A 56,074-nucleotide genomic window follows, 5' to 3' on the forward strand; every position below is an offset into this window, starting at 1 on the left:
AAAAGCTGCGCGTGTTTATCGACTACCTGCAAACTCACCTCCAGCCTTGATAAAAGCGAACCTCTTCATGCTCTATCGCATTGCCGCCGACAGCCTGGTGCTGTTCCACCTGTGTTTTATCCTGTTCGTGCTGTTTGGCGGGTTGCTGGCCCTCAAGTGGCGGCCGGTGATGTGGCTGCACCTGCCCGCCGCGGCCTGGGGCGTGGCAGTGGAAGTGTTCCACCTGCCCTGCCCGCTGACCCGCTGGGAGAACCTGCTGCGCCACCTCGCCGGGCAGGACGGTTATGGCGGCGGTTTTATCGAGCATTACATTCTTACGCTGATCTACCCGGACGGGCTGACCCCACAGATTCAACTGGGGCTGGGCGCCGTGGTGTTGCTGATCAACAGTGCGGTGTATGTACGCTTGATCAGACAGCGTCAGGCAAACACCCCAGACCGAGCAACGTAGCTTCCACCGCCTGCTCCAGCGGCGTGTGCGGCTCGCGCCCCAAAGCCGCGACCAAGCGCGTGTTATCCAGACGCAATGGGGTTTGCCACAGGTAACGCATCTCCTGCATTTCGCGAAGGGTGACGACAAAGGGCGCGGCCACTTTCAGCAACCACCATGGGAAACGACCTACGCGTGGTTGCTGGCCCGTCCTGCGCAACACCTCCTGCTGGATCGCCTGGGTCATCTGCGTGCCATCCGTGTCCATATGCCCGGCCATATGAAAGCGCGCAAAAGCCTCCAGGGTTGACCGGCGTTCAAGCAACTCGACCATGGTGCGCGCCACATCCGGCAAATAAGCCCATTGATGCGCCACACCCGGTGCGCCCGGATAACTGATGGCGTGTACCGGTTTACCGGGTTTGATCAAGCCTTGGGCAAACCAGTTGTTGGCCACCCGAGCGCCGAAAAAATCCCCGGCGCGCACAATCAACACACGGGCGCCACGGCGGGACGCCTGTTCCAGACGCTGCTCGAGTTGTACGCGGATAGCCCCCTTGCGCGTTTGCGGGTGCTGCGGCGAATCTTCATACAGCACCGGAAACACATCCGGCCCGAAGTTGTAGACCGTGCCCGGCAACACAATCGTCGCGCCCTCGGCGATGGCCGCCGCAATGCTGTTGTCGATCATCGGCATGACCAGCTCAGCCCAATTGCGGTAACCCGGTGGGTTGACGGCATGTACGATCACCGCACAACCACGGGCCGCGGCGCGTACCTCATCACGGTTGAGCGCGTCGCCCTCGATCCAGGAAAAGTCGGCATTCGCGCGGCGCGCCTTGCCCACATCCCGCGTCAGTGCACACACCTCCCAGCCTGCCGCGTGCAGTTGCCGCGCCACTTCACCGCCGATCCCGCCGGTTGCCCCCAGCACCAGAACCTTGCTCATGACCTTCTCCTGCATTAGTTGGTGAGGCCATTGTGTGTGCAGCCTTGCTATAGATAAATTGCCGAAGACCATCCTGCCGCTATACATTTATGCATGGCATCGACTATTGGATGGGAGCTTTACCGGTCGTTCCTTGGCGTACTCAAGGAGGGATCGTTATCGGGTGCCGCGCGGCAGCTCGGTATCACACAGCCTACGGTGGGCCGGCACATCGCGGCGCTCGAAGCCGAACTGGGCGTGGTGCTGTTTACCCGTTCGCCTGCCGGGCTGTTGCCGACGGCGGTGGCCCACACCTTGCGCGCCCATGCCGAAACCATGGAACGCACTGCCGCGGCCCTGGAGCGCGCCGCGTCTGCCCACGGCGATGAAGTGCGCGGGGTGGTGCGGGTGTCGGCCAGCGAGGTGGTCGGCGTGGAAGTACTGCCGCCGATCATCACCCAATTGCGCCGCGAGCACCCGCACTTGCGGGTTGAACTGGTGCTGACCAACCGCCTCAGCGACCTGCTGCAATTGGAGGCCGACATCGCCGTGCGGATGGTCCGCCCCAGCCAGGAGCAACTGCTGGCGCAGCGCGTCGGCCTGATCGAAGTGGGACTGCACGCCCGCGACGATTACCTGCAACTGCAGGGCGCCCCTTTGCAGATGCAAGACCTGGCTGGCCATTCAGTGATCGGCTTCGACCAGGAAAACGCGTTTATCCGCAGCCTGGCGATCAAGGGCTTTGAACGCAGCGCCTTCGCCATCAGCAGCGACAGCGACCTGGCGCAATTGGCGCTGATCCGCGCCGGTGCCGGTATCGGCGGCTGCCAGGTGCAACTGGCCAAGCGCGACCCGCGTTTGCGCCGGGTACTGCCCGATGGCTTTGCGCTCAAATTGGACACCTGGGTGACCATGCACGAAGACCTGCGCAACAGCCCGCGCTGCCGGGTGACATTCGACGCGCTGGTGCAAGGTTTGCAGCGTTACGTACAGGATTGAGACAGCTTCACTGGTAAAGAATCAGTCTCCCTCAGTCCCTTCATAGACGCCCCCATGTCCGAAGCCTTCGAAGTCCCCAGCCCCCACGAAAAACACATCGAACACACCACCGAACATGCGCACGGGCGCGGTGACAATTTCGCCAGCCGCATCGCCGTAATGACCGCGTTGATGGCCACCCTGGGTGCCATGCTCAGCTACCAGGCCGGCTCCACCGAAAGCGAAGCGGCCATGGACAAGAACAACGCCGCCATCATCAAGACCGAAGCCGCCAACCAGTGGAACTACTACCAGGCCAAATCCAGCCGCCAGAACCTGGCGGAGCTGGCCACGCATATTCCGGGTGTAGATGCCGCGCATTACAAGGACGAAATCGAGCGCTACAAGGGCCAGAAGGAGGAGGTGCGCAAACAGGCCGAGAAGCTTGAGGCGACATCCAAGGAATGGGACCAGAAATCCGAAGAGGCACTGCACCAGCATCACCGCTGGGCACAGGCAATGACCGCGATTCAGATCGCGATTTCGTTGGCGGCGATTACGTTGTTGACGCGTAAAGAGTGGCTCAAGCGCCTGTCCTACACCGCAGGTGGAGTGGCGATGGTGCTGGGTAGCCTGGCCTGGCTGCACCTCTGACAGCATGTGGGAGCTGGCTTGCCTGCGATGGCGGTGGGTCAGGCAACATCACTGTTTGCTGAACCACCGCCATCGCAGGCAAGCCAGCTCCCACATTTGATCTGTGGTGTTTTAACGGTTGGGTTCCATCTCGGCATCGCTATATAGTAAAACGCATAACGACCAGCACAGCCTGACTGCGAGGGAACACCGGTGACTGCACAACCCAAAGAAGCCGTGGGCGCCGCCTACAGCATCGACGCCATGCGCTACGCCCAAGCCATGACCTGGCAAGCCATCGAACACCTCGCCCAACGCATCCGCCCTGGCATGCTTGAATCCGAGGCTCGCGAGCTGGGCAAACAGGTACTCACTGAGCTCGACATGCAACGCATCTGGCACCCGCTGCTGGTGCGTTTCGGCGCCAACACCCTCAAGGCTTTCAACCAACGCTCCGAAGGCGACCCGGTGCTGGCTGAAAACGATATCTTCCTCATCGACATGGGCGCCGTGTGGCAAGGCCATGAAGGCGACGCCGGTGCCACCTTCACCGTTGGCAACGACGCGGACATGATCGCCTGCGCCAACGCCGCCAAGGCACTGTTCGACCGCGTACAATCACGCTGGAAAAATGACCACGTGGCGGGCCTTGAGCTTTACCGCTACGCCCAAGAGCAAGCCCAAGCCATGGGCTGGCGTTTGAACCTCGACATCAAAGGCCACCGCGTCAGCGACTTCCCCCATGCCATCCATCGCGGCGGCGACCTGGGCGATTTCGAGCATTACCCGAATGCCGGGCTGTGGATTCTGGAAATCCAGATCGCCCACCCGAGCAAGCCCTACGGCGCTTTTTACGAAGACCTACTCGCTTAAGGAACATCCATGGAACGCTCCACCCAATTTCCCGTGCTGCTGTTTTCCTACGGCACCTTGCAGGACAAAGCCGTGCAACTCGCCAACTTCGGCCGGGAACTGGTCGGCCATCACGACGCCATGCTCGGCTATGCGCAAAGCTGGGTAGAAATTACCGATCCGCAAGTGCTCGCCACCAGTGGCAAGACCCATCACCCGATTGTCGCGCCCACCGAGGAAAAGGCTGCCAGCGTTGAAGGCATGGTCTTTCAGATTAACGAGCAGGAACTGGCGGCAGCGGATGCGTATGAGGTGTCGGACTACAAGCGTGTGTCCGTGGCGTTGGCTTCGGGTCTTACAGCGTGGGTGTACGTGCAGGTGTGAAAATGAAACATCCGGGTAATTGATTTCAATCTGCCAGTGTGGGGATTAAAATGGCGCCCCCTCGAGAATTGAATCCCGGGGGTCAGTCCATGGAGTTTCACAGTGAAGTACGTCAGTAAAGTAGTTGCAGCAGCTGTTCTCGGTTTCACCCTCGCAGGCTGCACCGGCACCGCCATCAAATCCCCGCAGTACGACAGCAGCCAATACACCGTTTTGGGCCACAGTGAAGGCAGTGCCACCGGCATCATGTTGCTCGGCGTCATCCCGATCGGCCAGAACAACCGCTTCGTGCGCGCCCAGGATGCCGCCATCAAGGCCAAAGGCGGCGACGCGCTGATCAACACCCAAGTGCAGGAAAAATGGTTCTGGGCCTGGGTACTGAATGGTTACACCACCAAGATTTCGGGTGATGTGATCAAGCTGAAAACCGCGCAGTAAGTATCAAGTTGTCAGGGCGCAGACCCTGGCAAGCGACGTATCATGGGCCAACCATTCGAGGACGGCCCATGAACCTCAGTATTCTCTACGCACTCGCCGCTGCTGCCCTGTTCGGCGCCAGCACGCCGCTCGCCAAAAGCCTCGGCCTGAACCTTTCGCCCGTACTGCTCGCCGGCCTGCTCTACCTCGGCAGCGGTCTAGGCCTGGCCTGCGTGCGCCTTATCCGTGATCGCGGCTGGAAACCCAGCGGGCTGACCCGTGCTGAATGGCCCTGGCTGCTCGGCGCCATCGCCTTCGGTGGCATCCTCGGCCCGGTTGCCTTGATGTTCGGCCTCACGCGCACCGCCGGCGCGACCGCCTCCCTGATGCTCAACCTTGAATCGGTGCTGACTGCCGTGATCGCCTGGCTGGTGTTCAGAGAAAACGCCGACCGCCGCATCGTCCTCGGCATGCTCGCGATCGTGCTGGGCGGCGTGGTGCTGTCATGGTCCGACGGCGGCGGCGCCAGCCACGACTGGACCGGGCCGTTTGCCGTGGCGCTGGCGTGCGTGTGCTGGGGGATTGATAACAACCTGACGCGCAAAGTCTCGGCCTCGGACGCGCTGTTTATCGCCGGCGCCAAGGGCTTGATAGCCGGGCTGGTGAATGGCAGCCTGGCGCTTTACCTCGGCGCGCAGATTCCAGGGATGGCACAGCTGGCGCCGATCTTGTTGGTTGGTTTTTTGGGGTATGGCATCAGCCTGGTCATGTTCGTGCTGGCGTTGCGGGGGTTGGGCAGCGCACGCACGGGCGCTTACTTCTCGACGGCGCCGTTCCTCGGCGCGGCTGTTGCCCTGCTGGCATTTGGGGAATCGGTAACGGTGGCGTTCTGGATTGCATCCGCGCTGATGGCCGTGGGCGTGTGGCTGCACCTGACGGAGCGGCATGCCCATGAGCATCTGCATGAAGCGACGGAACATGGGCATCGGCATGTGCATGATGAACATCATCAGCATGAGCACGGGTTTGAGTGGGACCCGGCGCAGCCGCATAGCCATGTGCATGTTCATAGTGTGATGCGGCATAGCCATGCGCATTTTCCGGATGTGCATCATCGGCATCGGCATTGAGGATGGCGTCTTTGGCAGCCATATAAATGGGTTTGGGCAACGTCCTACAGCTCATTCGGAAGCGTCGGCCTGCCGCTTCAAAATTGCAAAGCCTATAGTCACTCGGTCGCCCACAGGGCGAACGGGTTTGGCGACTCGACTATTAAGACGGCAGAAGTCTCCCGGCAGATTTGCGGGATGCGCCTGCACGCAATAAGCTGCTCAACGGCTGCTGTGCGTGGGAGACCTTCGGGTCTGCCGGTCTTTGTCCGTTCTTATACCGGTTCGCCAACCTGCGTACAGCGGCCACCTTTTGTTTGGCGACAAATGCGTGGCTCATATTCCTCTAAGTGAACGGACTTAACGCATGAACCAATACATAGCCCTCACCAGCAACGACAGCGCCACCCCTGCCCTTTTTGTCGATACCACCGTCCCCCTGGAAATTCTCCTCGACGCCGCGAGTTTTCGGCTGCGTGCCGTCACCCAAGTCCTTGAGAACCTTGCACTGCGCAGCGAGATCAGTAGTGATGCCGTTGTTCTCAGTGATTTTGCCCTGCTGTGCTCAATCCCGTTACGCGACGGCTGCGATTTGCTGGACGTCATAGGCCGACGCATGGATGTACCCGGCGCGTGATCTAGAAACGGCAGTTTTCAAACTCCAGAGATCACAAAACCCCTGGTTTCTCCCGAAATCAGGGGTTCGATTGCCTCGCACGGAGTGCGTGACGAGACTCAAATAAATCTGTCCTTTTCCTTTCTCAGACGGCGGCTTTAGCGTCCACCTGGTAAAAATCCGCCATGTAATCCACAAACGCCCTGACCTTGGGCGCCAAGTGCCGGGATTGCGGGTACAGCGCGTAATAACGCCACTCGCCCATCGAGTAGTTGGGCAGGATGGGCACCAGTTGCCCTTGCGCCAGGTTGTTGCGCACCGTCGCATGCGTAAAGCAGCCGATGCCGGCGCCGGCCAGTGTGGCGGCGTGCAAGGCAGTGATGGTGCTGGTCTTGAATTGGCCTTTGGGCGTGACGCTCATGGTTGCACCACGGGCCGAGGTGAGTTGCCAGTCTGATGCCTCCCCGACAAACCTCAACAAGCGGTGCTCGTCGAGTTCCTGGGCGGTGCGCGGTAAACCGTGGGTGTGGATGTAGGCAGGCGACGCCACCAGCACGCGTTTTGAAACGGTGAGAGTGCGAGCGATCAGGGTGGTATCGCCCAGGGCGCTGGCGATGCGGATGGCGACATCAAAGCCCTCAGCCACCAGGTCAACGAATTTGTCGTCGCAGCACAGCTCAAGTTCGATATCGGGATAACGCTTCTGAAACCCCGGCAGCCAGTGCGGCAAATCCAGCGTGCCCACCACCAGCGGCACACTGACCCGCAACAGGCCTTCGGGGCGCTGATGCCCCTGTGCCATGGCCTGGGTAGCTGCATCGAGGCGGTCAAGAATATCGACACAGGCTGCGAAGTACTGCTCCCCAGGGCCGGTCAGGCTGAAACGTCGGGTATTGCGGTTGATCAACTGAACGCCCAGTTCAAGTTCCAACTGCTGCAACTGCCGAGATATCGTCGAGTGGGTGGTGTCCAGCCGCTCTGCCGCAGCAGAGAAGCCCTTGGCCTCGACAATGCACCGAAAGGCGCGCATGGCAGATAGCTGGTTCATGAAGCGGGCGTTACTCCAATGAGTGATCAGGCTGATCAGTGAACCGGCAGGGCAACGATTTGTGCGGTGGTCAGCACTGAACCGAAAGTGTCTTCGATCTCGGCCAGCGCCGAATCATGCAGCTCGTCCTTGGTCACCGAACGCCCATTAGCGCGAGTGATGGCGCGGGTTGCCGTAGCGTCGGATGCTACCACAACGTCGTAGCCCAACGGCGTGGCGTCGCGGGCTGCAGCGGCGACACAGGCGTGAGTCATGAGGCCGGAAATGATCAGCGTCTTGATCCCGGCGTTCTTCAACTGGGCATCAATATCGGTGCTGGCAAACACGCTGACGGTGGTTTTCTGAATCACCTTATCTTGTGGGCGCTGCTTCATCAGCGGATGGAAATCCACGGTCTTCCCATCTTTGGCAAATACTGCGGCGCCATTTGGAGCGATGTGCTGCACGTGGATCACCTGGATGTGTTCCTTGTCTGCGAATGCAATCAGGCGCTGGGTGTTTTCGAGGGCTTTCATGCCATCCGGGATCGGCATGCGGCCGGTGTAGTACTCATTCTGGAAGTCGATCACCAACAGTGCGGTGGTCTTGGCGTCCAGTTTGTCAGTTGGCTTGGCACCGAACATGGCGCGAATGGTTGGGTGTGGGTTAGCCGGTGCCTCGGCGGCGGCAGCAAACTGGCCGAGGCCCATTATCAAGCCCAGGCCGATGACGGCAGATTTGAGCAGCTTGGGCAGAAGGCGGCTCGATGGAGTGGCGAATGTGCAAGTCATGATGCAGTCCTGTTTGACGAGTTGAATTAGGGTGCTGAAAGGCCGACCGTTAGCGCACAGACAAGCCGATGACCTGGGACGTGGTCAGCACGTCACCAAAAGTGTCTTCAATTTCGGCGAGTGCCGAGGCATGCAGTTGGTCCTGGGTCACCGACTCACCGTTGGCGCGAGTAATCGACCGGGTCGCCGATGCATCGCTCGCGACCACGATGCCGTAGCCCAAAGCCGCACCATCACGGGCCGCACCCGCGACACAGGCGTGAGTCATCAAGCCGCAGATGATCAGGGTACGGATGCCCTGGTGCTGAAGTTGGTTGTGCAGGTCAGTGCTGGCGAACACGCTGACTCTGGTCTTCTGCACCAGTGTGTCTTGAGCGCGCGGCTGCATCAGTGGGTGGAAATCGACGGTGTTGCCGTCCTGGGCAAACACTGCAGAACCGGCTGGCGCGAGGTGCTGGATGTGAATGACCGGGATCTTCTGCTGGTCGGCGAATTCGATCAGGCACTGGGCGTTATGTAACGCGGTGGCGCCGTCGGGGATCGGCATCTTGCCGTTGAAATATTCGTTCTGGAAATCGATGACCAACAGTGCGGTGGTGGCTGGATCAAGCTGGGTGACGGGTGTTGCGCCAGACATTGCGCGGATGGTCGGTTGAGAGGGGTTGGTCATTTGTGCGTTTCCTTAAACCGTGACGGGGTGAGTGGCGTCGAGTTTAAGGGGGGCTTTCATGTTTGAAATACACACAGGAATGAACAATATCTGTGCAAAAACTGCACATTTATTGCGAAATAAACCGGTCGTGTCCAGCTAATATCAGGCAGTTAAGAGGTCACTTTATTGTGGCGAGCAGGCCACCCCTGTGTTGATCCACGAAGCGGTGTAAGCACTTTCTTACTGGCCCACCAAGAGAAGTGAGCGATTGAATAAATCCGTCCCGTTTTTCAGTGTTAGCCAGTTGAGGTGGGATTGGTATACCAGCCATACCGGATCTGGTATCCACGCTCACAAAAAAGCCCCCCACACTTGGCTTCGATGTGGGGGGCCTGTTTTATATAAGTGGCGTTATTCGAATTTCGCTTTCAATCTAACTTTCGTGAACCGTCGCAATCGGCCAATCGAAACCGACCGATCGCTTCTAGAAACCCGGGCTATTTACCTATATCTGGGTGTGGGTGTGAGCCTGTAACGAATCCGGCACACCAGTGCGAATTAACCCACCTTCCTCAATCCACGTTTGGGTCGACTGGTAAGCGCGCTTTAGGAGCTGATCTGTTTGGCTGAAATCGAATACCGAAGCATTTAATGGGCACAAGGGCGCAACAACGTGAATAGACGCCCGCGGAGCGTACAACTCAATATCACGTACCAGTTGACGCATGCTCATTAAATTGAGTGTGTGCAAGGCTAATGCAACGAGCCCGATCGGCGGATTAGGGCAGGCACAACCGAAACCAGTTGGTACCACAACAACACGAGTGGCCCCTAGTGAGATTGCACTGGCAATAGGTGTGTTGCTAGCCACGCCACCGTCAATTAAGAGTTTGTTACTTATTCGGACGGGTGGAAACACCAGCGGGATTGCTGCACTGGCGAGTAAGGCCTGTTCAGCACTGCCACTGGAAAGTAACTCTTCAGCACCGCTGAGCAGATTGGTGGTGACGATATACAAAGGCAACTCAGTATCTTCGATCAATTTCACCGGCAGCGACCGGCGCACCAGGTGTTGTAACGCTGAAGCGCGTAGAAGATATCCACGACGTCGCAATATTGCCGTCAGGGTGTCGATTACAGAAAATGGAAACACATCCGCCTTTCGCAAACCCCGCCAGAAGTCAGCGAGCTCAGCGATCCCCTGCGCATTCGGCCTGGCTGCGAAATACGCACCATTGATGGCCCCGACAGATGCGCCGACCACCAGATCGAATCTAATGCCGTCTTCCACAAGAGCTTGCAACATTCCAACCTGAACCGCACCGAGGCTACCGCCACCTGCGAGAACGAGTGCAGTTTTTACAGTCGCCATGGCAGACCTCCAGTGGAAATCTCAGTACCATTTTTCGAGTGCCAACATCCAGGCAGTTGGGAAATCACCATGATGCTCACATATCAAAAACAGACTGGTACTCCGCAATTGCCGAAAAAACCTTTAAACGCGCTCGGTGCAAAAGCACTCTTACGTTAGTCAGCGATATTCCGAGGAGCGTAGAAATTTCATCCAGCTCCAATCCAGAGCGCTCTCTCAGTATCAACACGCTTCTTTGCAGATCCGGTAGCGCCTCAAGAGCAACGTTAATTCGAGCATATAGCTCGGATTCGCTCAGAAGTGCTTCGGGGCTATCTTCATGCAACGCCCCAGGCGAAGTGTAGGAAAGATCATCTACAAATAAAACGCTTCTTCCTTCAACCCAAGAGGTCCATGGGATACAGTTCGATTCACTGCGCCGAGCTTTGTATCTACATTTCGCCGTATTCGACGTGATCCTTAGCATCCAGGTTTTTAAGCTGGATCGTCTCTGAAATTTCCCCATGCCTCTCACAATCGCAAGCCATGCATCTTGCACTACATCGTCCGCATGGCGCGGCCCCACGATTCCATAAGCTATGGCCCTCATTGCGCCCTGATGCGTGCACACCAAATCACGATATGCGTCTTGTTCTCCGCGCAATAGGCGGTCCAAAAAATGAGCGTCATCCGTGGCGTTCATGGCAGTACCTGACTGTGGTCCTATCATGATCGTAGCTGTCCTTGGCAGGAATGATGGTTCGGATCAAGAAATGCCTGAACCGCTCATCGCACTGCATCGCTTGATGATCTCGGATACTCATCGCACTCGAGCCCTCAAGAGGACATACGGATCAATCCCTCCGCTGGATGCACAGCACAGAGAATCAAATAAGGGAGGAGATTAGGTATGGCAATGAATCGCCTTTGCTTTGATTGACACCATTGAGTTGCAGCTACCTGCCAAAGTTAGCCAACCGCATACCCAATCAACGGCGCAGAGATGCAATGCATCTCGCGAACAAAAAACACACCAAAAATGCGCACTAGTCCCATGACGGCCCCATGGGGCTATTTTTTGGACGCCAAAAACCACAAACCCCCGACTTTCACTAGGAAAATCAGGGGTTTGTGTTTGTAGAATGTGGCGGTGAAGGAGAGATTCGAACTCTCGATACAATTTCTTGTATACACACTTTCCAGGCGTGCTCCTTAAGCCACTCGGACACTTCACCGTATCTCGTCAAACCAGTTCAGTCTGTCGAGGCGCGCTAATGTAGTCGAAAGCCTTTCTGATGGCAAAGGTTTTTTTCAGAATTTTCATGCGCTTAGACGGTTATGCCGGGACTCGCTCGGTGAGGGGTGGTGAATCTGCCATTCTTGGGCATCGGTCGCGGGCGTCTGGCGCGGCGGCTGTGCCCTGCTGCGGGCCGTCTACCCTTGGGAATGCGGGAAAAGTCTGACTGTGTAGTCAGTCACGGCGCTTTACCGGGGCGGGCGTGGTGGGTAACGTCTGCGCATGCGCTTCTATTAACAGCCTATCTATAACAATTCCTACAAGGAACCGCGTCATGAGTGACCTGATTGCCTACCACCTCGAAGACGGTATCGCGACCCTGACCTTGAGCAACGGCAAGGTAAACGCCATTTCTCCAGCAGTGGTTGCTGAGTTCAACGCTGCGCTGGATCAGGCCGAGAAGGATCGGGCGGTGGTGATCATCACCGGCACGCCGGGGATTCTGTCGGGTGGTTATGATTTGAAGGTGATGACCGCTGGGCCTAAAGAAGCCATTGGCCTGGTGACATCGGGTTCGACGTTGGCGCGGCGCCTGTTGTCGCACCCGTTCCCGGTGATTGTGGCGTGCCCTGGGCATGCGGTGGCCAAGGGTGCGTTCCTGCTGTTGTCGGCGGATTACCGGATTGGCGTGGAAGGCCCGTTCAGCATTGGCCTGAACGAAGTGGCGATCGGCATGACCATGCACCACGCCGGTATCGAGTTGGCGCGGGATCGTCTGCGTAAATCGGCGTTTCATCGTTCGGTGATCAATGCCGAGATGTTTGATCCGCAGGGCGCGTTGGGCGCTGGCTTCCTGGATAAGGTGGTGGCGCCGGAGGAGTTGCACGCAGCGGCCCTGGAAGCGGCGCGGCAGCTGAAGAAGATCAATATGAACGCCCACAAACACACCAAGTTGAAGGTGCGTAAGGCACTGTTGGAAGCCTTGGATGATGCAATCATTCAGGATCAGGGCCACAACCTGGGCTAATGCCCTATAGCTGAGTAGCTAAAGGCAACATCTGTTCTGAGCGGGCTGTTGTGGCGAGCGGGCTTGCCCCGCGTTGGGCTGCGCAGCGGCCCCAGTAAAGGCACTGAGGTTTCGCCTGAAAGAACGCGGGGCCTGGTTTTGGGGCTGCTTCGCAGCCCAACGCGGGGCAAGCCCGCTCGCCACAGAATAGGTGGCCACCGTTAATAATTGTGAAGATACCTAAAGCTGATGTGCCAAAGCCCGACCTTGAGTCGGGCTTTTTCTTACAAATAAATCCGAAACGTCTTTAGCCGCTCTAGTCGGGCTATGTCGGCGTACGTTGAAACATGTGCTTAAACATCGCCCATCTCCTACGTCTGTAGGGGCAATTGCCGAATACAGTGCACATCCGTACACTGCGCCACCTTTTGTCCCGATGGGCTGTGTCGATGCTTTTTCTGTTACGTATGTTGTTGATGGGCCTGCACTTTATGGTCGCCGGGGTATTGGGCGTACTGTTGGGTGTGTGCCGGCCGTTCAACCCGGACAACAGCCGCCTGTGTGCTCGTCTCTATGCGTTGCCTGCCATGCGTATCCTGGGCTTGCGCCTTAAGGCTGATGTCGACTCGCTGCGTAACAAGCCCGGCACCTGTGTGGTCATCGCCAACCATCAGTCCAACTATGACCTGTTTATATTCGGCAATGTGGTGCCCCATCGCACCGTGTGTATCGCCAAAAAGAGTCTGAAGTGGGTGCCGTTGTTCGGCCAGTTGTTCTGGCTGGCGGGCAATGTGTTGATTGACCGTGGCAATGCACACAAGGCGCGCCGGGCGATGCTTACGACCACACAGACCTTGCAGAATGAGGACACCTCGATTTGGGTGTTCGCCGAAGGCACACGCAACTTGGGTAACGGCTTGCTGCCGTTCAAGAAGGGCGCGTTCCATATGGCGATTGCGGCTGGCGTACCGATTGTGCAGGTGTGCGCCAGCACTTACGTCAAGCATATGCAGCTCAATCGCTGGAACAGCGGTGAGGTGCTCATACGCTCGTTGCCGCCGATTCCTACCGTCGGGCTGACTTCGGATGACATCCCGGCGTTGATGCAGACGTGTCAGGCGCAGATGGAGGCATGCATTGCCGAGATGGACCATGAGCTGCAAACCGCTTGGGCACCTGCGCCTTTGTGATTGCTGGGGGGCTTCGCCCCCAGCGCAAGCGAGCTTGCTCGCCACAAAAAGCTGACCTCTGCACCGCAACAAGGGAACGCCATTCAGGCTAAGCTGCCCAACACCTGTCCTCCTAATAAGAAGCGATCAGCACCATGGGTAGAGTTGTTGCGGCAGCCGTTTACAGCGCCGGTAAGAAAGTCACGGATATCACCCTCGACGAAGGCGCCGCCTGGGCCGCCAAACCCGACCATTTTGTGTGGATCGGCCTGGAAGAGCCCAGCGCCCAGGAGCTGGCCAACCTGCAACGCCAGTTCAACCTGCATGAACTGGCCATCGAAGACGCCCTGGAAAAACACAGCCGCCCCAAGCTTGAAACCTTCGGCGATGCGCTGTTTATCGTCACCTACTCACCGGTGCGCGAAAACGGCAAGCTGGAGTTTATCGAGACCCATATCTTCGCCGGCAACGGCTACATCATCACCGCCCGCAACGGCCACTCGGCGTCCTACGGTTTTGTGCGCCAGCGCTGTGAGGCGCGGCCATTGTTGCTGGAGCATGGGGAAGATTTCGTACTCTATGCGCTGCTGGATTTCGTCACCGAAAACTACCAGCCGGTGAGCGAAGCGATCCACGCCGAGATTGATGAGTTGGAGCGCAACGTGCTGTGCAGTTCCCTGAGCGAGCACGATATTCAAAACCTGCACGGCCTGCGCCGCGATGTGCTGCGGCTTAAACGTTATGTGGCGCCGATGGTGGAGATCAGCCAGGAGCTGCAGAAGCTCAGCTTCCCATTTATCGACAAGAATATGCGCCCGTATTTTCGCGATGTGCAGATCCACGTGACGCGGCAGATGGAGGACCTCACTACCCTGCGCGATATCGCCAGCCAGACCATCGAAATCGGTGTGTTACTGGAGGCTTCGCGGCAAAGCGTGGTGCAGCGCAAGTTCGCCGCCTGGGCGGCGATTCTGGCATTCCCCACGGCGGTGGCGGGGATATATGGGATGAACTTCCAGAACATGCCCGAGCTGCAATGGCACTACGGCTATTTTGCGGTGCTCGGGTTTATTGCGGTGGGCTGCACGAGTTTGTGGGCTAGCTTTAAACGCTCGGGCTGGCTTTAAGCCGCAGCCTCTGGCTTGTGGGCGACAAAGCGCATCATCCATTCAGCCACGGTGGCACCGTGGTGGTCACGCGCAAGGCTGGCCACGCCGTGGGTGTAGACCTTTTCGCCCAGGGTTGTCTGAAGAATCTCCAGTAACTCACGGGAATAGTCGTGGATAAACTCCGGGTGGCCCTGGAAGCACAGCACCTGGTCTTCGATGTGGTACGCGGCATACGGGCAAAAATCGCTGGAGGCGATCACCGTGGCGTTGTCCGGCAGCGCGGTGACCTGGTCCTGGTGGCTGATCAGCAAGGTCAATTCTTCCACCACCGGGCTCATCCACGGCGCTTTGGCGTTGAGCTTGTAGTCGTGGATGCCCATGCCCCAGCCTTGGCTGGCGCGCTCGGTCTTGCCGCCCAGCAGCAGCGCGAGTAACTGGTGACCGAAACACACGCCCAGCAACTTGTCGCCACGCTCGTAGCGCTCAAGCACGTAGGTTTTGAGGGTTTGGATCCACGGGTCGGTGCCGAAGGAATCGGCCTTGCTGCCGGTGATCAGGTAGGCGTCAAACACCTCGTCAGCAGGCGGGTATTCGCCCTGCACCACGTTGTAGATGACGAATTCGGCGGCAATCGGTTGCTTGGAGAACAGGCGCTTGAACATCTGCCCGTACCCTTGGTATTGATCGATCAAGCCTGGACGCAGGATATCGGTTTCCAGGATACAGACGCGTAGCGACATAAAAAATACCTGACACGGTGATGGGAATAATGCACAGCCCAGAGCCTGCCTTGAAACACCCCAGCAAAGCAAGTCCCGCCGCGTGACGACCTGTGGGAGCGGGCTTGCCCGCGATAGTGGTGTGTCAGCCACTGCAAATATCGGCTGATATGACGCTATCGCGGGCAAGCCCGCTCCCACAGGGGTTCTCCATCATTCAAAACAGGGCGGTTTGATCAGGCAAATAGTTCACCCCGTGCAGCCTTCTCAAGCAACAACGCTGGCGGTGAGAACCGCTCGCCATATTGCTCGGCCAGGTAACGCGCCCGGGCAATGAAGTCGTTCAGGCCATACTGGTTGATAAACTGCAGCGCACCGCCACTCCACGCGGCAAAGCCAATGCCGAAGATAGAGCCCACATTGGCATCCGCCGTGGACATCAACACGCCCTCCTCCACGCACCGCACGGTTTCAATCGCCTGAATAAACAGTAAACGGTCGCGCACATCCTGCGCTGAGATCTGTTTGCCGGGTTGTTCAAAGCGGGTTTTCAGCTCGGGCCACAGATGCTTGTGCCCGCCTGCGGGGTAGTCGTAAAAACCGCCGCCTGCCGCCTTGCCCGTGCGTTTGTATTCATTCACCAACAGATCGATCACAGCCGTCGCCGGGTGAGCCGGCACTTGCTTGCCTTCGGCTTGCAGATCCTTCGCCGTCTGCTGTCGGATATGGCTCATCAAGCTGAGGGACACTTCATCCGACACCGCCAACGGCCCCACCGGCATACCGGCCTTACGCGCTTCGGTTTCGATCATTGGCGCCGCCACACCTTCGCCGAGCATGGCGATGCCTTCGTTGGTGAAGGTGCCGAACACCCGCGAGGTGAAGAAGCCGCGGCTGTCGTTGACCACGATCGGGGTTTTCTTGATTTGCAGTACGAAATCAAAACCTCGGGCCAGGGTTTCGTCGCGGGTGTGAGCGCCCTTGATGATTTCTACCAGCGGCATCTTGTCGACGGGGCTGAAGAAATGCAGGCCAATGAATTGGCCTTGATCGGACACCGCTGTTGCCAGGCCAGTGATGGGCAAGGTGGAGGTGTTGGAAGCGATCACGGCATCGCTGCCGACCACGCTTTGCGCCGCCGCCGTGACCCTGGCTTTGAGTTCACGGTCCTCATACACGGCTTCGATGATCAGGTCGCAACCGGCCAGGTCGGCATCGGAGGCCGTAGGATGAATCCGCGCCAAGGTGCTTTCCCGGTGTTCGGCGGTCAATTGCCCACGACTGACTTTCTTGTCCAGCAGCGCGGCAGAATGCGCCTTGCCCTTCTCGGCCGCCGCCAGGTTGATGTCCTTGAGCACCACCTCAACGCCCGCACAGGCACTCACATACGCAATGCCCGCGCCCATCATCCCGGCGCCCAGCACGCCCACCTTACGCGTGACATAAGGGGCAAAACCTTTCGGCCGTGAGCTGCCGGCGTTGATCTCATTGAGCTGAAACCAGAAGGTGCCAATCATGTTTTTCGCCACTTGCCCGGTGACCAGCTCGGTGAAGTAGCGGGTTTCGATCAGGTGCGCAGTGTCGAAATCCACTTGGGCGCCTTCTACAGCCGCACAGAGAATTTTCTCCGGCGCGGGGAAGCAGCCATTGGTTTTACTGCGCAAAATCGACGGCGCGATGGCCAGCATCTGCGCAACTTTTGGATTTGACGGCGTGCCGCCGGGGATCTGGTAGCCCTTGGTGTCCCACGGTTGTTTGGCCTCGGGATTGGCCAAAATCCAGGCGCGGGACTTGGCCAGCAGCTCATCGCGATCCGCCGCCAGCTCATTGATCAAACCCGCCTGCAACGCCTGCTGCGGCCGCACTTTTTTACCTTCCAGCAAATACGGCAAAGCCTTCTCCAGCCCCAGCATGCGCACCATGCGCACTACCCCGCCACCGCCCGGCAACAGGCCCAGGGTGACTTCCGGCAGGCCAAGCTGGGTAGATTTGTCATCCAGCGCAACGCGGTAATGACACGCCAGGCAAATCTCCCAACCGCCGCCCAGCGCTGCGCCATTGATCGCGGCCACCACCGGTTTACCGAGAGTTTCCAGGCGCCGCAGTTGCGCCTTCAACACCAGCACGCTGTCGTAGAAAGCCTTGGCGTGGGCTTTGTCGACTTTGATCAGTTCATTGAGGTCGCCACCGGCGAAAAAAGTCTTCTTCGCCGAGGTGATAACCACGCCGGCGATGTTGGCCTTTTCCGCCTCAAGGCGTGTGACGATGGCCGCCATGGCCTCCCGGTACACGCCGTTCATGGTGTTGGCGCTCTGGCCGGGCATGTCGAGGGTCAGCACCACAATCTGGTCCTGGCCTTTTTCGTAACGAATGGCTTCGGTCATGACAAATTCCTTGGGCTCAGAGGCGTTCGATGATGGTGGCGATGCCCATGCCACCGCCGACACACAGGGTGGCCAGGCCGTAGCGCTGCTGACGCGCCTCCAGCTCGTCGAGCAAGGTGCCGAGGATCGCGCAGCCGGTGGCGCCCAGCGGGTGGCCCATGGCAATGGAGCCGCCGTTGACGTTGACTCGAGCGGCGTCTATGCCCATGTCTTTGATGAACTTGAGGACCACGGAAGCAAACGCTTCGTTGACCTCGAACAGGTCGATGTCTTCTACGCGCAGACCGGCTTTGGCCAAGGCCTTGCGCGTCGCCGGTGCGGGACCGGTGAGCATGATGGTCGGGTCGGTGCTGGTCACCGCCGTAGCGACGATGCGCGCCCGTGGTTGCAGGCCCAGTTCACGGCCCTTGGCCTCGGAGCCGATCAGCATCAACGCAGCGCCGTCGACAATGCCGGAGCTGTTGCCGGGCGTGTGTACATGGTGGATACGCTCCACATGGCTGTAGACCCGCAGCGCGGTGGCGTCGAACCCCATCTGCCCCATCATTTCGAAGCTTGGCTTGAGCTTGCCGAGGCCTTCGAGGGTGGAGTCACTGCGGATAAATTCATCATGGTCCAACAGCACGATGCCGTTCTGATCCTGCACCGCAATCAGCGACTTGTTGAAGGAACCGTCTGCACGCGCCCTGGCCGCTTTCTGCTGGGACTGTAGGGCGAAGGTGTCGACGTCCTGGCGGGTGAAGCCTTCGAGTGTAGCGATCAGGTCCGCACCAATGCCCTGTGGCGTGAAGTGGCTGTGCAGATTGGTCTGCGGGTCGAGCACCCAGGCGCCGCCGTCGCTGCCCATAGGCACGCGGGACATGGACTCGACACCGCCGACCACCACCAGGTCTTCGAAGCCCGAGCGCACTTTCATTGCGCCAAGGTTCACCGCTTCGAGGCCCGAGGCGCAAAAGCGGTTGATCTGCACGCCAGCAACGCTGACGTCCCAGTCGGCCACCAGTGCAGCGGTCTTGGCAATGTCGGCGCCCTGGTCACCCACCGGGGTGACGCAGCCAAGGACGATGTCATCTACCTGGCGCGTGTCGAGGTCGCTGCGTTGCGCCAGCGCCGTCAGCAGGCCCGCCACCAGGTTGACCGGTTTGACGCTGTGCAGGGCACCATCGGCCTTGCCTTTGCCACGGGGCGTACGTATCGCATCAAAGATCAAAGCTTGGGTCATGACATCCTCGAGCAGCCAGTGCGTGTGTGCCTACCTTCAGGCCCGATTGACACGGTTTCAATGACCGATGCGCTCATTGCTTTTGACCCCCTCGCTCGGACGAACGGTAGGCAGCTATGGGAAACCGCTGATTAATCGTTTTAGCTGTCTAGCCCTAGGGCTGGCGCCAAGATGGCACTAAGCCTCATGCCGTTTTTAGCGCAAATACTGATTAGCTGATATGAAATGGATCTAAGCCGCGAAGAACGAGGGCTCTAAGGTTGAATCAGTAGGAAGCTGCTGCCGGGTTTTGCTGGGGCAGTTGTAAGAAAAGTGCAACGTCACATCGCGATACTGAAATTTATCGGCACGCATTTGACGCTCAGGAATAACAACAAAAGGCAGTCAGCCATGTTTAAACATTCGAAAGTACGTCAGGCGGGACTTATTCTGTTCGCCACCACACTGATTCTGATCCTGCCCAATTTAACCAAGGTTATCGGGTGACGATTCAGCCTCCAGATTCCGTGCACACACAGCACCAGGACTGCAGCTTTTGGCAGCACCTGCCAGGACATTGCGCATAGCGGTCCTGTTGCAGGGGCTGTCTTTTTGCGCGCAGCTTTCCGGTATTGTGGGCGCCACCGCCACCTAGAACCGGGCTCTCCCTTGAAACCGATCCTTGCCTTCCTCGCTTTGCTGTTGGCCCTGCCGGCAACGGCCGCGCAATTGACCATCGAACTCGACCACACCCGCAAGACCTGGCAGACCGCTGAGCTGCTCAAGCACCCGGATGCGCAGACGGTGCAGATCGTCGATGACGTTTCCTACAAGCGCACTATGACCTATCGCGCCGTGCCGCTGGCCTCTCTGCTACCGGGTCTCACGCCTGCGAACCATCTGCAAGCCGTGGCCCTGGATGGGTTCGCCGCAGAACTGACAGCCGCGCCGCTTCTGGAGAAACACGGTGCCCGCGCCTGGCTGGCAGTGGAAGACCCGGCCCAGCCGTGGCCTGCACTGGCAGACGGTAAACCGAGTGCCGGGCCGTTTTATCTGGTATGGACCGACCCGCAAGCCGGGCATATCAGCCCTGAACAGTGGCCGTTCCAGGTGTCCGAGATCAAGCAATTGAAGACGGTGGCTGAGCGTTTTCCGGCCTTGTTGCCTGACCCGAAGTTGGCGGCGAATGACCCGGTCAACCAGGGCTTTGCGCTGTTTCAGAAGAATTGCCTGGCGTGTCATCGGCTCAATGGCGCCGGCGATGCGCAGGTGGGGCCGGACTTGAATATTCCCTACAACCCCACCGAGTATTTCAGCGGGGATTTCCTCAAGCGTTACATCCGCGACCCGCAGAGCTTGCGGCATTGGCCACAGGCGAAGATGCCGGCGTTTAACGCCAGTGTGCTGCCCGATGGCGAGTTGGATTTGCTGGTGGGGTACTTGAAGCATATGGCGGGGCGTAAGCAACAACCCTAAGCCCATCACAAATCCAATGTGGGAGCTGGCTTGCCTGCGATAGCGGCCTGCCAGCCCGCACAGGTGTAGCTGACCCACTGCTATCGCAGGCAAGCCAGCTCCCACACTTAAAGTGCTGTGCCTATTGCTGCTGCACCGAAATCACCGGCGTCGGCGCCACGAACACCTTGGCATGCATTTGCTCATGCCCACCGCCTCTGCGCATACCGCGCACCGGGCAGGCGTCGAGGTAATCCAAACCTACGGCCAGCTTCAAATGCCGCTCCGGTCGGGCCAGTTGGTTGGTCACATCAAAGCTGTACCAGGCGTCATCCAGCCAGGCTTCGGCCCAGGCGTGGCTCGCCAGGTGCGTGCTGTCTTCGGTGTACAAATACCCCGACACATACCGCGCAGGTATCCCCAGGCTGCGCGCGCAGGCCAGGAACGCGTGGGTGTGGTCCTGACACACGCCTGCACGCCCGGCAAAGGCCTGGGCCGCGCAGGTGTCGACTTCGGTGGCGCCAGGCGTGTAGACCATTGATTGGTTGAGCGCGTGCATCAGGTCGATCAACGCGTTGCGATCGCGACGTTGCTGGCAGTGCTGTTGCGCAAAACCCAGCAATGCTTCATCGGGTTCTGTCAGGCGCGTGCTGCGCAGGAACGGAAACGCTGACTGGTTCTCGTGTTCCGCCTCACGCAACTCGTCGATATCCACCTGGCCTCGGGCGCCAATAATGATCGCATCGTGGGGCTCATCCAGGGTCAACACGTGCAGGATATTGCCGAACGGGTCGACTTGCGCGCGCACCGGGCGCGGCAAATCCAGCTGCCAGCTGATCACATGCTGGCGCTCGCTGTCGTGGGGCGTAAGGCGCAGGTACTGAATGCTGGCGCGCACCTGGTCTTCGTAGTGGTAGGTGGTTTCGTGGCTGATGGAGAGTCTCATGCGGCCTCCAGGTAGGAACTGTAAATGGCGTCGCCCAACTGGCGCACCAAGGGGATGAAGTCGGTCAGCCAGGCGTGCAGGCCTTCCTCGATGATTTCGTCAATGGCGGTAAAGCGCAGGCGCGCGTCCATCTCGGCGGCCAGGCGCTGGGCCGGACGGCCGTTGATGCCGGGCAGGCTGGCGAGGATCTGGTCGATCTCTTCGCTGCACGCCCTTAATGAGCGCGGGACGTCGGCGCGTAGCAACAGTAATTCAGCCACTTGCCGGGCGCCGGGCGCGTCGCGGTAGATCTCGGTGTAGGCCTCGAACGACGACAAGGCGCGCAGCAGGGCGCTCCACTGATAGTAGGCGTGGGCCGTGCCGTCGGTGACGACGGCTGCTTGGTCACCGGCCATTTCGTAGCGAGCGTCAAGCAGCCGCAGGGTGTTGTCGGCGCGTTCGATAAAGGTGCCCAGGCGAATAAAGCGAAACGCATCGTTACGCATGATGGTGCCGTAGGTGGCGCCCCGGAACAGGTGCGAGCGCTCCTTGACCCATTCACAAAAACGGCTCATGCCATAACGGCTAAGCCCTTGCCGGGCGATATCGCGAATATCCAGCCAGGTGGTGTTGATGTTTTCCCACATGTCAGCGGTAATTCGCCCGCGCACCGCATGGGCGCTGGCCCGCGCGGCGCCGAGGCAGCTGTAGATGCTCGCCGGGTTGGCCGCGTCCAGTGCGAAAAAGTGCAGCAGGCGCTCGGCATGCAACTCACCGTGACGCGCGTGGTAATCATCGAGGGTGCCGGTGATCAGCAGCGGCATGGCCAGTTCGTGCAGGCCATCGCCGCGTCCATCCTGGGGCATCAGCGACAGCGAATAGCTGACATCAAGCATGCGCGCGAGGTTTTCCGCGCGCTCCAGGTAGCGAGACATCCAGTACAAATCCGAGGCAGTTCTACTCAACATGGTTCAATCCTCGACCACCCAGGTGTCTTTGGTGCCGCCGCCCTGGGACGAGTTGACCACCAGCGAACCTTCACGCAGCGCTACGCGGGTCAGGCCGCCGGGGACCACGCGGGTTTCCTTGCCGGACAAGACGAACGGGCGCAGGTCGATATGCCGTGGCGCGATGCCGTTTTCAACAAAGGTCGGGCAGGTGGATAAACACAGGGTCGGCTGGGCGATATAGGCGTGGGGTTTGGCCTTGATACGGGCGCGGAAGGCTTCGATTTCCGCCGCAGTGGAGGCTGGGCCGACCAGCATGCCGTAGCCGCCGGAGCCTTGGGTTTCCTTGACCACCAGATCCGGCAGGTTGGCCAGCACGTGGGACAATTCATCAGGCTTGCGGCATTGAAAGGTCGGCACGTTCTGCAGGATCGGTTCTTCATCCAGGTAAAACCGGATCATCTCGGTGACAAACGGGTACACCGATTTGTCATCCGCCACCCCGGTGCCGATCGCATTGGCCAGCACCACATTGCCCGAGCGGTATGCGGCCAGCAGGCCGGGCACGCCGAGCATCGAGTCGGGGTTGAAGGCCAGCGGGTCGAGGAAAGCATCGTCGAGGCGACGGTAGATCACGTCCACCGCCTTGGGACCGTCGGTGGTGCGCATGAACACACGGTCATCACGCACGAACAGGTCGGCGCCCTCCACCAGTTCCACGCCCATCTCACGAGCCAAAAAGGCATGCTCGAAAAACGCACTGTTGAAACGCCCCGGTGTCAGCACCACCACGCTTGGGTTATCCAGTGGGCTTGAGCTTTTCAGGGTGTCGAGCAGCAGGTTGGGATAGTGGTCGATGGGCGCAATGCGCTGGGCCGCAAATAGTTCCGGGAACAGGCGCATCATCATCTTGCGGTCTTCGAGCATGTAGCTCACACCGCTTGGCGTGCGCAAATTGTCTTCCAGCACGTAGTACGTGCCGTCACCGTCGCGCACGAGGTCGACGCCGGAGATGTGGGAATACAGATCACGGTGCAGGTTCAAGCCCTGCATGGCCAGTTGGTATTGGTCATTGGCCAGCACTTGTTCGGCGGGGATGATGCCGGCCTTGATGATGCGTTGCCCGTGGTACAGGTCGGCCAGGAACAGGTTCAGCGCCTTGACCCGTTGAATGCAGCCACGCTCGACCATCCGCCATTCACTGGCGGGAATGCTGCGTGGGATGGTGTCAAACGGGATCAGGCGCTCGGTGCCCTGCTCGTCCCCGTAAAGGGTGAAGGTGATGCCGGCACGGTGGAACAGCAAATCGGCTTCACGCCGACGTTGCGCGAGCAGTTCGGCGGGCGTATCAGCCAACCAGCGGGCGAACTCGCGGTAATGGGGCCGGACCTGCCCTGCCCCGTCGTACATTTCATCGTAATAAGTGCGGGTCATGCCGTACTCCTTGTCACTCGGACGCAAGCCGTGTTGCAAGGCCCGCGCCATCGGCATAAACACTTAAAAATCAGTGAGTTGAATAAATAACGGAATCCACTCGCACCTTCCTGGTGCGTAGAATGCCCGCCGTCACGCCCCGCGCTTCATCGTAATGCGGGTTTTGACTATCAACAGCATAGCCAGAGTTGATTTCACTGCCCGCCCACGCTTGCGGATAATCACCCCCATCGGCTGAACAGGACACGTCCTACAGTTTCAGCGAACCGCTCTTCCCTTTGGGCCACCCTGTTTGGGTGGCTTTTTTTTGGTGCAAGAAAAGTGAGGTGGCGGTTAGGAGATTTCATACAGCACACACAAAAACGGCCGACCCTAAGGTCAGCCGATACGCTGCTTTACTCATACAAATCGCACTACATGGGTAACCCACGCACCTCCTGCTTGACGCCCCATCCCTCGATGATGCCGCCCAGCGGTTCCACCACCGCCTCAAAGTCTTGCTCGAAGTCTCCTATGCCGTCGTAGGTTGCGAACATGATTTTGCTCAATTCCAGGTACCAGGCGCCATCGTCGCGCGCGCTGACCTGGGCATTCAGGGATTCCCCGCGAAAGCGACCCGCAGCCCTGCGCGCACGTTCCTCATCCGGGAAAATGGCGTAGAACTCGATGGGGTGAAAACGCGAGAAGTCGAACCCGCCTTCTTTCATCCGGCGCAGTACGTTGGTGCTGATGTCTTCTTGATAGGCTGTGCTCATGAAACGTCCTCCTCAAACCGATGGATAGACTTTCCGTGCTTCCCGAAGCCCGCGCCCTACTGGCGCGGGAGCTACGACAAATACAACACCGTTGGAAAACAAGCCTGTAGCTGACAAGACCAAACCTTAGCGATTCATTCGCTGATCTCAATTGCAGAGTAGCGCGAAGCTATCACCTCCACCAGAGGGGTTTCGTGGTCCTACAGGAAATGTTCAGGCGGCGGGTGAGATGTCGAGGATTTGAATACTGTTCTGATCTTTGAGGATCTTGACCGTCGGCTCGGGCTTGCGGCCCTCCAGGTCATTGAGATCAAGTTCGGCGGCCACGGGCACGAGCTTGTTGCGGATCATGTGTGCCGCATCTTCGAGGCTGGGCTTTTGCGCGCAGGCGAACTGCTCCACGGTCTTTACACCGTGATCATCTACGAAGGTAATCTGCCACGTTTGCATCGGTGCCTCCTCGATAAAGCCCATGTGTGGGCTCACATCTATCTGGACCTTGAGCGGTCGGCAAACGTTCCACTCAAGGCCTCGGGCACCGGATCAACTGCGCTTATTTTTCAGCGTGTTCTTTCAAGGCTTTCAAGGTGTTAAACGGTGCGTCCACCACGAACTTGTTGGCCAGCCACGATGGCACGCTGCCGCCTGGCTCGGTGTGCACCTGGTAAGTGACTTCGGTCTGGTTATCGCCCTTTGGCACCAGTTTCCAGTAACCGTCCACTTGGGCTACGCGCACGTAACCTTTGACTTCGGGCTGATAAGTCGGCACTTCCAGCAGTTTGCGGGTCACGGTGCCGTCGGCGGCCTTGGAGGTGGTGATCTCCAGGATCGAGTCGCGGTCGGTCACCGGAAACGGCGCCTTGAACTGAGTGTAGGTCCAGCTCTTGTCACCTTCGGTCTTGAGCAGTTTTTGCGATTTGCATTCGTGGATCCAGGCGCAGGCACCGGCCACGTCTTCCTGCAGGGCCTGGATCTTGGCGACGGGGGCTTTGATCAGGGTGACACCGCGATAAGCCTTGTACTTGGAGCCGGCAATTTCGCTCAAGGACACTTTGATACCGTCTTCGTCCTTGGCGACTTGCCAATCTTCAGCCTGGGCAGTGGCAGCAAACAACACCGTAAAACCGCACAACACAGCCAATCGTTTCAACGAACCCATTGTTGTATTCCTTATTTTTGAAGTTCCGATAGTAAAGCCCATCAAGCCGCCGTCATCTGCTCCCACCAGCCGATCAAACGGATCGCATCGGCCTGATCATTGCCGCACACCTCAAGGTCTGCCTTGAAATCACTGCACACCGCCGGCCGCTCCGGTTGCCCGAACAGCTGGCATAGCTGTTCGACCGACAGGTGCAGGCAACGTTCTCCCGCAGGTTTGCCATTGGGCATTCCCGGTAACGGTGAACTGATGGAGGGGGCAATGCAGCATGCGCCACAGCCTTCACGGCATTTCATGACCGGCAGGTCCTCGACGACTCAATATGGATGGCCGGGCTAGAGTACGCCCTTAAACAGCCGTTTTAAAATGGTCTAACAGGGGTTTTTCGCACAAAACAAAAGTGACCGACCAGTCTGCGACAGATGGTCGAGGGCGTGCGTCACCTAAGCGCGCAATTTTATTGCTTGAATTCGAAATCCAGCGCAGCGCCTTCAATGTCGCGGCGCTCTTCGTTACGCAGCTGCAACTGCATCTGGTTGCTCAGTAGGCGGCCATTGATCTGGAACGCGCTGTTGTCGGTGGGTTTTTCCGCAAACATCGGCGGCAACAGCGGCACGCTCTTGGGTTTAGGCATAGTGCCGAGGGGCTGCAAGTGCCTGACCATTTCGGTTGGCAAGGACAGGTCCAACTGTGCCGGTGGCAGTTTGGTCTGGGCTACTTCGTGGGCAGATTTGGATTTACTCGCCACCGGTGCACGTTTTTTCACGACGCCGGTTTTTTTCTTGGCCGCCGGGGCTTTTTTAACCGGCGCCGGTTTCTTCGCCGAAGTCTTCTGCTGGCTATTGGCTGCGGGCTTGCTTTCAGTCACGGGGGCTGCCGCCAGGACGATGCCGACGTTACACAGACTCAACAGGCCAATTACCACAACAGCACGAAAAATAGAGGTCATATTGCCTACAGCATTAACGGCAGAGGGCCATATGCTCGCTTGTTGAACGCGGCATGACAAGCCTGCTGATCAGTCGGTCAACATGAGTGTCCCCTTTACGCGCCTCAGCCCTGGTTCAAAACCCGGCCGCAGTTTCCTGGCACAACTGGCTGGCCAACATCCCCAGCGTCATCAGCGCCCGCTCTGCCTCACGGTTCCACGGCGTGCCGCAGTTAAGGCGAATACAGTGGTTAAACTGTTCCGTATTACTGAAGATGACTCCCGGTGCAATGCTGATGCCCTGCTGCAGCGCACGCACGTGCAGTTCCTGGGTATTGACCCTGCCGGGCAAACTGACCCACAGGATAAAGCCGCCGGTCGGCCGGGTCATCTGCGTGCCTTCGGGGAAATACTGCTGCACCGCCAGCTGGAATGCGCTGAGGTTCTTGCGGTATTCCTGGCGGATGTAGCGCAGGTGCCGGTCGTAGCCACCGTTCTCCAGGTACGCCGCCACACCCATCTGGGTGACGCTGCACGCCGAGTGGGTGCTGAACATTTGCAGCCGCTGGATTTCCTGCTGGTACTTGCCGGCAATCATCCAGCCGATGCGCACGCCGGGGGACAGGGTTTTGGAGAAACTCGAGCAGTAGATCACCCGATCCAGGCGGTCATAGGCTTTGAGCGCCTTGGTGCGGCCCAGTTCGAACATCAGCTCGCCGTAGATATCGTCCTCGACGATCTGGATATCGAAATCCGAGGCCAGGCGCAGCAACTGTTTCTGCCGTTCCTCGGGCATGGTCGCGCCCAGCGGATTGCTCAGGCGCGTGGTCAGCACCAAGGCCTTGATCGACCATTGGTTGGCCGCCAGTTGCAGCGCCTCAAGGCTCATGCCCGTAGCCGGGTCGCTGGGGATCTCGATGACTTTGAGGCCCAGCAGGTCGGCCAGTTGCAGCAAGCCGTAATAGGTCGGTGATTCAGCCGCGATGAGGTCGCCCGGACGGGTCAGTACGCGCAACGACATCTGCAACGCATCAACGCACCCGTGGGTGATCACCACTTCGGAGGGGTCCACTACCACGCCAGCATCGCGCATGCGAATCGCCACCTGGCGGCGCAATGGTTCAAAACCCGGGCTGAACATGTAGCTGAAGGCCCGTGGGCTTTGGAAGCGCGTGACCTTGGCCAGTTGCTGGTGCAACGCGCGCACCGGCAAATAATCGACACTCGGCACGGCCGCACCCAACGGGAACACGCCTTCGCGGCGCGACTCGACCAATACCTGCTGGATAATGCTGCTGCGCGTGACCAACCCCGGACGCTCAACCCGGGCGATATCCGGCGTCGGCGCCGTGAGCGCAGGCGTCTGGTGCACGTAATAACCCGACTGCGGCCGCGCGCGGATCAGCCCCTGGTCTTCCAGGTTCGCATACGCCTGCAACACCGTGGCGTGGCTGACGTTGAGCTGTGAGCTCATCTTGCGCACCGAAGGCACGCGCTCGCCGGGTTGATAGACACCGCGCCGGATGTCCTCAGCCAGTTGCTGGGCGATACGTTGGTAAAGCAACAGATTGGTCATGACGCAGCACTCGATTTCACGGGTATTTTATTTTTGTGTGAAACATACCGGCACAGTTTAGAAGTGTACGGGGACAGTTGCCACAATAGTCGAGCGCGGGCGGCAGTGATAGAGAAAACTGTAGGGGCAAGGTGCATAAAAAAACCGATCAATGATCGGTTCTGTGTGTACGCGGCAACCTGTGGGGGGCTGGCTTGCCTGCGATAGTATCGCCTCGGTTTGCCTGACATACCGAGGCGCCTGCATCGCAGGCAAGCCAGCTCCCACACTGATCGATGCAGGTTTTTAGCGAGCGGCGCCCAGCTGGCCTTTTTCGTCGGAGAACACAATTTCCACCCGGCGGTTCTGCGCGCGGCCGCGCTCTGAGGCGTTGGCCTCTACCGGGTACTGGTCACCGTAGCCCTCGACCTGGATACGTTTTTCATCAATCCCCAGGTCCATCAGCACATCAGCCACCGATTGCGCACGGTCGCGCGACAGCTTGAGGTTTTCCTGCTCGCCACCGGTGTTGTCGGTATAACCCTCGATGCGCACCACGCGCTTGGGGTTCAACTGCAAGAACTGCACAATTTTCAGCACGGTGCGGTTGGCCGAGTTTTGCAGCTCGGCGTCACCGGTGTCGAACAACACATCGCCCAACGTCATGACCAGGCCGCGATTGGTCTGGGTGGTGGTCAGGCTGGCGATTTGCTCTTCGAGCCACTTGCCTTGCTGCTGCACGCTCGCCAACTTGCTCTCACGCAGGGCCAATTGCAGGCGCTGGCGTTCCAGCTCCAGCTTGGTGCCGCGCTCGGCGTTGAGCCCCTGCTCGGTGTGTTCGCGGGCGATCTCACTGTAGCGCTGGCTCAGGTAGGCGTAATGCACCACGTCGGGGCCGCTGCCCCAGTAGCTGGACAAGCGATCGGCGCGGGCCAGGGATTCGCCGGCACGAATCACATCCTTGGGCGCAAAACGCAGCACATTCGCGTCTTCCTTGACCTTCTGGAAGTCGCTGCCGGCCTGCTGCAACGCCTGCTCGCTGTTGGGTTGGCTGGCGCAACCGCCCATTGCCGCGCTGCCCAGCAGCAACACACAACTCAAACCACGGATCAGCGGGCTCATTGGGCTTCTCCCAGCTGCAATTGTTTGCGCAGTCGGGCGATGCGGGTGTTAAGCACGTTCAACTGTTCCTGGCTTTTGCGCGTCAATACCCGCGCTTCAGCCAGACGCGCGTCCAGCTCGGCCTGTTCGGCCTGCATGCGCGCATCTTTGTAGGATTGGTCGGCCATGTCGGCCCGGGCCTTGGCGAACTTGTCTTCAGCCAGTTTCAGTTCAGGCGATTCATCGGTGCTGGCGCCCACGGCGTTGGCCTGTTCCAAGGCCTGCTGGGTGAGGCGTATTTGTTCGTTCGGCGCAGGATCAACTGCACATCCCGCCAGAGCGACAACGGCGAGGGCCGCGAAAAGAGGTCGAAGAGTCACTGAAAATCCTTACTTTGCTGGGGTGCCGACGGGTTGCTGCAATTGCGCTTTCCAGCGTTCGAGGTTGCGCTGCAAAGCGGCTTGCGCGACACCAGACGCGGGTAATTCTGTCATCTTTTTCGCCAGCTGTCCGCGCAGCCACGGATCGTTGCAGGCGGAGTTGTGGGAAATCGCCAGGTACAGGCCGGGCTGGTCGACGGGTATTTCACGGGCGACAAGGTCGTTGCTCATGCCCAGCGTCTGGGCCATGGCCATGCCCGAGTAGCGCCCGGCCAGCACGTAGTCGACTTCACCCAGCAGCAGTTTCTGGAACGCCGGGGTCAAGTTGGGCAGGCGTTGCAAGCTGAGCTGCTGGCCGGCGAAGGTGTCGAAACCAGCGCTCAAGCGCGCACGCTCGGAGACCGCGCCTTTATGCCCGTGCAAGTCTTCAGCGCTGGTGTAGACCAGCGGCGAATCCTTGCGCGTCCACACCAGATAGTCGATCTGCACCAGTGCCGGATGGATGTAGTCGAGGGTTTCCAGCTCGCCGAGGTTCAGCGGCGCATCGGCGAGGATGTCCATGCGCCCGCTGCGCACTTCATCCAGGGCCAGGGAGCGTTTGCCGCCGTAAAGCAGGTCGATTTTAAGGCCCAGGTCCTTGCCGATTTGTTGCAGTACATCAGCCGTGGCGCCGATCAGGTGCGTTGGGTCTTGAGGGTCACGCCACAGCAACGGCGGCGCGTCCGGGCTGCCGGTAATCACCAGGCGCTCACACTTGCCGGCAGCCAGCGCGAGGCCAGGCAGTAGCGCCAATCCAAGTGTCAGTGCCAGCAATACGGGACGCAGATCCATGGCGGTTTCTCCGATGTTCAAAAAAGCCGGGCAAAAAAAAGCCCGGTCACAAGACCGGGCTCTTTATAAGTGAAGCAACTGGATTAGACCAGCTTCGAAAGCTCTGGTACGGCTTCGAACAAGTCCGCAACCAGGCCGTAATCAGCCACTTGGAAGATTGGCGCTTCTTCGTCCTTGTTGATCGCAACGATCACCTTGGAGTCTTTCATACCGGCCAAGTGCTGGATCGCGCCGGAGATACCGACGGCGATGTACAGCTGTGGCGCAACGATTTTGCCGGTCTGGCCGACCTGCATGTCGTTGGGTACGAAACCTGCGTCGACGGCCGCGCGGGAAGCGCCGACCGCAGCGCCCAGCTTGTCGGCCAGGGCGTACAGGTGTTTGAAGTTGTCACCGTTCTGCATGCCGCGGCCGCCGGAAACGACGATTTTGGCAGCGGTCAGCTCAGGGCGATCCGACTTGGCCAGCTCTTCGCCAACAAAGCTGGAAGTGCCAGCGTCGTGGGCAGCAGCCACAGCTTCAATGGCAGCCGAACCACCTTCAGCGGCAACCGGGTCGAAACCGGTGGCACGCACGGTGATGACTTTGACCGAAGCGTTGGACTGTACGGTGGCGATAGCATTACCGGCGTAGATCGGGCGCTTGAAGGTGTCAGCGCTTTCGACCGAGATGATCTCGGAGATCTGGTCAACGTCCAGCTGCGCAGCAACGCGTGGCAGGATGTTTTTGCCGTTGGAGGTAGCAGCAGCCAGGATGTGGCTGTAGCCAGCGCCCAGCTCAGCTACCAGCGGAGCAACGTTTTCTGGCAACTGATGCGCGTAGGCGGCGTTATCAGCGTTCAGGACTTTGCTCACGCCCGCGATTTTCGCAGCGGCTTCAGCCACGGCGCCAGCGCCAAGGCCAGCTACCAGCACGTGAATGTCGCCACCGATTTTAGCGGCAGCGGCCACGGTGTTCAGCGTGGCCGGGGCCAGCACCTTGTTGTCGTGTTCGGCGATTACGAGGATAGCCATGATCAGATCACCTTCGCTTCGTTTTTCAGTTTCTCGACCAATTCAGCCACCGACTTGACCTTGATGCCCGCGCTGCGTGCAGCCGGTGCTTCAACCTTGACGGTCTTGTTGGTAGAGGCGGTGGAAACGCCCAAAGCTTCTGGAGTCACCGACTCAAGCGGCTTCTTCTTGGCTTTCATGATGTTTGGCAGGGACGCATAGCGCGGCTCGTTCAAACGCAGGTCGGTGGTGACGATGGCCGGCAGTTTCAACGAAACGGTCTGTGCGCCGCCGTCGATTTCACGGGTCACAGCGACGCTGTCGCCGCTCACTTCGACTTTGGAAGCGAAGGTGCCCTGGCCGTAACCGGTCAGCGCAGCCAGCATCTGGCCAGTCTGGTTGTTGTCGCTGTCGATGGCTTGTTTGCCGAGGATCACCAGCTGAGGCTGTTCCTTGTCGACAACGGCCTTGAGCAACTTGGCCACGGCCAGGGAGGTCAGGTCTTCAGCCGACTCAACCAGAATGGCGCGGTCGGCGCCCAGGGCCAGGGCGGTACGCAGCTGCTCTTGAGCAGTGGTAGGGCCGATGGAAACCACCACGATTTCAGTCGCCACGCCTTTCTCTTTCAGGCGTACAGCTTCTTCCACAGCGATTTCACAGAAAGGGTTCATCGACATTTTGACGTTAGCAAGGTCGACGCCGGAATTGTCCGCCTTGACGCGAACTTTCACGTTGTAATCGACAACGCGTTTGACAGCTACAAGAACCTTCATGGATTCCTCGTTACTCTCCGGTGAAAAGAAAGTCGCCTAGGCGAACCTGGCGGTTGATGCTCATCGGCACACAAGGGCACCTCCAAAAACTTCGGCGGATGACTTAGCGATGGGGAAATGATGACCGTTCGTCAGGGGTGACTGAGAGGTCATTCTTTATCGCAGTGTGTAAACTGCGCACCATTGTTTAGGCACGCGTCACCTGTCTTGCTTTTGGACGTGCTCTTGAAACCTGCTGTCTGCCTACGGTAAGCGCAAAACCGACCGTATATTGACCGGAACGCCTATTCTGGTCAATACGCCAAAATAGCCAGTCATAAGCCGCGTTGCTTTGATTTACCTAGCCTGCGAGCAATTCAAACAAACGTTTGTATTGGACGCTGCCAGTGGTGTAGATATAATGCGCCACCTAGAGAGAAAGGTGGGTCTTGCCGTTGTTGCAAGACGACACCGAACCTCCATCCATTAGAAAAAAAAGCCTGTTGAGCCTTGAGTAGGAGATAGCCTGTGGAACGCGAATACATGGAATTCGACGTGGTCATCGTCGGCGCTGGCCCGGCAGGCCTGTCTGCCGCCTGCCGACTGAAGCAGAAGGCCGCCGAAGCCGGTAAAGAAATCAGCGTCTGCGTGGTCGAGAAAGGCTCCGAAGTCGGCGCTCACATCCTCTCCGGTGCCGTGTTCGAACCACGCGCCCTGAACGAACTGTTCCCGGACTGGAAGGAACTCGGCGCTCCGCTCAATACCCCGGTTGTGCGCGACGACATCTATGTACTGCGCAGCCCTGAAGCTTCCACCAAGGTGCCTGACTTCTTTGTGCCCAAGACCATGCACAACGAAGGCAACTACATTATCTCCCTGGGCAACCTGTGCCGCTGGCTGGCCCAGCAGGCCGAGAACCTGGGCGTAGAAGTCTACCCAGGCTTCGCCGCCCAGGAAGCGCTGTTCGACGAGAACGGCGTGGTGCGCGGGATCATCACCGGCGACCTCGGCGTCGACCGCGAAGGCCATCCAAAAGAAGGCGTGTACACCCCAGGCATGGAGCTGCGTGGCAAGTACACGCTGTTCGCCGAAGGTTGCCGTGGCCACATCGGCAAGCAACTGATCCAGCGTTTTAACCTGGACAGCGACGCCGACGCCCAGCACTACGGCATCGGCCTCAAGGAAATCTGGGAAATCGACCCGGCCAAGCATCAGCCTGGCCTGGTGGTTCATACCGCCGGCTGGCCGCTGGACATCATGAGCAACGAGAACACCGGCGGCTCGTTCCTTTATCACCTGGAAAACAACCAGGTGGTTGTCGGCCTGATCGTCGACCTGTCCTACAGCAACACCTTCCTGTCGCCGTTCGATGAGTTCCAGCGCCTCAAGCACCACCCGGTGCTGGCGCAATACCTGGAAGGCGGCAAACGCGTCAGCTACGGCGCGCGTGCCCTGGCCAAAGGCGGCATCAACTCGTTGCCGAAGATGGTCTTCAAAGGCGGCGCCTTGATCGGCTGCGACCTGGGCACCATGAACGTGGCCAAGATCAAAGGCAGCCACACCGCGATGAAGTCCGGCATGCTCGCTGCCGACGCCGTGGCCGAGCGCCTGTTCGCGGACTCCGAAGGCGGTGACGAACTGACCAACTACGTCGACGGTTTCAAGGCCAGCTGGCTCTACGAAGAGCTGTTCGCCAGCCGCAACTTCGGCCCGGCGATGCACAAGTTCGGCCCGATCATCGGCGCCGGCTTCAACTGGTTTGACCAGAACATCCTCGGCGGCAAAATGCCGTTTACCTTGCACGACACCAAGCCGGATTACGCCTGCCTGAAGCTCGCCAAGGACAGCAAGAAGATCGACTACCCAAAACCCGACGGCAAACTGAGCTTCGACAAGCTGAGCTCGGTGTTCATCTCCGGTACCAACCACGAAGAAGAGCAGCCGTGCCACTTGAAGCTCAAAGACCCAAGCATCCCGATCGGCACCAACCTGCCGCTCTACGATGAACCGGCGCAGCGCTACTGCCCGGCTGGCGTGTATGAAGTGATCACCAAGGAAGACGGTGAGAAGCGCTTCCAGATCAACGCCCAGAACTGCGTGCACTGCAAGACCTGTGACATCAAGGACCCTTCGCAGAACATCACGTGGGTGACGCCGGAAGGCGCGGGTGGGCCAACTTACCCGAATATGTAAGGCAGTTGCTTGAACAAAAAAGGCTCCCAAACGGGAGCCTTTTTTATGGCCAACATAAATCAACTGTGGGAGCTGGCTTGCCTGCGATAGCGGTGGGTCAGCTAAAGATTGGTTGACTGATACTGCGCTATCGCAGGCAAGCCAGCTCCCACAGTTTTGACCGCGTTGTGTCAGGCGACCCGCTCTTCACCCGGGTTACGCAAGAAGTAACGCTTATATTCGCGACTGAACTGCGACGTACTCTGATACCCCACGTTATGCGCCGCCTGCGCCACGCCCAAGCCTTCCACCAGCAGCAACTGCTGAGCCTTCAACAACCGCAAGCGCTTCAAATACTGCACCGGCGATAACAGCGTGCAACGCTTGAAGTGCTCGTGAAAAGTCGACGCACTCATATGCGCATACCCGGCCAACGTCTCAATGTTCAGCGGCTCGGCGTAATGGGCATGCAGGTGATGCAACGAGGTGGCGATGCGCGAAAACTGCCCCTGTTGTTCCACCAAGGCACGCAGCACATCCGCCTGTGGCCCGCGCAATGCGGTAAACAACACTTCCCGGACCCGCGCCGGGCCCATGATCCGGCTTTCCAGCGGATCGTGCAGGCACTGCAATAGCCGTTCGACGCTGCCGCGCATTGCATCATCGAGCATCACCGAGCTCATGGATTCCAATGTCTGCGCCGTCGGCGGCGGCCCGGCCTGCATGCCCATGGCCATGACCAGTTCGCCGAGCACCACGCGATCAATCCCCACGGTAACCCCGTACAGCGGCGCGTCGGGCGCCATGGCAAAGGTTTCGCATTCGAACGGCACCGGCATCGCCTGGATCAGGTAGTGCCCGGCGCCATACTCCAGTGTGCGTGGGCCTAAATAGGCGACCTTGCTGCCTTGGGCCACGAACATCAGGCTCGGTTCGTAGATCTGCGGGCCGCGTGCCACGTCGCAACTGGCGCGCAATACCTTCACACCGGGCAGGTACGTCGGGGAGAAACCGTCGCAGGGCGTGAGGTCCTCAATCAAGGCAACCAGCGTGGCGTTGGCATCGAGATGGCGGGTCAACAACATGGCAAAAAACTTCGTTAAAAAGGGATAAGAGCATCATCGCAGGTCTGAGCGCACATGAATCCAAACACAGGGCACTCCCGGACGAATAGGCATGAGGTTCGGAGCAATCGCCATGGCCGCATCCCGGCCCTGCGCGGAAAATACGCCGCCTCCCTAGTCAATCCTTTTGCGAGGTTTCTGTATGTACACCGCCATCGGTTATGCCGCCCAGTCGGCCACCACTCCCCTCGCCCCCATGTCCTTCGAACGCCGCAGCCCGCGCGCCGACGATGTAGCCATCGAGATTCTGTACTGCGGCGTATGCCACTCCGACATCCACCAGGCACGCAACGAGTGGGGCATCGCCGTGTACCCGCTGATGCCTGGCCATGAGATCGTCGGCAAAGTCACCGCCGTCGGCACCAGCGTGACCGCGCACAAAGTCGGCGATCTGGTCGGCGTGGGCTGCATGGTTGATTCGTGCCGCCACTGCGACGCTTGCCATGCGGACCTTGAGCAGTACTGCCTCGAAGGCCCGACCATGACCTACGCCACCCCGGACCGGGTGGATGGCAGCAACACCATGGGCGGCTACTCCGACAGCATCGTGGTCAGTGAGCACTTCGTGGTGAAGATCCCGGCCAAGCTCGACTTGGCCAGCGCCGCGCCGATTCTGTGCGCAGGCATCACCACCTACTCGCCACTCAAGCACTACGGCGTGAAGGCTGGCGACAAAGTCGGCGTGCTGGGCATGGGTGGCCTGGGCCACATGGGCATCAAGTTCGCCAAGGCCATGGGCGCAGAAGTGACGCTGTTCACCCGCTCCGCGAGCAAGGCTGAAGAAGGCCGTCGCCAGGGTGCCGACCATGTCATCGTGTCCACCGATGCCGAGCAGATGAAAGCCGCCGCCGGCAGCTTCGATTTCCTGCTGGACACCATTCCGGTGCAACACGACCTGAACCCCTACCTCGACGTGCTGCGCTTTGACGGCGTGCATATCCTGGTTGGCTTGATCGAACCGGTCGACCCACCGGTGAACGCTGCCAAGCTGGTGCTGGGCCGTAAAGTGCTGGCCGGTTCGTTGATCGGCGGCATTGCCGAAACCCAGGAAGTGCTGGATTTCTGCGCCGAGCACAACATCACCTGTGACATTGAAATGCTCGATATCCGCCAGATCAACGAGGCCTACACCCGCATGATCGCCGGCGATGTGAAGTACCGCTTTGTCATCGACATGGCGACCTTGAAGGCCTGATCAGGCCTTAGCGCCCAACTCCGCTGACAGCCGCGCTGCGACCTGCTTGATCACAGGGATCAGCTCGGCCATCTTTTCCAGCGGCATGTAGGGCACGGTACTGGCGATGCTGATGCCGGCGACGATTCGCCGGCTGGCATCGCGCACCGGTGCCGCCACACAACGGATCGACGGTTCGTTGTCTTCCAGGTCGAACGCATACCCACCCTCCACGTATTCGCGCATGCGCTGCTCGAACTGCGCCCAGGATTGCTCCGGGTGCGCTGGCCATTGCTGGCTCTTGCCCTCGGCGGGCAGGCTGGCTTCATACAGGCGCTGCCACTCCTGCACAGAGTCATCCAGCAACATTGCCTTGCCCACACCGGTGCGCGCCAGCGGCATGCGATGGCCGACTCGCGAGCGCATTTCCGGGCCGTAGCGGCCGGGGTTCTTGTGCAGGTAGAGCACATCGTCGTATTCACGAATCGCCAAGTGGATGGTGTCGCCAGTCAGCGCCGACAGTTCATCCAGGTACGGCACCGCCAGGGTCACCAGCGGCAGTTCGTCACGGGCCTGAAAACCCAGTTCGATCAGTTTCGGCCCGAGCAAATAACCTACTTGCGGCACCACACGCAGGTAACGCTCCTCAACCAGGCAACTGGCCAGCCGGTGGGTGGTACTGCGGGTGGTGCCGATGCGCCTGGCGATCTCTTTCAAATCGCGCGCACCCGCCGCCACCGCTTGCACCACGCCCAGGCCACGCAGCAGGGTCTGGGTGCCGGTGGGGGCGGCGTCTTTGACGGGGATGTGGGCGTTTTCCTGCATATCGGGCCTATTGGGAAGTACGAAAACGGCGCCATTATGGCAAATGCAGCCCTGCTGAACAGAGGAGATCCATTGTGGGAGCTGGCTTGCCTGCGATGGCGGTGCATCAGCCTACAAATAATTAGCTGACTCACCGCTATCGCAGGCAAGCCAGCTCCCACATTTGGATCTTCATAGGGCGAGAGTTCAGCGTTGCTTCATGCGGTCGATGATGACCGCCAAGAGCAGGATCGAGCCCCGGATCACATACTGGTAAAACGTGTCGATGTTCTTCAGGTTCATCGCGTTCTCGATGATCGCCAGAATCAACACCCCGGCAATCACATGGCGGATCATGCCGATACCGCCGCTCAACGACACACCGCCCAGCACACACGCCGAGATCACCGTCAGCTCGAAGCCCTGGCCGATCATCGGCTGGCCCGAGGTCATGCGCGAGGCGAGGATCACCCCGGCCAATGCGCCGATCAAGCCGTGCACGGCAAAGATGATGATCTTGGTGCGGTCGACATTCACCCCGGCCAGCAACGCCGCTTCCTGGTTGCCGCCGATGGCCATGGTGTTGCGCCCGTAGGTGGTGTAGTTGAGCAGCCAGCCGAAGAACACAAAGCACAACACGGTGATGATGATCGGCACCGGCACGCCCATCAGTTGGCCGTTGCCGAACACAAAGAAGCGTTCGTCCATCACGCCGACCGCCTTGCCGTTGGAAAAGATATAGGCCAGCCCGCGCACGATCTGCATGGTCGCCAAGGTTGCGATCAACGCGTTGATGCGCAGCTTGGCGATCACGATGCCGTTGATCAGCCCCACTACCAGGCCCATGGCCAACGCAGCGGACACGCCGAGTACCACACTGTCGGTGTCACGAATCACAATCCCCGCGACCACACCGGCACAGGCGATCACCGAGCCGACTGACAAGTCGAAATGCCCCGACGCCAGGCAGAACAGCATGGTGCACGCAGCGATGCCCACCGTCGAAATCGCCAGGCCCAGCCCGCGCATATTCAGCGGCGAGAGGAAGTTGTCGATAAACAGCGCGCTGAGCACAAAGATGCTCAATGCCGCGAGTAGCATCACCCAATCATCGAGAAATTTACGTTGGTTGAAACCCGGCCAAAAGCCCTTTGCAGTTTTTACCTGTGACATACCTATACCCTCGAATTCTTCAAGCCCGCGAACGCGGGAGAGCCAGTTGCAACAGCTTCGCTTCATCCGCCTGGTCGCGGGTCAACTCGCCAGTCAGCGCGCCTTCACTCATCACCAGGATGCGATCAGAGATGCCCATCACTTCCATCAGGTCGCTGGACACCACAATCACCGCAATGCCGCTGGCCGCAAGGTTATGAATGATCTGGTAGATCTCCGACTTGGCGCCGATATCGATGCCGCGTGTAGGCTCATCCAGCAGCAACACTTTCATCGGCATCGACAGCCAGCGGCCAAGAATGGCCTTCTGTTGATTGCCGCCGGACAGGTACATGATTTTCTGCTCGGCGTTCGGCGTTTTGACTTTCATCGCCTTGATCTGCTTGTCGGCGTTGCCCTTCTCCCAGCCTTCACGCAACAGCCAGCCAAAGGTCGAATGCGCGCCACGCGCACTGATGTTGATGTTCTCGGCCACGCTGGACAGCGGGATGATGCCTTCCTTTTTGCGGTCCTCCGGGCACAGCAGCACACCGGCGGCGATGGCATCGCGTGGTGAATGTAATGGCAGGGCTTGCCCAAACAACTCCAACTGCCCGGCCGTTGCGCGTTCCAGGCCACTGAGCAAACGAAACAGCTCGGTACGCCCGGCGCCCACCAGCCCGAAAAGGCCGAGAATCTCGCCCTTGTGCACCTGCAGGCTGACCGCTTCGCGCAGGCCAGGCCCAAGCAAACCGTTAACCTTGAGCGCCACCTCACCGCGTTCGCGCGGGCGGTAATCGTAGATATCCTGGATATCGCGCCCGACCATGCAGGTCACCAACTGGTCGTGAGTCAGTGTGGCCATGTCGTCAAAAGTGCGCACATAACGGCCGTCCTTGAACACCGTCACCGCATCGCAAATACGGAACACTTCTTCCATGCGATGCGACACATACAGCACCACTTTGCCCTCATCGCGCAGGCGCGTGATGATCGCCATCAAGCGGTCGATTTCCCGCGCCGACAGGCTGCTGGTGGGTTCGTCAAAAGCAATCACATGGGCACCACGGGACAACGCCTTGGCGATTTCCACCAGTTGGCGCTGGCCGAGGGACAAGCGCCCGAGCTTCTCTTGGGGATCGATTTCATCGGCCAGGCCTTTAAGGCACGCCAACGCCTGCTTGCGCAGCTGGCCGCCATTGACCACGCCGAAACGCGACGGCAAATGCCCGAGAAACAGGTTCTCGGCCACGGTCATTTCCGGCACCAGATGCAGCTCCTGGTGAATCACCGCCACGCCGTTGGCGATGCTGTCGGCGGCGTTCTTGAACGCCATGACCTGCTCGCCGATCTGCACCGTGCCGCTGCTGGGCGTGTAGGCACCGCCGAGGATCTTGAGCAGCGTGGACTTGCCCGCGCCGTTCTCGCCCATCAGCGCATGCACCGAGTGCGGCCGCGCTTCAAAGCTGATCTGCGCCAGCGCCTTGACCCCGGGAAACTCCTTGCCGATGCCGTTGAAACGCAAGGCCGCGCCGGTCATTTCCACAGACCGATTTTGCTCAACTCTTCCTTGAAGTTGGCGCGGGTGATGAGGGTTACGTTATCCAGGGCGGTGAACTTGGCAGGCTCGGTGCCTTTAGTGACCCACTCGAACATCGCCGTGGCGGTTTTGTAGCCGGATGCATCGGGGCTGAGCAGCATTGAGCCGTAGAAGCCGGTGTCGGTTTTCTTCAACTCTTCAATCGCATCAGTGCCATTGATGCCCACGCCAATCACATTGGCCGCCTTGAAACCGGCGCTTTCGGTGGCGCGCACGCCGCCCAGCACGGTGCTGTCGTTCATGCCGCCGATGATCAGGTTTTTCGCGGTGCCCGGCAGCTTTACCAGCGCCGAGTTGGTGGAATCCATGCTGCCTGGCACGTCGAGGGTTTTCTGCGCGCTGAACAGGATGTGGTCAGCGGGCAAGCCGGCGACCTTGAGGCCTTCGACCGAACCGTCGGTGCGTTTTTTGCCGGTTTCCAGCTCGTCAAAGGTGTTGATGACGGCGTAGGTGTCCTTCCAGTCCCAGTTACGATGCTTGGCTTCGGCGGCCATGGCCTCGCCTTGCTTCTGGCCGATCTTGTAGGCATCCAGGCCCACATAAGGCACGTCTTCCATGGGCTTGCCCTTGGCATCGACGAAGCGGTCATCCACCGCCAGCACTTTCAAGCCGTTGAGCTTGGCCTTGGCCATGATCGCTGGGCCGAGGGACACGTCCGGCGGGCAGATCACAAACCCCTTGGCGCCGTTGGCGGCGAGGGTGTCGATGGCGGACAAGGTTTTCTCGCCGTCGGGCACGGCGATCTTGATCACGGTGAAGCCCTGGTCCTTACCGGCCTTTTCGGCAAAGGCCCATTCGGTCTGGAACCAAGGCTCTTCGGCCTGCTTGACCAGGAAGCCGATCTTCACTTCTTCGGCCGCTGCAAAACCGCTGAAGGCCATCGCCAGCGCCACGGCGCCTAACGTCTTCTTGAACATGAACCACCTCTCTTGATTGTTGTTAGTCGTGGTACATCACGGAACGCCCGCCATCGATCATCAGGCAGGTTGCGTTGATAAAGGGCGCCTCGTCGGTGGCCAGAAACAGCGCCGTCATCGCCACCTCGACCGGTTGGCCGATGCGCTTGGGCGGGTGCAAATCGAAGGCGCGCTGGCGCTCGGCATGCGGGTCAGGGAAGCCGTTCCAGTAATCGACGTTGAGCTGGGTTTCGATATAGCCCGGTGCGATGGCATTCACGCGGATGCCTTTGGGTGCGTATTCGATGCCGAGGGCGCGGGTGAGACCGAGCAGGCCATGCTTGGCTACCGGATAGGGAAAACAGCCGGGAATGATGTGGCTGGAATGGGTGGAGGCGATGTTGATGATGTTGCCGATGCCCTGCTCGATCATGTGCGGCAACACGGTGCGGCAGCCGAACCAGGCACCGTCGAGGTCGATGGCGAAGCAGCGGCGCCAATCGTCGTCGGTCATCTCCAGCGGGTCACGGAACACGTTGACGCCCGCGCAGTTGATCAACACATCCACACGGCCAAAGCGCTCGATGGCCACATTGACTAGCGCCTGCCATTGCTCTTTGGAGGTTATATCGACGGCCTGCGCGACAATCTCAGCGCCGCGTTCGCGCCAGTGGGCGGCGACTTGCTCAACCTTTTCGGCCTGGATATCCGCAATCACCAGCCGTGCCTGCTGGGCCTGGAAGCAGGCGACGATCGCCTCGCCTATCCCTTGAGCGGCACCGGTGATGATCACCACTTTGTTTTTCAGCCGCTCGCCATAGGTGGGTTCGGGCACGGCGGGTAATGACAACGGTTGGGGCTGCATCGCTTCACCTGTTTTATTTTTGGTAGTGAGTGCTGATGCCGCCGACTATAAACCCATCTTTTGAAATATCTCAATATATAAATTTGCATCCCATATAGTGAGACGTGACGCAAAAAAATGGGGGTGCCGATCTCTGTGGGAGCTGGCTTGCCTGCGATACGGACACCTCGGTATTTCAGTTACACCGAAGTGATGCTTTCGCAGGCAAGCCAGCTCCCACACAAGCCCGCCCCCACAGTGGGCCTTCAGTGTTTTTGAAAAAGGGTTTCAGCCCTGGGCAAAGTCGCGCAGTGCATTACCCTCCATGCGATAGCGCACCCACTCCTCCTGCGGCTGGGCGCCGATGGACTTGTAGAAGGCAATCGCCGGCTCGTTCCAGTCCAGCACGCTCCACTCGAAACGCCCGCAACCGTTGTCGCAGGCGATCTTGGCCAGGTGCCGCAAGAGCTTCTTGCCCGCCCCGCCGCCACGTTGCTCGGGGTTGATGTAGAGGTCTTCGAGGTACAGGCAGTTGCTGCCCAGCCAGGTGGAGTAACTGAAAAAGAACACCGCAAAGCCAATCGGCAGGCCATCCCGCGAACAGATCAGGCCATGGGCGGTGGCGCCCTCGCTGAACAGGCTGCGCTCGATATCCACCACACTGGCGATCACTTCGTGCCGGGCCTTTTCGTACTCGGCAAGTTCAGTGATGAAAGTCAGGATCTGCGCAGCATCGCTGGGCACGGCAGGGCGAATCTCGATGGTCATGGGCGGGCCTTGGGCAATGTCAAAGGCCACATACTAAGGCGCTTTGATGACTGATTGCAGTGCAATTTGTTTACTCCGGCCACGCGTAAAGCAAGTACCACCAACCACGCAACATTCGCCATGCACGGGCATGGTAAACAGTCGGGCATGACGCTAATAACTGCATGCTGATAACTGCAAGGTCGCCCGATGCCTTCCACACCCGCCGTGAATACCAAACTGTTCGCCTTTTTCTGCCTCGCCAGCTTCCTGTTGTCACTGTCCTATGGCTCGACGTTTTTGCTGTCGCTGCTAATCCACTCGCGCGGCGGCAATGAACACGACGCCGGCAGCGTGATCTCCATGGCGATGCTCAGTACGTTCGTGGCAGTGCTGTTCTGCGGGCACTTGGCCGATGCGGTCGGTGCGGCGCGCGCGATTGCGGGCATGGGCGTATTGCTGGTGGTGGCGTGCCTGGGGTTTGCCCTGACACCCGGGTTTGGCCAGGGCTTGATGCTGTTCGGTCTGTCGCTTGGGTTGGGCTGGGGCGTGTTCTACACCTTGGGGCCGATCATCGTGACGCTGCTGGTGCAATCGGCGCAGCGGGCCAAATATTTTGCACTGCTGTCGGGCAGTATGTTGAGCGGGATCGGCTCCGGCCCTTTGCTCGGCCGTGCCGCCGACGCGCTGGGCCTACCGCTGACAGCAGCCTTCTATATCGCCGGCCTGGCCAGTCTGGTCGGCGTCCTGATGTTCTGGCGAATGGGCGCACAACTCAACCATCACGCGAATGCGCCCACCTCGAAGATTTCCTGGGCGTCCAGCCGCCGCGTGCTGTCATCCAAAGCCGCGTTTGCGATCCTGATGGTCGGCCTGGGCGGCTGTGTGTTTGGTGGGCTTTCATCGTTTCAAACCAGCTACGCGGCTGCGCAGGGGTTGGACTATTCGTTGTTCTTTGGCGGCTTCCTGAGCGCCGCCATTACCAGCCGGCTGTTGATCGCCGGCCACGTGGTCAAGCGCGATGCGTACTGGGCCGCCTGCGTGCTGTCCGGGATCATGCTCGGCTCGATCGCGCTGTTTGCGTTTGGCGTGAGTGGCAACCTCAGTTACCTGTTGGCAGCCGGCACGCTGGGCGTGGGTTACGGCCTGACGTACTCGGTGATCAATGGGCTGGTGGCCAATGAAGCACCGCCTGGAACGACGTCACAAGCCTTGCTGCTGTTCAGCCTGGCGTACTTTGTCGGGGTGTTCGGCTTTCCGCTGCTGGCGGGCAAAATCATTGTCGACTCTGGGCTGCCGACGCTGCTGGCGAGTGTGTTGGCCGTGGCCTTGTTCAACTGGTTGATCACGGTGGCGCGACTGATCTGGCGCCAGCGTTCGGCTAACAAAATCTTACAGGTGAATTAGCACCGTTCGTCGCCATCAAGGCACGAACCGCAAACTGGGGCGGACCAATAAGGGGTAAGGACATTAATCATATGGAGACACCCCTCATGAAGAATTCCAAATTTGCTGCCCTCGCCCTCACCGGCCTGCTGTCCGCCGCCTCATTGAGTGCCGTTGCCGCCACCTCATCCACCGGCACCACCAACCCTGCTACCAAGGAGTCTCAGGATTCGATGGGCACAGGGATGGAAACCAACGGTGGCGCGATTATCGATAACGGCGCAGACCCTCGCACCAAAGGCGCCGATACCCAACGTCAGGCACCGGCTGCAGTCGGTAACGGCAAAATGGGCCCTGGTGTCAATAAAGAGCCCACCATCAACAAGGGCGATGACAGCAACATCCCGGGCGCGCCAAAACAACCTGCGCCTTGATGCATCGATAGCAACACCGACACCCGATCATTTCCCAGTGAAGAGGTACGCATGAACGTCGATAGAAACCTTGAAAAAGAAGTCCTCACCCGCCTGCTGCACGCCCACCCCAACGGTCTGGGCAAGGAGGTGCTGGATAACTACCGCGGCGAAAAGGTGGTGGCCAGTGTGCTGGCATTTCTGCAAGACCGCGGGTTTATCAAGGATGGGCATGTGACCACCGACGACGCCGGTGAATATTCGTTGAACCTGCCGATCAAGCTGACCGCCTCGGGCGTTGATGAGGCGCGCAAGCTGGAAGGCGAAGGCACCGTTTGAACTAGACGAAGATCAAATGTGGGAGCGGGCTTGCCCGCGATGGCGTCGCATCAGTCACTCTTTTTGTGGCTGATCTACCGTCATCGCGGGCAAGTCCGCTCCCACACTTTGATGTGCAGTGCGCAGCGCACATCAGCACTGAGCCGACACTAGCAGCATCATTGGACGCTCTTGTTCTTCGGCCAGTTCGGGCCTCGCCATCAGGTCCGCTTTGCTCGGCCCCCATTCTTCAATGTGGTTGAGCGTAAACCCCGCCTGTATCAGCAGATTGAGCAACGTGCCCAAGGTGCGGTGCTGCTTGATCACGCCATCGGCCAGCCAATGGGTCACCCGTGGCCCTTCCAATTGATAGCCGTCCACCGGCCAACTTTTGCGCCCCTGGTCATCAACCAGCCACCCCGGATTACGCGGCGCCATGAAGATCGGGTGCTCGATGGAAAACACCAGGCGCCCGCCCGGTACCAGGGCCTGGTGGATGCGCGCAAATAGCCCCTGGAGGTCGACGATGTAATGGAACGCCAGGGAGCTGTAGGCCAGGTCGAATGCGCCCGCCGGCAGGTCGAGCTGTTCCAGGTCGGCGATTGCATAGGTGATGGTCGCCGCCGAAGTCATTTCATTGGCCCGCGCCAGCATCTTCTGCGACACGTCCAACCCCAGCACCTGCGCAGCGCCCTGTTCCTCGGCCCAGCGGCTGAACCAGCCATAGCCACAGCCCAGGTCCACCACCTGCAAGCCACGCATCGGCGGTAGCAAAGCCTGCAAGGCAGGCCACTCCGGCGCACCGGCCAGGCCTTCGACCGAGCGGCCCATCTTGCTGTAGCCCTCGAAGAAGGCCGGGGTGTCGTAGATATTCTGGGTCATGGGCTTATTCCGTGCGGGTAAGCGCCTATTTTGCCAACAACGCATCCACTTCGTCAGTACCGGGTGAAGTCGCCGGCCCCCAACGCGTTACCGCCAAAGCGGCTGCCGCATTCGCGCGACGCGCTGCTTGCGAGGGTTGCAAGCCCTTGGCCAGCCCCGCCAGAAACACACCGGCATGGGCATCGCCCGCGCCGTTGCTGTCCACCGCCTGCACCTTGAAACCCGGCACATGCTCGGCCTTGCCCTGGCGACTCACCCAGCAGCCATTCGGCCCGTCGCGCACCACCAGCAGCGCTTCGGCGGGCAAGTGACGGTTGAGTTCGCGCAGCGCTTCGGCCAGCGTACTGGCGCCGCTAAACGCCAGGGCTTCCGGGCCATTGCTGGTCCAGATATCGATGCGCGGCAGCAAGGCAACCATCAAGGCCGAGTCCGGCGCCTTGACCAACGGCCCCGGGTCGAACACCACGGTGATCTCCCGCGGCAGCGCCAGCAGCCAATCGAGCAATGCCTGGGCCTTGCCTTCGAGCAACAGGCTGTAGCCGCTGACGTACACATAGTCGTCCGCGCGCGGCACCACGCCCGCCAGGTCCTCTGCGCTCAAATCCCCTTCAGCGCCGATATGCGAAATAAAGGTGCGTTCGGTACTGGCCTCGGTCAGCGACACACACAAACCGGTGTCCTTGCCCTCGCTGGCCGGCTGGGCCATTTCCACGCCCTCGGCCTGCATCGCGGCGCGCGCCAGGTCACCGAAGCGCCCGTGGCCATGGCGGCCGAGGTAAACCACCGGCAAACCATTGCGCCGGGCGGCAGCCATCACGTTGAAGCCGCCGCCGGCTTCGAAACTGGCCGATTGCGCCAGCACATCGCCGCCGGTTGCAGGCAGTGTGTCGAGGGCCATGACCAGGTCGACGATGACCTGGCCGGTGTGCAGCAATCTAGACATTAGCGCGCTCTACCAAAGCCGGGCGACGGTCAGCTGCGCCGCCCAGTACTGCATAAATCCCACCAGCCACCAGGAAGGTGACGATCCAGCCCAGGCCGTTGTGGCCCAGCCAGGAGTCGGACAAAGGCCCGGCGAACCAGATATTTTCGGCGGTGGTGCCGATGGTGGTGAAGCTGAAACCCAGCACAATCGCCACAGCCCAGGCGCCGAATGCACGCCATTCCACGCCGCCGCGATACCAGTAGGCGCTGCTTGGGCTTACGTCCAGCAGGTCTTTGGGGCTGTAGTAGTGACGGTGAATCAGGTCGACCACAAAGATCCCGACCCAGGCGGTGATGGGCACGGCCAGCAGCGAGATGAAGGTGATGAACGGGCCATAGAAACTGTCGGCGATCAGCATGAAGTAAATGGAGCCGGCGAAGATCGCCACGATATCGACGATCACCGCGTGCACGCGCTTGACCTTAAGACCCAAGGTCAAGGTGGTGAGACCGGCCGAGTACACCGAGAGGTTATTGGAGAGCAACAGCCCGCCGAACGCGGTGATCAAGTACGGCACGGCCATCCAGGTCGGCAGCATGTCGCGGATCGCGATGATCGGGTCGGTGGCCGACGCCAGGTCGTTGTTGCCCACCGACAGCAGGCCGCCGAGGGTGATCAACAGCACCAGCGGAATGCCCGCACCAAATGCGGCAGACGCCACCAGACGCACGGCCTTGACGCTGCGGTGCTGGTAGCGCGACATGTCGGCACCGGCGTTGGCCCAGCCGATACCGGTACCGGCGGCCATGGTGCCGACGCCAATGATCATGGCGCTCAGCGGCGCCGGGGTGGCGTTGAACACCGCGCTCCAGTCGATAGTGGCGCAGAGGAAGCCGCCCACCAGGATATTCAACGCGCCGAACACGTAGGTGGCCCACTTCTGGATCACCAGCAAGGTGGCGTGGCCGAGGCCGGACACGGACAAGGTCAGCAGCACGAAAATCGCGATAAAGATCAGCGTGAGCACCGGCGCGCTTTTGGCTTCGACCGGCGAGCCGAACAGGATCGAACACAACGACAGCAGCACAAAGGCAGCCGTGGTGGTGTTGACGGTTTCCCAACCCAGGCGCGACATCAGCGAGACCAGCGTGGGACCGATATTGCCGCGCACACCGAAGATGGCGCGCGACAGCGTCAGGCTCGGCGCGCGGCCGCGACGGCCGGCAATCGAGATGATGCCCACCACGGCAAAGGAGCCGGCGGCGCCGAGAATCGCCACAATGATCGCCTGCCAGATCGCCAGGCCACGAAACGCCACCAGGGTCGCGCCGAGCGGCAAGCCGAGGATGCTGATGTTAGCCGCGAACCACACCCAGAACAGTTGCAGCGGATGGCCATTGCACTCGCCTTCGGGGACCGGTTCGATGCCGCGTGTTTCCAATTGCCCGGCACTTTGGCCGGAAGAAGTGCTGCTCATGAGGGGTGCTCCTGGTGCCTGTATTGTTGTGGTTGTGGCAGATAGTCAAAGCTTTAAGCGGTCGTCCTGACTCAAACACGATTTAAGGTGGGGGCTGGCTTGCCTGCGATAGCGGTCTTTCAGTGAGTGCATCAGTGGCTGGCACACCGTTATCGCAGGCAAGCCAGCTCCCACATTTTTTGATCGGTGGTGATCAGCGCAATTGCAGCAGCCCCTGCACCAGTGGCTGCAAATCCAGACCATTGACCTGCTTGACCTGCTCAATCATCGCCTCAGGCCAGCACTGCATCCCAAGACACGCGCCCAACATCGCGCCCAACATGGCGGCAATGGTGTCGGTATCGCCGCCAAGGCTGGCCGCTAGGCACAGCGCTTCGACGGCATTCATGTCGCCCACCGCCACTTGCTGGGCGAGGGCAAACGACACCACCACCGATTCCTGGGAAGCGACCGAGGTGCCGATCAGTTCGTAAAGCAGATCGGCAAACAGGGCTTTGTCGCCGCTGCCGACGCTCAAGGTGCGTGCCCAACTGATGCGCGTGGAAATCCGCCCACCGGCGATCCAGTGGCCATGGCCTTCGGCCTGCTGCGCGAGCTGGGTGCCAATGTTCAGGGCTTCACCCAAATCCACACCGTTGATACCTGCCGAAACCACTGCCGCCACCGCCGCCGCGCTGGAAATGCCCAGGTTGGTGTTATGGGTGACCTGGCAGGCCTGGATCACCGCCTGGATAAACTGCGCCGGGTCGCTGACGTCGGCGGCAATGCCGACCGGCGTGATGCGCATCGCGGCGCCATTGGTGGTGCCGTAGCGCCCGGATTCTTCCGGGGTGTGCCCGGCGAGGATCATGTCGATGGCGCGTTTGGTCGATGGCCCCAGCAAGTCCTGGGAGCCTTTGGCGCGCATCGCCGCTTCCCACTCGATCAGGCGCTGGGCGAGTACCGTGGGTTCGATTTTGCCCTGCCCTTGCACCAGCAACTCACCGACCAGGATCGCCTGCTCGGTGTCGTCGGTGATGGAGCCTGCCGGCATGTTCGGCGCGATGGGTTGGTCGGCACCAGCATCTTGCAGAGCGGTGATGGCCCCGAAGCGCTGCTGCACCTGCTCGCGGCTCAACGACTGGGTGGGCATGCCCAATGCATCGCCCAGGGCCAGGCCGTAGAAGGCACCGAGGGCGCGATTTTGCGCGGTCATTTCGAAGCTCCAAACTGCAGGTGCAGGCGAAAGTGCAAAGGGTCGAGCAAGCTTTCGACATACTCCATGAGACGCTCGCGGCGGTCGTAGGTAGTGCGCGAGGCTTTGAGAAACACCGTACCGGCTGGGCGGCCGAGCAACTCGGCGTCTTCATCGCTCAAGGGCTCGGCACCGATCCACTGGTCCCCTTCGGCGCCCACGTAGCCGTAAGCGGCCAGCGTGATGGTGAGGGAGTTGTCGATCAGGCCGACACGGGGCAGGCTTTCCAGGCCACCGGTAGCAGGCATCAACGAACGCTCCAGAGAAACGGCGGTGCCATCGGTGGTGCGCCGACGGCGGTCGAGGGCGATAAATTGGTCGCTGCCAAAACGGCTGAGCAGGTCCGGTCGAGTCACGGCTTCCAGCCGCAGGATGTCGGTGGTGACCAGTGCGCCGGTATCGGCCAGCGCCTGTGCCCAGCCACTGCGTTGGTCGAGCACCATGCCATCAAAGGTGACGATGGAGCCGACGCCGCTTTGCGTGGCGATGTAGTTGCGCCGTTTGAGCTCAGCCAGGGCTTCGCGCAAGGTGCCACGGCTGACCGCAAACTCCTCGGCCAGTTGATGCTCGCCCGGCAGCAGGAAACCGTCGGCCATTACTCCACCTTCGATACGGCGGATGAGTTCGTCGACGACGCGTTTTTTCTTATCAAATCGGACATGTCTAATCATGTACAAATTGATAACCGAAAGCGCCCGACAACAGCAAGCGAATTATTTCAGGGTGATGAAAAAGCCAGTCTCAGGGTTCGAGGCCAATGCGGAAAAATTCCCCGCCGCTCCAGACACCAAGCCAGTTCTGACCGTTGATCGGACGGCTGACCGCCAGTTCGACCAACTGGTAAAACACGTTGCGATGCACAAGGGCTTCAAGGTTGGTGCGCACTCGCAGGTAGGGCGCGGGTTCTTGGGTGATCGGGTCGATTACCACGCGCAAGGGGTGTTCAAGGCCCGCTTCAATGTCCTCGTCGACATTGGTGGTGAAGCGCAGCACCTGGCTTTCGCCCTGCCCTTCGACTTCCAGCGTTACCGCGACAAAGGGCGCATCATCGACGCTGATACCGACCTTTTCCACGGGAGTGACCAGGAAATACTCATCGCCATCGCGGCGAATGATGTTGGAGAACAACTTGACCATCGGCTTACGCCCGATCGGCGTGCCTTGGTAAAACCAAGTGCCGTCACGGGCGATGCGCATGTCGATGTTGCCGCAAAAATCCGGGTTCCACAGGTGTACCGGCGCCGGCCCCTTGCCCTTGGGCAGTTGGGCCAATAGATCATTGGCCTTGGCGGAATCGGTCATAGGGTTCTCCTCTGGATTTTTATTGATCACCCATCCCCAACAGGCCACGGGCGTATTGGGCCAGCGGGCGGGCAATCAAGTCTTCTGGCTTGTTGTCGTGGAACGTCAGTAAACCGCCACGACTGCGAATGCGTGCAGTATCAATCAAATACTGGGTGCTGGTCTCGATCAACATGATCTGGATCACGCCGCTGTCCAGGCCGACACGGTCCAACGCTTGCTGGTCGGTCCACTCATCGGCATTGCCAATACGGTCATCGGCTGCCGCAAAGCGGCAATAGAGCAGGTAGTGAGCGCCTGCCGCACGGGCTTCGGCCATGGCTTGTTCGAGGCCTTCCGGCTTGCGGGCGCGGCGCACCATCGGGAAATATTCGACGAAGCCGTTGAAGGCTTCTTCGGCCACCACGTTAGGTCGCGGATAGGCACTGCCCGGCGGTACAAAAGCGCCTTGGGCAATAAACACAAAGGAGTCCGGCTGTATGCGCACCGACGCGGTACGGCGGGTATCACTGTGGTCCAGCAGCCCGGCGTCGCTCATTTGATAGCGGGTGCCTTCGGCCATATCGCTGACGGTCATGCAGCCACTCAGCGCCACTGACGCCAGCAACAAAACCAGACTACGCATCCTAATCCTCCAGAAGCCGGTGACGGAAAACCGGCGAATGGGCACTTAATGCAGAATCCGCGCCATTCAAGAACGATGCATAACCAAATGTGGGAGCTGGCTTGCCTGCGATGCAGACACCCAGGTACATCAAGTACACCGAGGTGATGCAATCGCAGGCAAGCCAGCTCCCACAAAAAGCCTGCTCCTACATTCGATTGTGTGCGGTGTTAGCCGCCGATGATCTTCATGACCGTGGCGCCGCCAGAGAAGGCCACTTCCTGCTTGTCACCCAGGGCCTTCATCAATAAACCTTGCAAGGCCGGCAGCGCCTGATGACGTGGCTGGTCCAGCAGGTCGCCCACGTAATGGCGGTTACTCGACGACAAACAGCCATGCAACCAACCGGTAGACGACAAGCGCAAGCGCGAGCAGGTGCGGCAGAACGGCACGCTTTCATTTGCGATCACGCCAAAGAAGCCCTTGCCCGGCACTTCATAGCGCACCGCCGTGGCATCAATCGGCGCGTTGGCTTGCAGGTATTCGTGATGTTCGCCGATCAGGCTGAGCAGTTGCTGCAAGCTGACGAACTGCTGCAGGAACGCATTGGAATCCTTGGCCAGGTGGCCCATGCGCATCAATTCGATAAAGCGCAGCTCGTAGCCGCGCTCCAGGCAGTAGTCGAGCAGCGGCATCACCTGGTCCAGGTTCTGCCCGCGCAACGGCACCATATTGACCTTGATCTTGATGCCGGCGGCGCGGGCCTGGTCCATGCCATCGAGCACGGTGGCCAGGTCGCCGCCACGGGCGATACAGCGGAAAGCGTCCGCATCCAGGGTATCAAGGGACACGTTGATGCGCCGAATACCGGCGTCGACCAGCAGTGGCAACTTGCGCGCCAGCAGTTGGCCGTTAGTGGTCAGGCTGATATCACTGAGGCCCATGCCGCCCACGGCGCCCATGAAGGCTTCCAGCTTGGGGCTGACCAGCGGTTCACCGCCGGTGATGCGCAAACGTTCGATGCCGGCAGCTTCGATCAGATAGGCAACGCCACGCGCCATGGCCTCGGCCGAGAGTTCGTCCTGGGCAGCCACCAGCCGCTTGCCGTTTGGCACGCAGTAGGTACACGCGTAATTGCAGGCTGAGGTCAGGCTGATCCGCAAATTGCGAAATCGCCTGCCTTGACGATCAACGATCATGGAACACTCCGGCAGAGGATGGTTCAGGCGCGCTAAAAGCTGACTGAAAAATCAGCTTTTAGCAAGCGTCCTTGCCTGAGTATATTCCTGGGGTACTGCAAGCGGCAGCAAATCATTGCGCCATCACTGTCGGGAATAGCTTAAACAGCGGGAGCGTCGCCGCTCTTGGGCTCAGCGCTCGGCAGCTCAGTGCTGTGCTTGCGCTTGTTGCCCATGCGTACGCCAATGTCCATCAGGAACTGGAAGAAACCTTCCTGATCTTCCAGCACATTGCTCCAGAACGGCGAGTGGTACAGCGCAACGGCGCCATGTACCAATGCCCAGGCGGCGCAGTAGTGGAAATACGGCGGTACGTCTTCCAGCTTGCCTTCGCTGATGCGGCCCTTGATCAGCAGGGTGAGGCGCTCGAAGTTCGAGGCGCGGATCTTGTGCAGCTCCTCGACCATTTCCGGCACCTGATGCCCCTTGACCACCTTTTCTTCCAGGCGGTCAAACAGGCGGTAGCGCTGCGGGTCACGCATGCGGAACTCGAAATAGGCGCGTGACAGCGCCTCCTTGTCCTTGTCCACATCAGCCGAATGCAACAGCTCGTTCAAATCGCGCTCGTAGTCGAGCATCAGCCGCAGGTAGATCTCGGCCTTGGATTTGAAGTGTTTGTAGATCGTGCCTTTGCCGATACCCACGGCATCCGCAATCATCTCGACGGTGACGCTGTCTTCACCTTGTTCGAGGAACAACTTGAGCGCGGTGTCGAGAATTTCCTGCTCACGGCGGCGAAACTCACGGACCTTACGGGGTTCTTTGTGCATGAGGAAGAGGTCTGCAGAGGTCGGAATTAGGGAGGGTTACGCAGGGCCACGGATACGTGGCGATACGATTTACCCGATGCGAGGGATTATCCCGACTGAACGGTCGTTGGGCAACGCCTATGTGAACCCACCGCGCACTTTAGTTTCAGCGCGCCAACGAATGGCCGGGTATCAGTCAGAAATAATACGCAACAACTACAGCCGTGCATCCGCTCAATGAGAACTCAAGCGAAGCGCGCGTATTCCAAATCTGTTTAAAAAACGACCAATCGCGACTGGACTGAATCGGATACTGATCAATACTTGAACTGTCGGCGTGACATCTCCCCCAAGTGACGCGTCGACCTGGGTACCGACGGACTGTGTGCCCTTGTTTTACTCCTAATGGTCTTAGCCCGGATTCACCCCCCAGAACCCGGGTTTTTTTTGCCTGCGATTTGGTCGCCTCAACCGGCCACGTGCGCCAGCGGAAACAGACGCTTGAAGTTCTCGGTGGTCTGCTCGGCAAAGCGCTCAACGGATTCGCCGCGCAGCATCGCCAGGTAATCGGCTACATCACGCACGTATTCCGGCAGGTTTGGCTTGCCGCGATGGGGAATCGGCGCAAGATAAGGCGAATCCGTTTCCACCAGCAGGCGGTCGGCCGGCACCTGACGCGCCACGTCACGCAAGGCGTCGGCGTTGCGGAAGGTGACGATGCCCGACAGGGAGATATAGAAACCCAGGTCCAGCGCGGCCTTGGCCATGTCCCAGTCTTCGGTAAAGCAATGCAGCACGCCAGCCTGGGGCAAGGCAGCTTCGCGCAACAGCGTGAGGGTGTCAGCGCGAGCGCCTCGGGTGTGGACGATCACGGGTTTGCCAGTCTGCCGGGCCGCTTGCAGGTGCAGGCGGAAGGAGGCTTGCTGCAGCTCGGCGGCTTCAGGCTCGTAGTGGTAATCCAGGCCGGTTTCGCCAATCGCCACCACGCGTGGGTGGTTGAGTTCGTTCAAGAGCCAATCCAGGGCCGGCGCTTCACCCGGCTTGAGGTCCAGCGGGTGGATACCGACCGAACAATCGACATCGGCATATCGATCAGCCAAGGCTTTGACGTCGGCGGCATTCTCCGCGCTCACGCCGATGCACAGGAAGTGCCCTACCCCACGCTGGCGTGCCGCTTCCAGGGCGGCGTCGAGGGAGCCGCCGTGCTGGGCGAGGTCGAGGCGATCAAGGTGGCAGTGGGAATCTACGAGCATAGGAAAGTACGACTTAATTCATGGGAAGTGTCTGGCCGACGATACACCCGTCGGCCACGGAAATTAACGCCGGCCGAGCAAGCCAACCCATTGCACCAGCAGTGCTTCGAGCAACAGCACGCGGTTGAGGTTGGCCTTGCCGAGGACTTTCTGGCGTTGGGCTAAAATCCAGTCCTGGATGTTCAGCACCTTGTCCTGCGCACTTTTTTGCGCCAGGTACTGCACCACTTTGCGCATGTCCGGCAGGCCGAGGCCATTTTCGTCCTGGGTTAACTGGTAGCGCAGGATCAGGCTCGACCAGTCACAGAACCAGTCGAACAGCAACAGCAACGGGATATCCTTCCAGGCGCCTTCGGCCAGTTGCGTGGCGGACTGTTCCTGCTTGAGCAGCTTCTTGACGCCATCCACCACGAGTGCGCGTTGCTCACGCACGCCTTGGGCCTGCAGCTTAACCGCCGCCAAGGGTGAACCGGCAGCCAGGGTCAGCAACTCGACACGCTCGTCGGCAGAGCATTCCGGCAGCGCCTGCGCCAGCCATTGCAAACTCATGGCCTCGCTCGGCAGCGGGCAGGCCTGCTGCACGCAACGGCTGCGAATGGTTGGCAACAGGCGGCTGGACTGGTGGCTCACCAGCAACAGCACGGTGTCGCCCGACGGTTCTTCCAGGCTCTTGAGCAAGGCATTGGCGGCGTTGATGTTCATCGCCTCCACCGGTTCGATCAGTACTACTTTGCGCCCGCCCATTTGTGCGGTCTGCACCACAAAGCTGACAAGGTCACGCACCTGGTCGACCTTGATCGCCTTATCGGCCTCTTCAGGTTCGAGCAGGTAGTTGTCGGGGTGGCTGCCGGCCTTGAGCAACAGACAGGATTTGCACTCGCCGCAGGCTTCCAGGTTGATCGGTTGCTTGCACAGCAGGCTGGCCATCAGGCGCTCGGCCAGGGCGCGCTTGCCGATGCCGATGGGGCCGTGCAGCAAATAGGCATGGGCATGCTGGGCGCGCCCGGCCAATTGCTGCCAGAGGCTGTCCTGCCACGGGTAGGCTTCAGCCACGGGCGCGCTCCAGAAGTTCGGGCAGCAGAGCATCGATGGCCTGCTGTACCTGCGCCAGTGGCTGGGCTGCGTCCAGTAAGGAGTAACGCGCAGGCTCAGCCTTGGCGCGCTGCAGGAACGCGCTACGGACCGCATTGAAGAATGTCGAACCTTCCAGCTCGAACCGATCCAAGCGCCCACGGGCACTGGCGCGAGCCATGCCGACTTCGATCGGCAGGTCGAACAGCAGGGTCAGGTCGGGGCGCAAGTCGCCTTGGACGAAAGCCTCCAGACTGGCGATGCGCTCAAGGGACAAGCCGCGCCCGCCGCCCTGGTAAGCATAAGTGGAATCGGTAAAACGGTCGCAAATCACCACAGCACCCCGTGCCAGGGCCGGGCGAATCACTTCGGCCAAATGCTGGGCGCGGGCGGCAAACACCAACAGCAGCTCAGTGTCCGGGTTCATCTGTTCTTCACCCGTTGCCAGCAACACTTCACGAATGCGCTCGGCCAGCGGCGTACCGCCGGGCTCACGGGTCAA

Annotated in this window: 59 protein-coding genes and 1 tRNA gene (1 of these 60 running past the window's edge); 17 read left to right on the forward strand and 43 right to left on the reverse strand. The window is 59.8% G+C overall.

The genetic code is table 11. The annotated features are described in order from the left end of the window. The first annotated feature begins 67 nt into the window (after positions 1-67). Positions 68-451, forward strand: coding sequence for a DUF2784 domain-containing protein (locus HX790_RS08660; RefSeq protein ID WP_176991429.1), 384 nt, complete (start codon positions 68-70; stop codon positions 449-451). On the opposite strand, the gene HX790_RS08665 is transcribed toward HX790_RS08660, so the two are convergent. Then, on the reverse strand, positions 411-1,379 hold the full coding sequence (locus HX790_RS08665; protein WP_176991430.1) for an NAD-dependent epimerase/dehydratase family protein: 969 nt from the start codon (positions 1,377-1,379) through the stop codon (positions 411-413). The genes HX790_RS08660 and HX790_RS08665 overlap by 41 nt on opposite strands. A 93-nt stretch (positions 1,380-1,472) precedes the next feature. On the opposite strand from HX790_RS08665, the gene HX790_RS08670 reads away from it, so the two are divergent. The 7 genes from HX790_RS08670 to HX790_RS08700 all read left to right on the forward strand — a co-directional run bounded on the left by HX790_RS08670 (position 1,473) and on the right by HX790_RS08700 (position 6,368). Further along, a complete protein-coding gene (locus HX790_RS08670; protein ID WP_169984998.1) occupies positions 1,473-2,357 on the forward strand; it encodes a LysR family transcriptional regulator in 885 nt (294 codons plus the stop codon). Between the two features lie 54 nt (positions 2,358-2,411). Next, on the forward strand, positions 2,412-2,990 hold the full coding sequence (locus HX790_RS08675) for a DUF4337 domain-containing protein (RefSeq protein WP_017134636.1): 579 nt from the start codon (positions 2,412-2,414) through the stop codon (positions 2,988-2,990). A gap of 192 nt (positions 2,991-3,182) precedes the next feature. Beyond that, the gene (locus HX790_RS08680; RefSeq protein WP_017138309.1) at positions 3,183-3,842 is read left to right on the forward strand and encodes a M24 family metallopeptidase; all 660 of its coding nucleotides are present in this window, start codon (positions 3,183-3,185) and stop codon (positions 3,840-3,842) included. A 9-nt stretch (positions 3,843-3,851) separates the two neighbouring features. Then, positions 3,852-4,205: a gamma-glutamylcyclotransferase family protein gene (locus HX790_RS08685; RefSeq protein WP_017138310.1), complete on the forward strand. Its 354-nt coding sequence runs from the start codon at positions 3,852-3,854 to the stop codon at positions 4,203-4,205. 102 nt (positions 4,206-4,307) lie between these two features. Then, complete coding sequence (locus HX790_RS08690) at positions 4,308-4,643, forward strand: hypothetical protein (RefSeq protein WP_017138311.1); 336 nt, start codon at positions 4,308-4,310, stop codon at positions 4,641-4,643. A 68-nt stretch (positions 4,644-4,711) separates the two neighbouring features. Next, the gene (locus tag HX790_RS08695; protein WP_176991431.1) at positions 4,712-5,752 is read left to right on the forward strand and encodes a DMT family transporter; all 1,041 of its coding nucleotides are present in this window, start codon (positions 4,712-4,714) and stop codon (positions 5,750-5,752) included. Between the two features lie 346 nt (positions 5,753-6,098). After that, the gene (locus HX790_RS08700; protein ID WP_170039313.1) at positions 6,099-6,368 is read left to right on the forward strand and encodes a short-chain dehydrogenase; all 270 of its coding nucleotides are present in this window, start codon (positions 6,099-6,101) and stop codon (positions 6,366-6,368) included. Positions 6,369-6,492: 124 nt separating this feature from the next. Here the strand turns inward: HX790_RS08700 and HX790_RS08705 are convergent, their stop codons facing one another. From HX790_RS08705 to HX790_RS08730, 6 genes are all read right to left on the reverse strand, one after another. Next, positions 6,493-7,395, reverse strand: coding sequence for a LysR family transcriptional regulator (locus tag HX790_RS08705; protein ID WP_176991432.1), 903 nt, complete (start codon positions 7,393-7,395; stop codon positions 6,493-6,495). 35 nt (positions 7,396-7,430) lie between these two features. Further along, complete coding sequence (locus HX790_RS08710) at positions 7,431-8,165, reverse strand: cysteine hydrolase family protein (protein ID WP_176991433.1); 735 nt, start codon at positions 8,163-8,165, stop codon at positions 7,431-7,433. A 49-nt stretch (positions 8,166-8,214) separates the two neighbouring features. Then, the gene (locus HX790_RS08715) at positions 8,215-8,835 is read right to left on the reverse strand and encodes a cysteine hydrolase family protein (protein ID WP_176991434.1); all 621 of its coding nucleotides are present in this window, start codon (positions 8,833-8,835) and stop codon (positions 8,215-8,217) included. Between the two features lie 487 nt (positions 8,836-9,322). Next, the gene (locus HX790_RS08720; protein WP_169985010.1) at positions 9,323-10,189 is read right to left on the reverse strand and encodes a patatin-like phospholipase family protein; all 867 of its coding nucleotides are present in this window, start codon (positions 10,187-10,189) and stop codon (positions 9,323-9,325) included. Positions 10,190-10,265: 76 nt separating this feature from the next. Then, the gene (locus tag HX790_RS08725; protein WP_099548773.1) at positions 10,266-10,871 is read right to left on the reverse strand and encodes an RNA polymerase sigma factor; all 606 of its coding nucleotides are present in this window, start codon (positions 10,869-10,871) and stop codon (positions 10,266-10,268) included. A gap of 442 nt (positions 10,872-11,313) precedes the next feature. Next, a tRNA-Ser gene (locus HX790_RS08730) sits at positions 11,314-11,403 on the reverse strand. Positions 11,404-11,739: 336 nt separating this feature from the next. Here HX790_RS08730 and HX790_RS08735 point away from each other — a divergent pair. The 3 genes from HX790_RS08735 (at position 11,740) to HX790_RS08745 (ending at position 14,707) form a co-directional block, all read left to right on the forward strand. Beyond that, entirely contained in the window at positions 11,740-12,432 is a 693-nt protein-coding gene (locus tag HX790_RS08735; RefSeq protein ID WP_169985014.1) for a crotonase/enoyl-CoA hydratase family protein, read from the forward strand. Between the two features lie 428 nt (positions 12,433-12,860). After that, positions 12,861-13,601 carry a 1-acyl-sn-glycerol-3-phosphate acyltransferase gene (locus HX790_RS08740; RefSeq protein ID WP_169985016.1) on the forward strand — a complete coding sequence of 247 codons (741 nt, stop codon included), beginning with the start codon at positions 12,861-12,863 and terminating at the stop codon, positions 13,599-13,601. Between the two features lie 134 nt (positions 13,602-13,735). After that, positions 13,736-14,707 carry a magnesium and cobalt transport protein CorA gene (locus tag HX790_RS08745; RefSeq protein WP_099548771.1) on the forward strand — a complete coding sequence of 324 codons (972 nt, stop codon included), beginning with the start codon at positions 13,736-13,738 and terminating at the stop codon, positions 14,705-14,707. Here HX790_RS08745 and HX790_RS08750 read toward each other — a convergent pair. From HX790_RS08750 to HX790_RS08760, 3 genes are all read right to left on the reverse strand, one after another. Next, positions 14,704-15,429 (reverse strand): amidotransferase, encoded by a 726-nt coding sequence (locus HX790_RS08750; protein ID WP_017138323.1) that lies wholly within the window; start codon positions 15,427-15,429, stop codon positions 14,704-14,706. The genes HX790_RS08745 and HX790_RS08750 overlap by 4 nt on opposite strands. A 215-nt stretch (positions 15,430-15,644) precedes the next feature. Beyond that, a complete protein-coding gene (locus HX790_RS08755) occupies positions 15,645-17,792 on the reverse strand; it encodes a 3-hydroxyacyl-CoA dehydrogenase NAD-binding domain-containing protein (RefSeq protein WP_176991435.1) in 2,148 nt (715 codons plus the stop codon). 16 nt (positions 17,793-17,808) lie between these two features. Next, complete coding sequence (locus HX790_RS08760; RefSeq protein ID WP_176991436.1) at positions 17,809-19,014, reverse strand: acetyl-CoA C-acetyltransferase; 1,206 nt, start codon at positions 19,012-19,014, stop codon at positions 17,809-17,811. A gap of 648 nt (positions 19,015-19,662) precedes the next feature. On the opposite strand from HX790_RS08760, the gene HX790_RS08765 reads away from it, so the two are divergent. Continuing rightward, the gene (locus HX790_RS08765; protein ID WP_017138326.1) at positions 19,663-20,469 is read left to right on the forward strand and encodes a cytochrome c; all 807 of its coding nucleotides are present in this window, start codon (positions 19,663-19,665) and stop codon (positions 20,467-20,469) included. A 121-nt stretch (positions 20,470-20,590) separates the two neighbouring features. Here the strand turns inward: HX790_RS08765 and HX790_RS08770 are convergent, their stop codons facing one another. The 14 genes from HX790_RS08770 to HX790_RS08835 form a co-directional block, all read right to left on the reverse strand. Next, the gene (locus tag HX790_RS08770; RefSeq protein WP_170040894.1) at positions 20,591-21,394 is read right to left on the reverse strand and encodes a transglutaminase family protein; all 804 of its coding nucleotides are present in this window, start codon (positions 21,392-21,394) and stop codon (positions 20,591-20,593) included. Then, positions 21,391-22,341 carry an alpha-E domain-containing protein gene (locus tag HX790_RS08775; protein ID WP_017138328.1) on the reverse strand — a complete coding sequence of 317 codons (951 nt, stop codon included), beginning with the start codon at positions 22,339-22,341 and terminating at the stop codon, positions 21,391-21,393. The genes HX790_RS08770 and HX790_RS08775 overlap by 4 nt, the downstream gene beginning before the upstream one ends. 3 nt (positions 22,342-22,344) lie before the next feature. Then, positions 22,345-23,754, reverse strand: coding sequence for a circularly permuted type 2 ATP-grasp protein (locus HX790_RS08780; protein ID WP_017138329.1), 1,410 nt, complete (start codon positions 23,752-23,754; stop codon positions 22,345-22,347). 413 nt (positions 23,755-24,167) lie between these two features. Further along, positions 24,168-24,509, reverse strand: coding sequence for a ribonuclease E inhibitor RraB (locus HX790_RS08785; protein ID WP_003193463.1), 342 nt, complete (start codon positions 24,507-24,509; stop codon positions 24,168-24,170). A gap of 213 nt (positions 24,510-24,722) precedes the next feature. Further along, positions 24,723-24,959 (reverse strand): hypothetical protein, encoded by a 237-nt coding sequence (locus HX790_RS08790; protein ID WP_026013791.1) that lies wholly within the window; start codon positions 24,957-24,959, stop codon positions 24,723-24,725. A 103-nt stretch (positions 24,960-25,062) separates the two neighbouring features. Next, entirely contained in the window at positions 25,063-25,668 is a 606-nt protein-coding gene (locus HX790_RS08795) for an START domain-containing protein (protein WP_017138332.1), read from the reverse strand. 41 nt (positions 25,669-25,709) lie between these two features. Then, entirely contained in the window at positions 25,710-25,964 is a 255-nt protein-coding gene (locus HX790_RS08800) for a YkgJ family cysteine cluster protein (protein ID WP_017138333.1), read from the reverse strand. A gap of 161 nt (positions 25,965-26,125) precedes the next feature. After that, positions 26,126-26,617, reverse strand: a complete 492-nt coding sequence (locus tag HX790_RS08805; RefSeq protein WP_176991437.1) for a translation initiation factor 2 — start codon at positions 26,615-26,617, stop codon at positions 26,126-26,128. A gap of 115 nt (positions 26,618-26,732) precedes the next feature. Further along, a complete protein-coding gene (locus tag HX790_RS08810; RefSeq protein WP_017138335.1) occupies positions 26,733-28,172 on the reverse strand; it encodes a PLP-dependent aminotransferase family protein in 1,440 nt (479 codons plus the stop codon). Positions 28,173-28,457: 285 nt separating this feature from the next. Then, positions 28,458-29,273, reverse strand: coding sequence for an OmpA family protein (locus tag HX790_RS08815; RefSeq protein ID WP_176991438.1), 816 nt, complete (start codon positions 29,271-29,273; stop codon positions 28,458-28,460). Beyond that, positions 29,270-29,632: a DUF4398 domain-containing protein gene (locus HX790_RS08820; protein ID WP_176991439.1), complete on the reverse strand. Its 363-nt coding sequence runs from the start codon at positions 29,630-29,632 to the stop codon at positions 29,270-29,272. The genes HX790_RS08815 and HX790_RS08820 overlap by 4 nt, the downstream gene beginning before the upstream one ends. Positions 29,633-29,641: 9 nt before the next feature. Further along, entirely contained in the window at positions 29,642-30,463 is an 822-nt protein-coding gene (locus HX790_RS08825; RefSeq protein WP_017138338.1) for an ABC transporter substrate-binding protein, read from the reverse strand. An 83-nt stretch (positions 30,464-30,546) separates the two neighbouring features. Continuing rightward, positions 30,547-31,476 carry an electron transfer flavoprotein subunit alpha/FixB family protein gene (locus HX790_RS08830; protein WP_176991440.1) on the reverse strand — a complete coding sequence of 310 codons (930 nt, stop codon included), beginning with the start codon at positions 31,474-31,476 and terminating at the stop codon, positions 30,547-30,549. A 2-nt stretch (positions 31,477-31,478) separates the two neighbouring features. Further along, positions 31,479-32,228, reverse strand: coding sequence for an electron transfer flavoprotein subunit beta/FixA family protein (locus HX790_RS08835; protein ID WP_017138339.1), 750 nt, complete (start codon positions 32,226-32,228; stop codon positions 31,479-31,481). A gap of 507 nt (positions 32,229-32,735) precedes the next feature. Here HX790_RS08835 and HX790_RS08840 point away from each other — a divergent pair. Then, complete coding sequence (locus HX790_RS08840) at positions 32,736-34,400, forward strand: electron transfer flavoprotein-ubiquinone oxidoreductase (RefSeq protein ID WP_017138340.1); 1,665 nt, start codon at positions 32,736-32,738, stop codon at positions 34,398-34,400. 170 nt (positions 34,401-34,570) lie between these two features. Here the strand turns inward: HX790_RS08840 and HX790_RS08845 are convergent, their stop codons facing one another. After that, positions 34,571-35,464 carry an AraC family transcriptional regulator gene (locus tag HX790_RS08845; RefSeq protein WP_056861619.1) on the reverse strand — a complete coding sequence of 298 codons (894 nt, stop codon included), beginning with the start codon at positions 35,462-35,464 and terminating at the stop codon, positions 34,571-34,573. A 181-nt stretch (positions 35,465-35,645) separates the two neighbouring features. Here HX790_RS08845 and HX790_RS08850 point away from each other — a divergent pair, with 181 nt between their 5' ends. Then, on the forward strand, positions 35,646-36,698 hold the full coding sequence (locus HX790_RS08850) for an NAD(P)-dependent alcohol dehydrogenase (RefSeq protein WP_099548762.1): 1,053 nt from the start codon (positions 35,646-35,648) through the stop codon (positions 36,696-36,698). Here the strand turns inward: HX790_RS08850 and HX790_RS08855 are convergent, their stop codons facing one another. The 6 genes from HX790_RS08855 to HX790_RS08880 all read right to left on the reverse strand — a co-directional run bounded on the left by HX790_RS08855 (position 36,699) and on the right by HX790_RS08880 (position 42,741). Beyond that, entirely contained in the window at positions 36,699-37,502 is an 804-nt protein-coding gene (locus HX790_RS08855) for an IclR family transcriptional regulator (protein ID WP_017138343.1), read from the reverse strand. A 186-nt stretch (positions 37,503-37,688) separates the two neighbouring features. After that, entirely contained in the window at positions 37,689-38,654 is a 966-nt protein-coding gene (araH, locus tag HX790_RS08860) for an L-arabinose ABC transporter permease AraH (RefSeq protein WP_017138344.1), read from the reverse strand. A gap of 19 nt (positions 38,655-38,673) precedes the next feature. Next, positions 38,674-40,173: an L-arabinose ABC transporter ATP-binding protein AraG gene (gene araG, locus HX790_RS08865; protein ID WP_032865806.1), complete on the reverse strand. Its 1,500-nt coding sequence runs from the start codon at positions 40,171-40,173 to the stop codon at positions 38,674-38,676. After that, the gene (locus HX790_RS08870; protein WP_176991441.1) at positions 40,170-41,150 is read right to left on the reverse strand and encodes a substrate-binding domain-containing protein; all 981 of its coding nucleotides are present in this window, start codon (positions 41,148-41,150) and stop codon (positions 40,170-40,172) included. The genes araG and HX790_RS08870 overlap by 4 nt, the downstream gene beginning before the upstream one ends. 22 nt (positions 41,151-41,172) lie before the next feature. Continuing rightward, positions 41,173-41,994, reverse strand: a complete 822-nt coding sequence (locus HX790_RS08875; protein ID WP_017138347.1) for an SDR family oxidoreductase — start codon at positions 41,992-41,994, stop codon at positions 41,173-41,175. Positions 41,995-42,261: 267 nt separating this feature from the next. Continuing rightward, the gene (locus tag HX790_RS08880) at positions 42,262-42,741 is read right to left on the reverse strand and encodes a GNAT family N-acetyltransferase (protein ID WP_026013792.1); all 480 of its coding nucleotides are present in this window, start codon (positions 42,739-42,741) and stop codon (positions 42,262-42,264) included. Positions 42,742-42,930: 189 nt separating this feature from the next. On the opposite strand from HX790_RS08880, the gene HX790_RS08885 reads away from it, so the two are divergent. From HX790_RS08885 to HX790_RS08895, 3 genes are all read left to right on the forward strand, one after another. Beyond that, positions 42,931-44,127, forward strand: coding sequence for an MFS transporter (locus tag HX790_RS08885; RefSeq protein ID WP_099548760.1), 1,197 nt, complete (start codon positions 42,931-42,933; stop codon positions 44,125-44,127). Positions 44,128-44,213: 86 nt separating this feature from the next. Continuing rightward, a complete protein-coding gene (locus HX790_RS08890) occupies positions 44,214-44,540 on the forward strand; it encodes a hypothetical protein (protein WP_138449109.1) in 327 nt (108 codons plus the stop codon). A gap of 51 nt (positions 44,541-44,591) precedes the next feature. Beyond that, the gene (locus HX790_RS08895) at positions 44,592-44,858 is read left to right on the forward strand and encodes a hypothetical protein (RefSeq protein WP_138449110.1); all 267 of its coding nucleotides are present in this window, start codon (positions 44,592-44,594) and stop codon (positions 44,856-44,858) included. Between the two features lie 132 nt (positions 44,859-44,990). Here HX790_RS08895 and HX790_RS08900 read toward each other — a convergent pair whose 3' ends face one another. The 12 genes from HX790_RS08900 to tmk form a co-directional block, all read right to left on the reverse strand. Next, positions 44,991-45,719 carry a bifunctional 2-polyprenyl-6-hydroxyphenol methylase/3-demethylubiquinol 3-O-methyltransferase UbiG gene (locus tag HX790_RS08900; protein WP_176991442.1) on the reverse strand — a complete coding sequence of 243 codons (729 nt, stop codon included), beginning with the start codon at positions 45,717-45,719 and terminating at the stop codon, positions 44,991-44,993. 25 nt (positions 45,720-45,744) lie between these two features. Beyond that, positions 45,745-46,662: a PfkB family carbohydrate kinase gene (locus tag HX790_RS08905; RefSeq protein WP_176991443.1), complete on the reverse strand. Its 918-nt coding sequence runs from the start codon at positions 46,660-46,662 to the stop codon at positions 45,745-45,747. Beyond that, positions 46,655-48,121 carry a cytosine permease gene (locus tag HX790_RS08910; protein ID WP_017138354.1) on the reverse strand — a complete coding sequence of 489 codons (1,467 nt, stop codon included), beginning with the start codon at positions 48,119-48,121 and terminating at the stop codon, positions 46,655-46,657. Before HX790_RS08910 ends, HX790_RS08905 begins: the two co-directional genes overlap by 8 nt. A 193-nt stretch (positions 48,122-48,314) precedes the next feature. Then, on the reverse strand, positions 48,315-49,316 hold the full coding sequence (locus HX790_RS08915) for an ADP-ribosylglycohydrolase family protein (protein WP_099548160.1): 1,002 nt from the start codon (positions 49,314-49,316) through the stop codon (positions 48,315-48,317). After that, positions 49,313-50,026: a GntR family transcriptional regulator gene (locus HX790_RS08920; RefSeq protein WP_017138356.1), complete on the reverse strand. Its 714-nt coding sequence runs from the start codon at positions 50,024-50,026 to the stop codon at positions 49,313-49,315. Before HX790_RS08920 ends, HX790_RS08915 begins: the two co-directional genes overlap by 4 nt. 70 nt (positions 50,027-50,096) lie before the next feature. Beyond that, positions 50,097-50,657: a DUF1285 domain-containing protein gene (locus tag HX790_RS08925; protein ID WP_017138357.1), complete on the reverse strand. Its 561-nt coding sequence runs from the start codon at positions 50,655-50,657 to the stop codon at positions 50,097-50,099. Between the two features lie 19 nt (positions 50,658-50,676). Beyond that, entirely contained in the window at positions 50,677-51,282 is a 606-nt protein-coding gene (locus HX790_RS08930) for a DUF4823 domain-containing protein (protein WP_017138358.1), read from the reverse strand. Between the two features lie 209 nt (positions 51,283-51,491). Then, a complete protein-coding gene (locus HX790_RS08935) occupies positions 51,492-52,460 on the reverse strand; it encodes a GTP 3',8-cyclase MoaA (RefSeq protein ID WP_176991444.1) in 969 nt (322 codons plus the stop codon). 140 nt (positions 52,461-52,600) lie between these two features. Beyond that, positions 52,601-53,269: a TetR/AcrR family transcriptional regulator gene (locus HX790_RS08940; protein ID WP_017138360.1), complete on the reverse strand. Its 669-nt coding sequence runs from the start codon at positions 53,267-53,269 to the stop codon at positions 52,601-52,603. Positions 53,270-53,715: 446 nt separating this feature from the next. Beyond that, the gene (locus HX790_RS08945; protein WP_138449119.1) at positions 53,716-54,501 is read right to left on the reverse strand and encodes a TatD family hydrolase; all 786 of its coding nucleotides are present in this window, start codon (positions 54,499-54,501) and stop codon (positions 53,716-53,718) included. Between the two features lie 63 nt (positions 54,502-54,564). Then, positions 54,565-55,554 (reverse strand): DNA polymerase III subunit delta', encoded by a 990-nt coding sequence (locus HX790_RS08950; protein WP_099548162.1) that lies wholly within the window; start codon positions 55,552-55,554, stop codon positions 54,565-54,567. After that, positions 55,547-56,074 carry the 3' portion of a dTMP kinase gene (gene tmk, locus HX790_RS08955; RefSeq protein WP_017138363.1) on the reverse strand. 105 nt of this gene lie beyond the right edge of the window, so 528 of the gene's 633 nt are visible here — the last part of the coding sequence; its start codon lies beyond the right edge, outside the window; it ends in the stop codon at positions 55,547-55,549. Before tmk ends, HX790_RS08950 begins: the two co-directional genes overlap by 8 nt.

The organism is Pseudomonas sp. IPO3747 (assembly GCF_013385245.1).
GTDB classification, from domain to species: domain Bacteria; phylum Pseudomonadota; class Gammaproteobacteria; order Pseudomonadales; family Pseudomonadaceae; genus Aquipseudomonas; species Aquipseudomonas edaphica.

Bases quoted from the DNA above. Each gene is read 5' to 3' on its own strand.
- HX790_RS08845 (WP_056861619.1), bottom strand. From the start codon at position 35,464: ATGTTGTTGACCCGCCATCTCGATGCCAACGCCACGCTGGTTGCCTTG.
- HX790_RS08725 (WP_099548773.1), bottom strand. From the start codon at position 10,871: ATGAACGCCACGGATGACGCTCATTTTTTGGACCGCCTATTGCGCGGA.
- HX790_RS08800 (WP_017138333.1), bottom strand. From the start codon at position 25,964: ATGAAATGCCGTGAAGGCTGTGGCGCATGCTGCATTGCCCCCTCCATC.
- HX790_RS08900 (WP_176991442.1), bottom strand. From the start codon at position 45,719: ATGACCCAGAATATCTACGACACCCCGGCCTTCTTCGAGGGCTACAGC.
- HX790_RS08750 (WP_017138323.1), bottom strand. From the start codon at position 15,429: ATGTCGCTACGCGTCTGTATCCTGGAAACCGATATCCTGCGTCCAGGC.
- HX790_RS08905 (WP_176991443.1), bottom strand. From the start codon at position 46,662: ATGTCTAGATTGCTGCACACCGGCCAGGTCATCGTCGACCTGGTCATG.
- HX790_RS08935 (WP_176991444.1), bottom strand. From the start codon at position 52,460: ATGATCGTTGATCGTCAAGGCAGGCGATTTCGCAATTTGCGGATCAGC.
- HX790_RS08835 (WP_017138339.1), bottom strand. From the start codon at position 32,228: ATGAAGGTTCTTGTAGCTGTCAAACGCGTTGTCGATTACAACGTGAAA.
- HX790_RS08770 (WP_170040894.1), bottom strand. From the start codon at position 21,394: ATGAGACTCTCCATCAGCCACGAAACCACCTACCACTACGAAGACCAG.
- HX790_RS08825 (WP_017138338.1), bottom strand. From the start codon at position 30,463: ATGGATCTGCGTCCCGTATTGCTGGCACTGACACTTGGATTGGCGCTA.
- HX790_RS08710 (WP_176991433.1), bottom strand. From the start codon at position 8,165: ATGACTTGCACATTCGCCACTCCATCGAGCCGCCTTCTGCCCAAGCTG.
- HX790_RS08870 (WP_176991441.1), bottom strand. From the start codon at position 41,150: ATGTTCAAGAAGACGTTAGGCGCCGTGGCGCTGGCGATGGCCTTCAGC.
- HX790_RS08895 (WP_138449110.1), top strand. From the start codon at position 44,592: ATGAACGTCGATAGAAACCTTGAAAAAGAAGTCCTCACCCGCCTGCTG.
- HX790_RS08735 (WP_169985014.1), top strand. From the start codon at position 11,740: ATGAGTGACCTGATTGCCTACCACCTCGAAGACGGTATCGCGACCCTG.
- HX790_RS08675 (WP_017134636.1), top strand. From the start codon at position 2,412: ATGTCCGAAGCCTTCGAAGTCCCCAGCCCCCACGAAAAACACATCGAA.
- HX790_RS08805 (WP_176991437.1), bottom strand. From the start codon at position 26,617: ATGACCTCTATTTTTCGTGCTGTTGTGGTAATTGGCCTGTTGAGTCTG.
- HX790_RS08685 (WP_017138310.1), top strand. From the start codon at position 3,852: ATGGAACGCTCCACCCAATTTCCCGTGCTGCTGTTTTCCTACGGCACC.
- HX790_RS08795 (WP_017138332.1), bottom strand. From the start codon at position 25,668: ATGGGTTCGTTGAAACGATTGGCTGTGTTGTGCGGTTTTACGGTGTTG.
- HX790_RS08885 (WP_099548760.1), top strand. From the start codon at position 42,931: ATGCCTTCCACACCCGCCGTGAATACCAAACTGTTCGCCTTTTTCTGC.
- HX790_RS08875 (WP_017138347.1), bottom strand. From the start codon at position 41,994: ATGCAGCCCCAACCGTTGTCATTACCCGCCGTGCCCGAACCCACCTAT.
- HX790_RS08940 (WP_017138360.1), bottom strand. From the start codon at position 53,269: ATGCACAAAGAACCCCGTAAGGTCCGTGAGTTTCGCCGCCGTGAGCAG.
- HX790_RS08785 (WP_003193463.1), bottom strand. From the start codon at position 24,509: ATGAGCACAGCCTATCAAGAAGACATCAGCACCAACGTACTGCGCCGG.
- HX790_RS08890 (WP_138449109.1), top strand. From the start codon at position 44,214: ATGAAGAATTCCAAATTTGCTGCCCTCGCCCTCACCGGCCTGCTGTCC.
- HX790_RS08930 (WP_017138358.1), bottom strand. From the start codon at position 51,282: ATGCGTAGTCTGGTTTTGTTGCTGGCGTCAGTGGCGCTGAGTGGCTGC.
- HX790_RS08695 (WP_176991431.1), top strand. From the start codon at position 4,712: ATGAACCTCAGTATTCTCTACGCACTCGCCGCTGCTGCCCTGTTCGGC.
- HX790_RS08740 (WP_169985016.1), top strand. From the start codon at position 12,861: ATGCTTTTTCTGTTACGTATGTTGTTGATGGGCCTGCACTTTATGGTC.
- HX790_RS08670 (WP_169984998.1), top strand. From the start codon at position 1,473: ATGGCATCGACTATTGGATGGGAGCTTTACCGGTCGTTCCTTGGCGTA.
- HX790_RS08910 (WP_017138354.1), bottom strand. From the start codon at position 48,121: ATGAGCAGCACTTCTTCCGGCCAAAGTGCCGGGCAATTGGAAACACGC.
- HX790_RS08920 (WP_017138356.1), bottom strand. From the start codon at position 50,026: ATGATTAGACATGTCCGATTTGATAAGAAAAAACGCGTCGTCGACGAA.
- HX790_RS08745 (WP_099548771.1), top strand. From the start codon at position 13,736: ATGGGTAGAGTTGTTGCGGCAGCCGTTTACAGCGCCGGTAAGAAAGTC.
- HX790_RS08700 (WP_170039313.1), top strand. From the start codon at position 6,099: ATGAACCAATACATAGCCCTCACCAGCAACGACAGCGCCACCCCTGCC.
- araG (WP_032865806.1), bottom strand. From the start codon at position 40,173: ATGACCGGCGCGGCCTTGCGTTTCAACGGCATCGGCAAGGAGTTTCCC.
- HX790_RS08915 (WP_099548160.1), bottom strand. From the start codon at position 49,316: ATGACCGCGCAAAATCGCGCCCTCGGTGCCTTCTACGGCCTGGCCCTG.
- araH (WP_017138344.1), bottom strand. From the start codon at position 38,654: ATGTCACAGGTAAAAACTGCAAAGGGCTTTTGGCCGGGTTTCAACCAA.
- HX790_RS08925 (WP_017138357.1), bottom strand. From the start codon at position 50,657: ATGACCGATTCCGCCAAGGCCAATGATCTATTGGCCCAACTGCCCAAG.
- HX790_RS08880 (WP_026013792.1), bottom strand. From the start codon at position 42,741: ATGACCATCGAGATTCGCCCTGCCGTGCCCAGCGATGCTGCGCAGATC.
- HX790_RS08760 (WP_176991436.1), bottom strand. From the start codon at position 19,014: ATGACCCAAGCTTTGATCTTTGATGCGATACGTACGCCCCGTGGCAAA.
- HX790_RS08715 (WP_176991434.1), bottom strand. From the start codon at position 8,835: ATGACCAACCCCTCTCAACCGACCATCCGCGCAATGTCTGGCGCAACA.
- HX790_RS08855 (WP_017138343.1), bottom strand. From the start codon at position 37,502: ATGCAGGAAAACGCCCACATCCCCGTCAAAGACGCCGCCCCCACCGGC.
- HX790_RS08850 (WP_099548762.1), top strand. From the start codon at position 35,646: ATGTACACCGCCATCGGTTATGCCGCCCAGTCGGCCACCACTCCCCTC.
- HX790_RS08780 (WP_017138329.1), bottom strand. From the start codon at position 23,754: ATGACCCGCACTTATTACGATGAAATGTACGACGGGGCAGGGCAGGTC.
- HX790_RS08810 (WP_017138335.1), bottom strand. From the start codon at position 28,172: ATGACCAATCTGTTGCTTTACCAACGTATCGCCCAGCAACTGGCTGAG.
- HX790_RS08815 (WP_176991438.1), bottom strand. From the start codon at position 29,273: ATGAGCCCGCTGATCCGTGGTTTGAGTTGTGTGTTGCTGCTGGGCAGC.
- HX790_RS08790 (WP_026013791.1), bottom strand. From the start codon at position 24,959: ATGCAAACGTGGCAGATTACCTTCGTAGATGATCACGGTGTAAAGACC.
- HX790_RS08665 (WP_176991430.1), bottom strand. From the start codon at position 1,379: ATGAGCAAGGTTCTGGTGCTGGGGGCAACCGGCGGGATCGGCGGTGAA.
- HX790_RS08720 (WP_169985010.1), bottom strand. From the start codon at position 10,189: ATGGCGACTGTAAAAACTGCACTCGTTCTCGCAGGTGGCGGTAGCCTC.
- HX790_RS08945 (WP_138449119.1), bottom strand. From the start codon at position 54,501: ATGCTCGTAGATTCCCACTGCCACCTTGATCGCCTCGACCTCGCCCAG.
- HX790_RS08830 (WP_176991440.1), bottom strand. From the start codon at position 31,476: ATGGCTATCCTCGTAATCGCCGAACACGACAACAAGGTGCTGGCCCCG.
- HX790_RS08755 (WP_176991435.1), bottom strand. From the start codon at position 17,792: ATGACCGAAGCCATTCGTTACGAAAAAGGCCAGGACCAGATTGTGGTG.
- HX790_RS08775 (WP_017138328.1), bottom strand. From the start codon at position 22,341: ATGTTGAGTAGAACTGCCTCGGATTTGTACTGGATGTCTCGCTACCTG.
- HX790_RS08705 (WP_176991432.1), bottom strand. From the start codon at position 7,395: ATGAACCAGCTATCTGCCATGCGCGCCTTTCGGTGCATTGTCGAGGCC.
- HX790_RS08660 (WP_176991429.1), top strand. From the start codon at position 68: ATGCTCTATCGCATTGCCGCCGACAGCCTGGTGCTGTTCCACCTGTGT.